Genomic DNA, 57671 nt, shown 5'->3' with positions numbered 1-57671 from the left:
CCGCTTATCTTTTTAATGGTTTCTATCAGATCCTGTTTTGACTTCTGGTCCAATGAAGAAGTAGGTTCATCTAATAGAACCAGCTCTGGACGGCAAACATAGGCCATGGCCACCAATGCTTTTTGTTTTTCTCCCATGCTTAGCTGATGGGGGTAGGCATTATGCCTACCGGCTGGAAAACCTACCTCATTTAACATCTCTGAAACATCTTGGCTGCTATTTGCTATTTCTATAAGCTGATGGTATATGGTCAAGGTAGGATTAAGGATATTTTCCACATTTTGAAATACCATAGATATTTTTTTCCACCTGATACTTGCCCATTGCTGTTTATCTGCGCCGCAAAGATTTATTCCGTTAAAGTAAATTCCCCCTTTTGTTCTTCCATCTTTAGACTGCTGGCCAAGCATTCCCATAATGCTCATGGCCAGGGTGGTCTTCCCTGTCCCCGACTCCCCTACAATGGCTACTATCTCACCGGGGGCAGCAGTAAAACTTATATCTTTAAGTATGGTTTTAGGCCCATATCCTGCATATAAATCTTTTACTTCAAGCATCCTTTAGCCTCGGATCTATTACTTTTTCCATTAAATTACCCAAAAAGGTAAAAGAAAGCAAAATTAGGGAAAGCATTATGCCGGGGGGAAGCAGCCACCACAACCATACCGGCAGATAGTAAAACTTAAAAGCATTATGCATCATGGTTCCCAGGCTTACCGAAGATAGGCTTGAAATTCCTATAAAAGCCATGCCTGCCTCTAAAAATACGGCAGAGCGGGCATTATGCAAAAAGGAAGCCGTAATGATATTCCCTAGATCAGGGATTATGTGCCTGGTTAGGGTATACCACTTGCCGGCACCAAAGGTTTTGGCACAACTGATATGGGTCTTATGTTTTAATACCAAAGTCTGCCCCCTTATAATCCGGGCTCCACCTGCCCAGTGAAACAGCGATATAATTACTATCAGGCTGCCCATATTTGGCCGTATAAAAGCAGAAATAAGGATGATAATTATTATGGATGGCAGTATCAATAATGCATCTATTATTCTCATAATCACCATGTCTGTCCATCCTCCGGCAAAGCCTGACCACATGCCTACTATCACACTAATGCTGGTAGCCAGCATGCCAGCACTAAGTGATATCAGCATGGAAGTCCTCAGGCCGTAGCCCAGCCGGGAAAATATATCCTGCCCCAGGTCATTGGTACCCAGCCAGTGCTGCGCACTGGGCGGGGCAAATATGTGGGTACTGAATGCGTCAGGGTCCTGAATTAGGAGGGGTACTAGTATTGCCCCTAGAAAAAGCAGCAGAATCAAGCCCAGGCCCGCCTGTGCCTTAACATCCCGTTTTAAGTTTTGCCTAATGCTGATATGCATAATCTATCCTGGGGTCTAATTTTTTGTAAAGGATATCCGCAATAAAGTTAATGACTAAAACCAATAGGGTTAACGCCAATAGGCTTCCCTGCAGAAGCGGATAATCCCGGTTTAATATGGAATTATAGATGAGGGTTCCCATGCCCGGATAGGAAAATATTATTTCTATAAACAGGGCTCCGGTTACCAGCCGGGTACCAACATTTATTCCTGCCTGGGTAGCTACCGGAATCAATGAATTCTTTCCAGCATGAACATATCTTATCCTGGTTTCGCTAAGTCCTTTGGCCCGGGCCAGCAGTATATAGGGCTCCGACATATTAGAAATCAAAGAGTTGCGGGTAAGTAAATATACTGACGGCAAAAATACTACTACCAAGCTTAATAGTGGTAAAATCATGTGTGCTAGATAATCCAGTGAAAGGCTAAGCCCTTTCAGGTTAGCATAAGCAGTACTGGCTCCCTGGAAAGGCAGCAGGTTCCACATGGAGCCCAGAAGTATTAATAATAATACCCCTATAAAAAAACTGGGAAAACTGGAAGAAAATATAATGGAACCCAGAAGTACCCGGTCTGCAGGCCTTCCCCTCCTCCATCCTGATTCTATTCCTGCTATAAATCCCAATAGGTGGGAGATGAATACAGCCAAGCCCATAAGTATAAGGCTGTAGGGCAGATAAGCGGAAAGCACGGTTTCTACCCTGGCCTGATGAAAATAGGAATATCCCAGCCTTCCTGAAAACATTGAATACAGGTAATTTAAATACTGTTTCCATAAAGGCCCCTCCAATCCGTAAGAACTTTGAATATATTCCATGGTCTGGCTGGGTAATTTTATCAGCACTTCATTTCCATATATGGCACTTAAGGGATCACCGGGAAGCATCCGGGGCACCATGAAATTTAAAGTTATGATTACCAAAAAAGCTATGATATAGCTAGATATGCGTTTTCCCATATCAACCGCCTATAAATGCCATCTTATTTATTGGTATCGGTATTCCTGTAGCCAACCCTCCAGGAGTAAAGAAAATATCTGCTTTGCCATTATGGGCCCAGTACCACTGAGGATAGTAAAGAGTTATTGAGGGCAGCTGCCGGGCATAGATTTCTTGGATATCATCTATTATTTCTTTTCTTTTGTCTTGATCCATTTCCTGTATCTGCATATTTAACAAGTCTACCAGCTGCTGGTCCTTAAAGTATCTTACGCTGTTAAAATCTTTACCGATTACAACCCTGTTCAGTGACTCTGGGTCTCCTCCCAGGCCGCCATGGCCACTTAGGGCCAAGTCAAAATCCCAGGTTTCAATTTTACTGTCCAACGTTTTGGCCTCATAGCTAACCAGGTCAATTTTTATTCCTATATCCTCTAAATTACTTTTTATAATCTGGGCATCCCTTTCCAGGTTTCCCTGACTTACTGCCAGCTCCAGCTCCAGCTGCTGGCCTTCCTTATCATAATAACCATCCTGGCCTTTGCCATATCCCAGCTCTTCTATCATTGACTCTGCCAGGGAAGGATTAAACTCATACTCAAATGTTTGAGGATTATGCCAATCAGTATTGGCAGGAGGTATAAGTCCCGGACTGCCTTTTTCAGCTTGTCCCCTTTGAGAAATTTCTACCAACTGATCTAAATTAATGCCGTAGGCCAAAGCCTGCCGTAAAGACTGCCCTGCCAGCAGTATATTAGTCTGGTGGTTTATAATAAGCTTGACTGCCCAGACGGGCGGTTCCTGTTCCAATTTAAAGCCCTTCTGCTCCATATTTAGGGCAATATCGGCCGGTATGGACCCGGCATCAATGGCCCCGCTTTCCAGCATGGGACCGGTGGTCTCTTGGGATACCTTTATAAAAGCAATACTGGAAGGCGAAACTTTTCCCCCGTAATAGTTCTGGTTAGCCTCATAAAGATAAGAGCCTTCGCTGGGGTTGTAATCAGCCAGCCGGTAAGGGCCGGTGCCCACCAGGGCATCATCCTGGCGGTATGTTAACGGTTCCTGGACATCTTGCCAGATATGCTGGGGTAAAATAGGCAAAGTCCCAGCAATATTGGCCAGGAAGGGGGCATAAGGTTTAGAAAGGCTTATAGTAAACGAAAGATCATCCAGCTTTTCCACAGATTCTATAAAACTAAAATCCACCCATACCCAAGGATGCTGCTGCATATAGTTAAAGGTAAAAAGTACATCATCTGCTGTAAAAGGCTCCCCGTCATGCCAGCTGATTTTTGGCCTTAAATGAAAAGTAAAGGAATTATTTTGCTGGTCATAATTCCAGCTTTCAGCCAGCATGCCTACAAATTGGCCCTGGCTATCTTTCCATATCAGGGTATCAAACAATAAGCTCATTCTTATATAGCCGGGGCCCCGGGCATACATTCCGTAGGGGGAAGGAAAGCCCCAATCACCAGTTTCGTCCCCTATTTTTAATATATCCTGGTTTGGTTTGGCTCCATCAGAACAACCGCAGAAAACCAGTATCACCGCAATCATTAGGGCAGGTATGATTATCCTTCTCACACCTGCTCCCTGCATCCAATTCCATAACCATCCATATAGAAAAACCTATCTGCAGCACAAGCAAGGCAATAAGGCTGGCCTTCTTTTAACCTAGCCCTGGTTTCCATCACTGACTCACCGCATTGGCTGCAGATAACTGATTTATGGATAGGGGCAAACCGCGGAGGCTCTGCCTTGCCTTTGGTAATAACAAACATCTCTGGTTCTGGTACCTTTAGCTCACTAGAGGCCATGTTTTGCCCCAGCTGCCTAAACTCCTTTTTAACCTGCGGTCCAACATTTTTCCTTTTGGTTACTATATTTTCATACAGTTCAAAAAGCCTGGGATAAATTTCTGCCCTGGATTTCCAAAAGCTAGCCTTCAATACCAGCCTGATCCATTGTTTATTGGCCCTGCTGGCTACGGTTACTGCCGTTTTGCCCAAATCATAAAAAATTAGGGCATTATTGCCAAAAGTGCATCCAGTTACCAGCTGTACCCCATCACTAAAACAGTTATTGGTCTCCACTATGGCCAGTACTTCTTCCATGCCTTCATGCTCTAAATTAAGCTGGTTCATAGCATAGCAGGCAGCTTTTACCCCATAGGCAGAAAAACTGCAGATATGTCCGTGGAATTCAGCAGATTTATAAAGGAGCTGCTCTAGGTCTTTCTGTCTTATAAGCTTATTTATATGTTCCCGGTAATTCATGTTAACCCTCCCTATAGGGTTAACATTATATAACTAAAGTGCTACGTTTTCAATATTGTGTAGCACTTTTTTCTCTATAATGCCCAGCTACCATTAACTTGCTGCAAACCTATGCTACTGCCCCATAGTATAGTTAGCCTGTTCTCCTATTTTTAAGAACAGGCGCATCATACTATATTAAAAATTAGATTAAATTAGAACTACTCCAACACAGATACCCTTTTTACCATTCCGGTTTTAGACCACCATTTTCCCAGTCCAAAATACCTGCCCGCACCGCTGATATTAAGCAGGATAAGCAAGAATACGTTTATGATATGGGCATCAATTAAGGGGTTATTATTAGGGGGGAGCACCGCCGACCACAACAGTACCATCATTACTGCCCCTACCGTGGTACTTATCTTTACCAATACCCCTAATATCAAGGTTAGGCCTACAAACAGCAAGCCTAACATAAACAACCAGTCAACCACTGCACTGCCCCCGATAGCCTGGTATAATCCGGCCAGGGGCCCCCTGGAAGCAAATTTTAAAAAACCTTCAGTGGGAGAACCTCCTGCTATCCAGGCTGCCTGTGGTTCAGTAGCAAAGCCCAACCCCAATAGTTTATCCATGAATGCCCATAAGAATTCAAACCCAATTAATATCCTAAGGGTAGCCAATATGCCTTTCACAGGTTACCTCCTAAATTAAATTATTTGTTATTTATTATATATTAATATACTAATATGTAAATACCACGCTTATTTTTTATTCCTATGGTTATAATTTATTCTTTGTTAAAATATTATTACTTTTGCTAAGTAAACTACAGATAAAGGAGAGTGTATGGGCAGTAATGTGAAATATAATAAAAAAAGCAAAATGCTGGAAATCGAATACAGCTTCAGGGATGTAGAAAAGCCAAACCTGTTTAGGAATTTTTACCCTTATACCGATATACCCAAGATTGTGTTCAACCACCGTTCGGTACCTATGAATATTCCAGAAAAGCTGTATATAACTGATACCACTTTCAGGGACGGCCAGCAGGCCAGATCTCCCTATACAGTAGAACAGATATGCCAGATATTTGACCTGCTGCACCAGCTGGATAATGGAGCAGGGGTAATAAGGCAATCTGAATTCTTTGTATATTCTAATAAAGACAAGGAAGCAGTAACCAAATGCATGGAAAAAGGCTATAAATATCCCCAGATTTCCTCCTGGATCAGAGCCAAAAAACAGGACTTTGAAATTGTAAAAAGCCTGGGTATAAAAGAAACGGGGATACTGGTGTCCTGCTCTGACTACCATATATTCAAAAAGCTTAATATGAACCGTTCTGAGGCCATTAAAACATATCTGGGAGTAGTTAATGATGCCCTGGAGGCAGGGGTAATTCCTAGATGCCACCTGGAAGATATAACCAGGGCAGATTTCTATGGATTTGTACTTCCCTTTGTAAATAAACTTATGGAACTGTCCCGGCAGGCTAATACTCCGGTTAAGATAAGGGCTTGTGACACCCTGGGCCTGGGAGTTACCATCCAGGGAGTAGCCCTGCCCAGAAGCGTGCAGCAAATAATCTACGGGCTGGTAAATTATGGGGAAGTCCCCTCCGAATGGCTGGAGTGGCATGGCCATAATGACTTTTATAAAGCAGTGGATAACTCGGTTACTGCCTGGCTATATGGAGCAGCTTCCGTAAATACCTCCTTGCTGGGTATAGGTGAAAGGACTGGCAATACTCCCCTGGAAGCCATGATTATTGAGTTTGCCCAGCTAAAAGGACAGGATTTTGGCATGGATTTAAGAAAGATTACTGATATTGCCGAATTCTTTGAAAATGAATTAAACTACGAGATTCCTCCCAGAACTCCATTCGTGGGAAGGGCCTTCAACTCTACCCGGGCTGGAATCCATGCAGACGGGCTCTTAAAAGACGAGGAGATTTATAATATATTTGATACTGAAAAAATCCTGGGCAAGCCTCCCACTGTAGTTATAAACGCCCATTCTGGATTGGCTGGTATTACTGCCTGGCTGAACAATTACTTTGCACTCAAGGGAGACCGCAGAATAGATAAAAAGGATCCGCGCCTGCAAAAAATAAAAGAGTGGGTAGATAATGAATATGATGTGGAAAACAGAACCACAGTTATAGGTGACGCTGAAATGGAGCATATGATTAGCCAATATATGCCTGAACTATTTAAACTGAGGGAAAGCAGGGTGGAATAACTAACAGCTTTCTACCCAGTTAACCAATACTTTTTCAGGATCTTTAGATTTATAAGCAATCTCATAAAGGCTTTCCAGCAAGGGCAGCCTTTCTATTAGGCCCAAATCAAGTACATACCTATGGCCTAGCTTAAGGGCGTGATAGCCTTCAGCCACTTCTCCTTGTTGTAGCATATCTTCATATGCTGATTGGGCCTTAAGGCCTTTGCCTATTAGCTCCCCAAACCTCCTATTTCTTCCTGACTGGGAAGTCACATAAAGATCCCCCACTCCTGCCGGACCGTAGGCCGTAAGGCTCTTTCCCCCTACTGCTTCTGTAATCAGGTTCATTTCCCTTACAGCCTGGCTAAATAGGATTGAACTAAAATTATGATAAGAGCCAGGCTTTGAAACTGAATAAAGACCATCACAGATTCCCAGCCCCATGGCATATATATTTTTAAAGGCTGAACAAATTTCCACTCCGCATACATCAGAAGTAATATTTAACCTGTAGTAACCTGCCTTAAATCTCTCTAATACAGCAGCCAGGCTGCTGTCCCTGGTAGCATATACACTTAGAGTGGGAGTAAAATAAGCTAGCTCTACTGCTTTTACCGGGCCGCCTATGGAAGCCCAGGCAATATTTTTTTTAGTTTTTTGCCGGTATATGCTGGCAGCAGCAGCACTGATCCTTTCCACCCTGTTTTCCTGCTCGATCAGTCCTTTGGTAAGGCATAAAAAGCAAGCATCTCTTGGGACGGCACAACCTAGTATTTTTAAAAATACAGGCATAAATCCATGGCTGGTTACTGCCAAGAAGATAAACTTTGAACCTTCTATAGCTGATTGAAGCTCCTGGTGGGCCCACAGCTTTACCGCTTCAGGTAAGGGCTTCTTTAATTTAGGGTGCAGGCCTTTCCGGCAAAAATGGATTATTTCATCATCCAGCCAGGTGCCCCATAAATTTACTTCAAAACCAGCATCAATTAAGGGAAAAGTAATAGCACTCCCCATATATCCAGCCCCGATTACTGTAACTTTATCAGTATGCAACCAACTTTCCCTTCTTTAATTATAATCATTAAACCTATAAAATTATGCTATACAGGCTGCAGTAAAATATAGCAAACCTTCCAGCAAAACTATAATTTTTTAGACACCCCGGCATCACCAAAGGTAGCCATCTGGTTTAGTATTTTTATCGATGCATCCGCTATGCTTATTCCCATAGCTGCCCCTGTTCCCTCCCCCAGCCTCATGTCAAAATCAAACATAGGTTTCAAACCAAGCTTTTGCATCATTATTATATGGCCTATCTCTGCTGAGCGGTGGGAGGCCAGCATGTAAGGCTGGCATTGGGGAGCAATGGATTGGGCAATAATAGCTGCTGCAGTGGAAATAAAACCGTCTACAACTACTGGAATTCTAGTCATAGCTGCCCCCAGTATAAGGCCAGCTATGCCCCCTATTTCAAATCCCCCTATTTTAGCTAAAACATCCAGGCCATCAGAAGAATTGGGCCTATTTACATTGATTGACCTTTGAATAACTTCAACTTTATTCTTAATATCTTGCTCGCTTATACCGGTGCCTTTACCGGTAACCTGTTCAATATCTTCACCGCACATCACCGCAGCAATTGCACTGCTGGGGGTGGTATTGCCTATACCCATCTCTCCCGTACCGATAATACTGCAGCCTCCTCTTACCAAGTCTTCTACTACCTCTATCCCTATATTAACTGCCTGCAGGGCCTCGGCACGGCTCATAGCGGGGCCTTCAGCTATATTGGCAGTACCGTAGGCAATTTTTTTTAAATAAAGCTGGGGATGTGGTTTAAAATCGTGATCAACCCCCATATCTACCACATATACCTTGGCTCCAATATGCTGGGACAGCACATTAATAGCCGCGCCACCTGACAAAAAATTATAAACCATCTGAGTGGTTACCTGTGGGGGATAAGCACTTACCTTTTCTTTAACCACCCCATGGTCAGCAGCCATGGTCACTATACATTTATGGTTAAGGCTAGGGCTTATGTTTCTGGTTATTGCTACAATTTGTTTAGCTATTTCTTCCAGCCTGCCCAAGCTTCCTTTGGGTTTGGTTAAAAGATCTAATTTCTGCTGGGCTTGAGTAAAATACTTTGGCTTTAGTGGTTCAATTCTTTCCTTTATCTCTTCTATAGTGTACATATTGCTCCCTTGGCAAGGGGATTCTTGCCAGCTATATTAATTATAATTCTGTAATTTACCGGCAGCCCTTATAAACTTTTTAAGTTAGAATTTAGCTAATATTATTAAACTAGCCATAGGCCTGTTTTGGCTACCTTTAGCCTATAATCAGTGTATATTTACCTTAACCCCCAGGGGCAGGGACTCATAAAGCCACCTGGCATCTTCCACCTTTAACCTTATGCACCCATGGCTGGCAGGCGTTCCCAGTTTTGCCGCCTCCTCTTCTATCAGGTTGCCGTCCTCATCAAAAGGCAGGCTGTGGAAAAGATAAGCGCCATAAAACCTTACAAAATAATAGGCGCCCACATCATATTTAGGAAGCCAGGAATAATATATTTTTTCATTGGTCCAGTATGTCCCGGTAGGAGTAGGGTCTTCCGGGGTTCCTCCAGAACAGATCATAGACCTTATAAGCTGGTTTTTATAATAAACATCTACTTGCTGGCGGTCCAAAGATATTTCAATAGTAAATAGCTCGCTATTGCTGTAATCAATATCCTCCACCTGCTGGGGAGCTTCAGCTGTCGTTTCCATAGGTACAAATTCTAGAGTTATGGTTTCAGTGGCTGTGCCCTGAGAATTGGCAGCAGTCACCTGCAAATCATAAGTCTGGCCCTGGATAAGGTTTACCTGGGAAATATTTTCCCCCCAGGCTCCCTGGCTATCATCCTTGCTCCATTGTATTTCCGGCACAGGATTGCCTTCGGCCTTGGCTTCTACCCGGTAGTAACAAAGCATCCCCCCAGAAGCATATTCTGGTCCCATTATAATTTCCAGCTCTAACTGAGGAGCGGCCCACAATTCTTCAACATTTTCATTATTTTCCTGTGGCAAGGATTGATTTTGACTTGGCTCCTGCGACTGGGATAAATCATCCTCTTTTTGTTCTTCGGGCTGGGGCAAAGTATTACTTGTATCAGCAGGAAGCCCCGGTTCTGATACTAACTCTTCGTTTGCAGCCTCTTCTTTATTTACTTCCTGGCTATCTGGAGTATCTTGGCATCCGGCCAAGGTTAAAAACAGCACAGCCATTGCCATTAGCAATATTAATATTAGATTTATTTTTCTTTTCATATTATAGCCCCAATGTTTTATCTATATCCTGCATTGCTGCCAGGCCTATTTCTATGAATTGCTCCAGCGTAAAACCCAGCTGGAAACATTCCCTAATTTGTGAACGGTTAGCCCCTTTAGCAAAAGATTTTTCACCAAACCGGTTTAATACAAACTGGCTGTCTATGGATTTCAATTTCTTTTCAGGACTTATCAAAGCGGAAGCCACAATAAGGCCCGACAGCGGATCGGACGCATAGAGCGCTATATCCATATCCGTATTTAAGGGCTTGCCATGCATCTGGTTATGGGCTTCTACCGCATATACTATATCCTGGCTGAAACCCTCATCTAAAAGTATTTGCGCCCCTTTAAGCGAGTGCTGCTGGGGACTATGGGCAGTAAGGTCATAGTCTATGTCATGTACCAGACCGGCAATCATCCACTCTGACTTATCATAATCTGCACCTTGAAGGTTTAAGCTATGGGCTACCTGGCCCATAATGGCCTCTACCGCCAGGCAATGCTTAATCAGGTTCTTATTGGAAACATATTGCAATAGCAGCCCGTAGGCAAAATCCCTGTTCATAAAATACCTTTCTGCTAATCATTGGTATTTAATAATAAGGTAAAACTCATTTTTTTTCTAATTCAATATTTCAATATTGGCATTGAGGACAATAATAAGTGCCCCTGCCGGACAGGTGGAAATATTCTAAAGCTCCTCCGCATTTAGGACAGCAGTCTCCTTTATGCCGATGGTGTAGAAGCCAGTTAGCCGGCATCTGACTGTAATCTGCATCTACCTTGATGGCCAGGCTAATTACTTGCTGCAGGCAACGGTAAAGATTATTAAGGTCCGGCAGGCTAAGCAAAGATAAGCCATGATAAGGCCTAATGCCTGCTTGAAAACATATCTCATCAGCATAAATATTCCCTACGCCTGCTATTATGGCCTGGTTAAGCAGGGCAGTTTTGATTTTGGCCTTCCTGGTGGAAAATAAATCCATAAACTCCTGTGAGGTGACTCGGGCAGCATCCGGCCCCAATCCCCTGTTACCAATAAATCTTAACCTGTCAGCGGTAAGCATTATTTTGCCCAGCTTTCTCTTGGAAATAATGCAGAGGGTATCTTTATCAAAATGAATGACCAGACTGCTGTAGGGACAAATTATCGGGTTCTGTACCAATTTTAAGCTTCCGGTCATGCCGAAATGCAGCACCAGGAGATTTCCCAGCTCGTTTTCTGCCATAAGATACTTTCCGTGCCTGAAAACCGAAGTAAATTTGTAACCATTAAAAGCAGCCTCCAGCTCTTCTGCCTTTATGTTCTTTAGCATATGGCTGTCTAAAACCTCAACACTTTTTACCCGCTTCTGTAAGCAAGAGTTTAGAAAATAGTTCTTATAGGATTCTACTTCTGGTAATTCTGGCATATTCAGTGAAGGGTGCTTACTGATTCTCTTTCAATTAACTGGGCTTTCAGGTAAATAACTTCCCTTTTGCCATTATCTTTCTCTATGGAATTAAACAATATATTGGCCCCTGCTTTTCCCATTCGCTTTTTAGGCAGGCTTATGGTAGACATGGCGGGGTTGGAAAACCTGGCCGCGCTTACATTGCCATATCCTATAATGGATATGTCATCAGGCACTACCAGCTCATTTTCCTGTACTGCTTTCATAGCTCCCAAAGCCATAATGTCGGTTTGGCATATAAGGGCAGTAAAAGCTGGTTTTTCCCTCTTTTTGATATATTTGTCCAGAATATCATGGGCATAACTATATTGATTTATGACTATCCGGTTAGCCAAAAAGATATAGGATGGAGCTTCAGCCAAACCATTTTCCTGCAAACCTTCCACATAACCGCTGTATTTGCTTTCCGGTATTATTATTTTCGGGGCACTCCAACCCAGGTAGGCAATAGACCTATGCCCCCTGTCCACCAAATAATTTACTGCTTCCTTGACCGCTTGTGTGCTGTTAACCACTACAGCCGAATACTTTGTATCCCCACAGTACCTGTTTACCAGAACAAAGTTCTTCAAGTCCCAGGCAGCAGACAGAACCCTTTCAAACCCGCAAGAACCCCCCACGAAAATATAACCATCCACAAACATTGAACCCAGTTTTTTAAGCTGGTTTATTTCCACTTCATCATCATAATAGGTGCTGACCACCACTGCCAGGTAACCTCTTTTTTTGGCCTCTTCGTCAATGCCCTGAACCACTTCGGAATAAAAGGGGTTGTTTATATCGGGTAATACTATGCCTATTATGCCTGTTTTCCTTTTGCTAAGGCCTCTGGCCATTATATTGGGGCTATAGTTGTATTTTTCAGCAATCTCGAATATCTTTTTTTTGGTTTCAGGCTTTACATGCCTTTGTCCTGATAATGCATTGGATACAGTAGCTGTGGATACACCGGCCATCTTTGCAATATCTTTAATAGTTAGATGCACATTTTTATAATCCATAAGAATAATGGTAGTTGCTCTTAGGTTAAATGATATATAAACATAGTTTTTGTTTCAAACAGAAAATTTTTAGTGCATTATGGCCAGGCAAGCCTGGCCATAACCTTTTATCTCTGAATATTATAGAAAGAACTTAAGCCTAGATACCTGGACTCATCACCCAGTTCTTCTTCAATCCTTAACAGCTGATTGTATTTGCATACCCTGTCTGTCCTGGAAGGAGCTCCAGTTTTTATCTGTCCTGCATTTATCCCCACCACTAAATCAGCTATGGTGGTGTCTTCTGTCTCTCCGGACCTATGGGATACCACTGCCGTATATCCGGCAGTTTTGGCCATTTCTATGGCCTCCAGGGTTTCAGTTAATGTACCTATCTGGTTTACCTTTATTAATATGGAATTAGTGACTTTAAGCTCTATGCCTTTCTTTAGCCTGGAAGTATTGGTTACAAACAAATCATCACCTACGATCTGTATTTTCTGGCCTATACGCTCAGTTAAGGCCTTCCAACCGTCCCAATCCTCTTCAGCCATCCCGTCTTCTATGGAAATTATGGGATATTTTTCCACTAAATTCTGGTAATAATCTACCATCTGGTCCGGGGTTAGCACTTTTCCCTCTCCGCTCAAGTTATATTTGCCATCTTGGTAAAATTCAGTAGCAGCAGGATCCAGGGCGATAAATACATCTTTTCCCGGAGCATATCCCGCTTTTTCAATAGCATCTATTATGTATTTTATAGCATCTTCATTGGTATCCAGGTTAGGAGCGAAACCGCCCTCATCACCTACGGATGTGCTTAAGCCTTTACTCTTTAATACTGCTTTTAAGGAATGAAACACCTCTGCTCCCATCCTTAATGCCTCCCTGAAGGAACTAGCCCCCAGGGGCATTATCATAAATTCCTGTAAATCTACACTGTTATCAGCGTGTTTTCCCCCATTTAAAATGTTCATCATAGGGGAAGGAAGAACATGGGCATTAACCCCTCCTATGTATTTGTAAAGGGGTATATCCAGGGCAATGGCTGCTGCCTTGGCTACGGCCATGGATACTCCCAGGGTAGCATTGGCACCTAACTTGCCTTTATTGGGGGTACCATCCATATCAATTAAAAGCTGATCTATCTCTCTCTGAAAAATGGCATCCATATTTTCCAGCTCAGGGGCAATAATATTATTAACATTATCCACTGCCTTTTGGACACCCAGGCCCATATAACGGGCTTTATCCCCGTCTCTTAACTCTACTGCTTCAAACTGTCCGGTGGAAGCTCCTGAAGGTACGGCAGCCCTACCCACTGCACCGCATTCCAGAACCGTTTCCACTTCCACTGTAGGGTTGCCCCTGGAGTCCAGAATTTCTCTGGCGTAAACATCAATAATAGTAGTCCAATCGCTCATTATGCTGCTCCTTATGTTAAAAAAATAAACTAATGGCTGAGTCTTGCTTACATTGTAAAGCATTATATCATATTACAAAACCTATTGAATATTTTGTACTTGTAATTTGTAAACCAGTTCTTATAATATATAAAATTATATTGAATTCGATATATATTATAATAAAAACTTCCCTATGAAGAATAAAACGAAATCAGGGGCAGATAGCCAGACTAATTACGGCTTAATGGATACCAAAGGCCGGAAGGGAGCCCTGCCGGATTTAAAAAAACACTGGATATTTGGCAAAAGAAGTTTTCATCTTTGGACCGGCAGCCGCCATATTAACCCACTAGTCAATATGGTTATGGCCAGGGGCGGGCTGCTACCCCTTTTGGCCATTCACTTTCTTTTTCAAAAGGACATGTATGGAAATGAAATAATAAATCATATCAAAAGCAAGACCAGTATGGCTTGGAGTCCCAAACCAGGCACCATATACCCTCTATTAAAGGAGCTGGAGGAAGAAAAATTGGTAATTGGATACTGGGATACCGGACAGAAGAGGGCCCGGAAAATATATAGTTTAACCGCCAGGGGCAAAAAAGAATACCGGCTGTTAAAACCATTATTTGAGCCACAATTAAAACAATCAATTGAAATTTTTAATAAACTCTACATAGACCTATTTTCTACTGAAGAAGGCAGGGAAAAAAAATATGAAAAATAAGAAGAAATATTTACACCTTTTTATGGCATTAACCACTCTACTGGTTCTAGCCTTGAGCTCCTGCAGCCAGGAAACAACCAACCAACTGGACACTTTTACCGTAACCAAAGGCAGCATCAGGCAAATGGTTACTTCTACCGGTTATATAGAATCCAGCCAGATTAAAAATTATTCCCTACAGTCGGCAGGAGAGGTGCTGCAAGCGGCGGAAAAAGGCCATGTTTTTTCAAAAGATGATGTGCTGTTTGAAGTAGACAACACCTTGACCCACCTGACTCTGGCCCAGGCTGAGGCCAATCTCTCCATTTCTGAAAGCTCGCTGTCCCAAGCAAAAATAAGTTTGCAGCAGGCATTGGATAATAACCATATTGCAGTACAGCTAGCCCAGGAAAACCAGGAACTAGCCCAGCAAAGCGCTGCTAATGCCCTGATTGCTTTGCAGGACAGCCGGAAATTAGCAGATAAATCCAACTCTTATGCCCGGTCTGCAGTGGATAGCGCCCAGCAGGCTGTAAACATTGCCCAGGTTACTGTAGAGGCAGCACAGCAGGCCGCATCTGATGCAGCCAATATTTTAAAAGAAGCAGAGGAGGATCCCCTTTTTGGTGATACCCAGATTGCTCAATATGAAGCTAACCTAAATGCAGCACAGTCCAATCTGGAAAGTGCCCTGGCCCAGAGCCAATCAGCACAGCTGCAGGCAGAAGCTGCCCAGGAAAGCTATGAACAGGCAAAAACCCAGTCCAGCTCCCAAACCCACAGCGCACAGGGAGCTTATGAGCAGGCACAAATCAATCAGAGCATTACATACTGGTCTACCCTGGGCGAGACCCAAAATACCCAGAAACAGATACTAATGGCCCAACAGTCCATACTGCAAGCTGAGCAGCAGTTGGAGCTGGCTAAAATAAATATAGAAATGGTGGAGTTGGATTTAGACCAGAACAAAGTCATAGCCCCTTTTGACGGAATAGTAGTTTCTGCCCCCTTCTCCGAAGGCGAACTGGCTTCCCCTGGTATGAGCGTCATATCCATCATTGACCACAACTTTATCATAAAATCCAGTATAGACGAGACCGATATATCCAAGTTGGAACTGGGCCAGCAAGTCACTTTTACCCTGGATGCTTTTTACGGCCAGCAATACACCGGCAAAATTACCAATATTTCTCCCCTGTCAGAAAATATGGGGGGGCTGGTTTCATTTGCCATTGAAGTTACTCCTGACCAAACCCAGGACCTTTTATTCGGGCTTTCTGCTAATCTTACCATTATAACCCAGCAAGCTGATGATGTTTTAATAGCTCCGGTAAGCGCAGTATATGATATCGATGGCAAACAGTATGTAGATCTTCAAAAAGATGAGCAGGTAGAGAGAGCAGAGATAGAAACAGGCATATTTGATTACGAATATATAGAAATCAAGGCAGGATTAAAGGAAGGAGATATAATAGTTACCTCCAGGATTGAAAATGACTAATATCATAAGCATTGAAGATATACATAAAACATACAGCATAGGCAAAATTAAGGTGAAAGCCCTAAGGGGGGTAGACTTGGCTATCAATGAAGGCGAATTTGTTACCGTAATGGGTCCTTCCGGCAGCGGAAAGTCAACACTTATGAATATATTGGGGTGCCTGGATATTCCTACATCTGGTAAATATTTTCTGGACCAGACGGATGTAAGCAAATTAAATGACAGTCAACTGGCAGAAATACGCAATAGCAAGATTGGCTTTGTATTCCAAACCTTTAACCTTCTATCCCGCTCCAATGTATACCGGAATGTAGAGCTGCCCCTGGTATATTCCAAGAATACTAAAGACCGGCACCAGAGAATAATGGAAGCCATAGAATCGGTGGGATTAACCCCCTGGGTTAAGCACAGGCCCAATGAACTATCGGGAGGCCAGAAGCAAAGGGTGGCTATTGCTAGGGCCCTTATCAATAATCCTGCTGTCATACTGGCTGATGAACCTACCGGTAACCTTGATTCAGTTACAGGGGAGGAGATAATATCCATATTCCAAAAATTAAACCATAAGGGCAAAACCATATTGCTGGTCACCCATGAGATGGATATAGCCAGGCATACACAAAAGATTATTTATTTAAGGGATGGCAGAATATATAAACATGAACAGGTAGAAAAACCTATCGATGCAGACCAAAGGCTAAAAGAAATGCCCAAGCTTGAAGATGAGGTAAAATAACTGATGCAGAGAATTTTTGAAAATATCAAGATTGCTTTTCAAGCCCTGGCCTTGAATAAATTAAGGTCTTTTTTAACCATGCTGGGAATAATTATTGGAGTAGGCGCAGTTGTAGCCATGCTCTCTATCGGTACCGGAGCCCAGCAGATGGTACTTCAGAACATTCAGGACATAGGTTCCAACCTTATAATAATTACCCCCGGCTCCCAGGACCGGGACGGAGGTTTTGAACAGATGCTGGGAACGGTAGCCCAAAACCAGTTAAAAGTTAAAGATGCAGAAGCTATAGAGCTTCATTCGGAATACGTGGAAGGGGCTATTCCCGTTATATTGAATTCATCAGTGGTAAGCTATATGGGTAAAAGCTTGAGCGCCAGTATTTATGCTTCTTCAGAAAAAGCTTTGGATATCTATAATTTTGAAATGGAGGAAGGCCGTTTTTATACCACCAGTGATGTGGCTAATTCCGGCAATACCGCAGTAATCGGCCAGACCATAATCAGGGAATTATTTGGGAAAAGAGACCCCATAGGGGAAGTAATTAAGGTTGACCAGAAAAATTTTACAGTAGTGGGGACTATTAAAGAGATGGGTTCCAATCAATTTGGGCAGGACCAGGATAATGTAATATCAGTTCCCATAACCACTGCCCAGAATAAACTTTACGGCCTTGATTATATAAACCTGATTTTAGCCCAGAGCAAAAGTGAAACCGTTATGGACCAAGCTACGGCAGAGATTAAAACCATTCTTAGAAGATCACATAACCTCATGCCTGATCAAGAAAATGACTTCACCGTTCAGAGCCAAACCCAGATTTTGGATATAGTAGGTACCATTACCAATATTTTCACCATTACTATTGCCGGGATAGCTGCCATTTCACTGTTGGTGGGAGGCATTGGCATCATGAACATAATGCTGGTTTCAGTAACCGAAAGAACCAGGGAGATTGGCATAAGAAAAGCAGTAGGGGCTAAAAACCGGGACGTGCTTATACAGTTTCTAATAGAAAGCGTAGTACTGAGTGTAAGCGGAGGAATAGTAGGTATAGCATTTGCAGTAATGGTATCAGCATTACTTAACCGGTTTACAGTACTAACTACTTCAATAACTGCCTACCCCATCATACTAGCCATAAGCTTTTCCATGGTAGTGGGACTGTTCTTCGGCATATACCCTGCCATGAGAGCAGCCGGGCTCAACCCTATAGACGCATTAAGATATGAATAGGCCTGGTTATTTTATATCCTCTGCCTTTTCCTTTAAATCACTCAGGTATTCACCCATCCTGCCCCTAAACATAGCCATTTGATCCACTATAGAGGTGCAGGTTGACCCGCAGTACTGTTCAATTTTTCCTGCCAATATCTTCCGGGTTTGTTCACCGGACTTGGGGGCGAAAAGTATTCCTACTACTACGCCTAATCCAAAAGTCAATAATAAATTGGCAACAATTCTCTGGCTTCTCATGGTTAAAATCACTCCTTCTTCCGCTGTCTTCTTCTTTTTACTGATCTAACTATAGCCCAAATAATTACCCCTATTATAGCTAAAAACACCACAATCGGGCTCATTATTATAATACCTGATATAAGGCCGTTAAACACCCTTACTGCACCCCTGGCCCCTCTTTTAAGGGCATCAAAGAAACCCCAGGAAGAAGACTCTCTGACGGTGGTAGGTTCAGTAAGATAAACCTCTATGGTAGAGAAAGAAACCAGGTTGTCTAAATAATTAAGTCTTCCCTGCAGAACCTCAATTTCTCCCTGAACATTACTGAGCTCCCTTTGTACCTGTATGCTGTCTTCCACTGACTTAGACTGCTCCATTAGGTCCAGGAGTACCTCTTCCTGAACTTTCAGGTTTCTTAACCTGCTTTCCAGATCTACATATTCTTCAGTTACATCCTGGCCGGACATACTTATATTATTAACAGTACCCATAGCCTTTATAATATCCAGAACCTGGTCAAACCTATCTGACGGAACCCTGATGGTTGCCCTTCCACTGGTAAGCATTCCTTCTGCATTGGAATAGCTTTCTGAATTGCTGACGAAACCACCATGCTGCTCTGCCAGCCGGGTTATTTCAAACAATGTATCCTGAAATTGCCCTGTTTCTATTCCCAGCTCTATATAGGAACTCTTTATGATTTTTCTTTCCATGGGTGGCGTATTAATGTAATCTGCTGCTCCCGCTTCAGCCATCTCTTCGGTAGCTGCTGATTCGGCAGAGGCATAATCCATTTCTTTTTCCACCGACTCATTATAGGCAGGGGCTTCAGCCGCAGGGGTATCGGCAGGAAACATTTCCTCTTGTATGGCAGAAGAAGCTCCACAGCCAGTACCAATAAGAGACAATAATACTATTACTGCCATCATTAAGGTTAATATCTTTATATTAATTCTCATAACAAACCTCCAATTTATTACCATTTACCACTGTTTATATACTGATCAATGGCATGGGCAGCCTTTTTTCCAGCTCCCATAGCCAGTATAACTGTTGCTGCTCCGGTAACTATATCTCCCCCGGCAAATACGCCTTTTAAATTTGTTTTTCCGGTTTCTGGATCTGCGTCTATATTCCCCCATTTGTTTAGCTTAAGCTCAGGGGTATCGGCAAGAAGCAGCGGATTGGGTCCCTGTCCTATAGCCATTACTACTACATCCACATCCAGGTCGTATTCAGACCCTTCCACTGGGATAGGCCTCTTCCTGCCGGATTGATCCGGCTCACCCAGCTCCATCTTTATAACCCTTAATTTTTCCACCCATCCATCTTTGCCAATTATTTTTACCGGGTTGGTTAGCAATACAAATTCTATTCCCTCCTCTTTGGCATGTTCCGCTTCTTCCCTTCTGGCTGGCATTTCCTGCTCGCTTCTCCTGTATACCAAGTATACATGTTCTGCCCCCAGCCGCTTGGCTGTCCTGGCTGAATCCATGGCTACATTGCCCCCGCCTATTACTGCTACCCGGGGTGCTTTTTTTATAGGGGTATCGCTTTTGGGAAAATTATAAGCTTTCATCAGGTTGGAACGGGTCAGATATTCATTGGCGGAATATACCCCATTAAGGTTTTCCCCTTCTATTCCCATAAAATAAGGGAGTCCTGCCCCTGTAGCTATAAATACTGACTCATACCCTTCATCAAATAAATCCTGGATTGACAGGATTTTGCCTATAACCATGTCCAGCTTTATTTCTACTCCCAGATCCTTAAGGCTGTCTATTTCTTTTTGAAGCACTTTCTTGGGCAGCCTGAATTCGGGGATTCCGTAAACTAAAACGCCCCCTGCCTTATGAAGGGCTTCAAATATGGTTACCTTATAGCCCATTTTAGCCAGTTCACTGGCACAGGCCAGACCTGCCGGACCGCTCCCTATAATAGCTATCTGGTGCTGTGAATTTTTCTGGGCTGTTTCTTTAGAAACCATCATGCCTGTATCTACCAGGTTTTTTTTCATGGCCATATCCCCCAGGTACCTTTCCAGCCTGCCTATGGCTACCGGTTCATCCTTTATGCCTAAAATACATTCTTTTTCACACTGGTCTTCCTGGGGACAAACCCGGCCGCATATAGCAGGGAGCGAGTTCTTCTCCCTGATTTTTGCAATGGCCTGGTCAAATTTTTTCTGTCCTAAAAGATCAATAAAACTCTTTATATCAATTTCTACCGGGCAGCCGTCAATGCATCTAGGTTTTTTGCACTGCAGACACCTTTCAGCTTCCTTTAAAGCATCTTCCATGGTATAGCCTAAGGCCACCTCATTAAAATTCTTAACCCTTTTGCCTGCATCCTGCTGAGGCATCTTGGTTCTGGGTATCTTTTTTTTCTTAACCTTCTTATTTACCTTATCTGCCATGACTTTGGATATATCCTTTCTTCAAGAAACATTAACTATTTTGCTTGCATCTACATTCATGCTGGTAACCCTGGTAAGCTTCCTGCTCCTGGTCACAGTACATCTTCTGCCTTGCAAACAATAAATCAAAATCTACCTGATGCCCGTCAAATTCAGGACCATCCACACAAACAAACTTGGTTTTTTTTCCTACTTCCACCCTGCAAGCTCCGCACATCCCGGTGCCATCAACCATGATAGAGTTAAGAGAAACTATGGTTTTAATGCCATAAGGCTTGGTTACTTTGCTTACTGCCGCCATCATGGGTGCGGGGCCGATAGCCACCACCCTGTCTACCTTAAGCTGATCCCCTTCTAGGAATTTATCTAAAAAATCAGAAACAAATCCTCCAAAACCCTTACTTCCATCATCAGTACAAATATAGAGCTGGTCACTTATCTGGTCCATTTCTTTTTCCAGTATGAGACCGTCACTGTTTCTGGCTCCAATAATAGATACAATATAATTGCCTGCCTGTTTTAAAGCCCTGGCAATAGGCATTATGGGAGCTATTCCTACTCCTCCGCCAACACATACTACATTTCCAAATTTCTCTATTTCACTAGGTTTGCCCAAAGGACCCACTACATCTGCCAGACTTTCTCCCTGCTCCATTCTGGAAAACATATCAGTGCTTTTACCAGCTATCATGGATACAAGGGATATGATGCCCTTTTCTTGGTCAAAATCGGCAATAGTAAGCGGTATTCTCTCTCCCTGCTCATCTATCCTTACCATTACAAATTGCCCCGCTGCCGCTTTCCTGGCTATAAGCGGAGCTTCTACTTCAAACCGGTCAATGTCGGCAGTCAGTTTTTGTTTACCCAATATCTTGTACAAAGCTTACTCACCATGCCCTTCCTGGTTTCTATGTCAATAGAAGGTTTTAAAACCATGTTTTCAAAATTAAAATAATTATTTCAAAAAAATATCACCTCCAATAGCTTATAGTTAATTTTAATTATCCAGCTATTGTGAGCTGCTAACCAGTATTTAATAATTGATTTTATTTTATTGGCCCCAATAAATAAAGACCTTAAATGTAAAACCCTGTAAATTTTAAAAGCTGGTACCAGGCAGGCCACATTTTAGGCCGGTAAATAAATACCCTGCTACCATCTTCCGCTAGCTCCGCCTCCTCCGGAAGAGCCTCCTCCAAACCCCCCAAAACCGCCTCCGGAAGAGCCGCTGCCTCCGCCTCCCAACCAGGTACCGCTGCTATGGGTTTTTGTAGGAATTTTTACTATTTTCTGGTCAGCAAAATCACAAACGGTACACCATCTCTCCACTTTTTTTTGCCCGGATTGAGTGAAAGTAGCCCTTTTTAATACCGTTTCTTTAATTTTTAGCTTGAAAAAACGCCGGCATTGGGGGCATCTTCTTCTAACCAGGTTAACCAGAAATATAATGAGAGAAATTAAAATGAAGGGCGGCAGGCAGCAATAAATAAACACATAAGGGAAAGAAGAACTTCCGGTACTGGTTTCCACTGCGGGAAGGGCCAGGTCAGACTCGATATTGGCTTCATCATAGATATGGGCCGCTACTGCTTCCACCCCGGCATAAATGCCTTGGCTGTAATTTCCTTCCTTGAACTGGGGTATTACGCTATTTTCCAGTATTCTTTTTGATTCCACATCAGTTATAGCGCCCTCCAGCCCATATCCTATCTCTAACCTGAGAGTCCTATCCTCTATGGCCACCAGCAGCAATACCCCGTTATCCTGGTCCTCCTTGCCTATTCCCCATTGAGAAAAAAGCTCTATGGCATAGTCCTCGATAACTTTTCCCTGCAAGCTTTCAATGGTTACTACCGCAATCTCTGCGGTAGTTTCTGCTTCTATCTGGGATATAAGGCTCTCCAACCGGGACACGGTATCGGCATCTATAACTTTCGCAAAATCATTTACATACCCGGTATAATCAGGCAATTCTATATCCTGAGCATGCAGCAGTCCCGGTGCGAAAACTATTAACAGTAGAAGAAATAGGATTAAGTAACGAAATCTTTTTACTATAATCATTAACCTGGTCTGCTAATCCAATTCAATATTTACTTCAGGGGCCTGTTCTGCCCCTTCTTCTGCTTCAAAGAAGCTCTTGGGAGTAAAATTAAACCAACCGGCAATCATATTACGGGGAAACATTTTTATATAGGTATTGTAATCCCTAACTGTTTCATTAAACCTCCGCCTTTCCTGTGCAATCCGGTTCTCGCTTCCTTCCAGCTCTACAATGAGTTCCCTTACGGTTTCACTGGATTTTAGCTCCGGTGTATCTTCCACTACCACCCTTAAATCCCGCAAAAAACTATTGATAGGTTCATTAGCATTTTCCAGCTGCTGGGGAGACTGGGCTTCAGTAATGCCCTTTCTGGCATCAGCAATCTCTTTAAAAATATCTTTTTCCAACTGCATGTAAGCTTCCACGCTGGCTACTACATTAGGTATTAAATCCAGCCTTCTCTGGTAAACATTCTGTACCTGGGCCCATGAATTCTCCACCTCAATTTCTTGGGCAGCCATATTGTTCCTGGCATCTACCACATAACCGAAAAGAATTAGGCCAACTATGATAATGACCCCGATGAAACCAAACAGACAACCGAATAATAATTTTTTACTCAACCCCTACCATCCTCTATTTATTATTTACAAACTTTGACCACTGCTGGTCTAATAAGGTAATCCTTAAGTTTATAGCCCTTTCTCAGCACTTCTAAAATTACACCTTCTTCTATCCCTTCCACTGATTCTGTTACTGCAGCTTCACAAATCTGCGGATCAAATTCTTCTCCTTTAGGGCTTATCACCATAAGACCTTCTTTGCCCAATACTTCCATAAGGTTATTATATATCATCAGTACACCCTCATAAAACTGGTCACTTTGATGTCCTGTTTGCCTACCTGCGTCCAGGGCCCTTTCAAAATTATCTATTACCGGCAAGAGCTTCTCTATTAGGTCTTTATTAGCCCTTTTGATATGCTCCATATGCTCCTTTAGCGTTCTTTTACGGTAATTTTCGTAATCCGCCTGGAGTCTTTTTATACGATCCATATATTCATCTTCCAGTTTTTTATACTCATCCAGCTCTTTTTGCAGAAGCTCAATTTCTTCTACCAGCTCCTCCGTTTCCATGGATGATTCTGGATTAATTTTACCTGCCAGTTCTTCCTTTGACATCTTTTCTTTTTTCTTCTTCTCGCCTGACATAATTTAAATACCTCCTATCTAATTTCTTCCACTGCTGATTACTGTAATATCCCTGGTGGAAACTTCTTCATCAGTATAGAAATAACCAGCACAGTCAACAGGGGCAAAGTGGAAATGAAGGGTAATGCGGTCCCCGTTTCCAGCAGATATATTCTGTACCTTTACCGCCAGCTTAACAGACTGTCCGGGTTTCAGGTCCTCGATAACCGATCCAATCTTTTCCGGCCCTACCAAAACCTGGCTGGTTTCAGCCTCTTTACCTTCAACTATATTACCGGTTTCTACCTCTTCGGTAAAGGTAGTGGTTACCATAACCCTTTTCCCTTCTCCGTCCCTGGTTTGTTTAGTAATTATATCCCTTACCTCTATTTGTTTTTCTTCTTCATCTTCATAAGTATAAACTTCTCCAATTTGGGTAATTTCATCTAAAGCCCAATAATCTGCAATATAGGTCTGTTCTATGACCTCATTGCTGTAATAATACTGTCCGCTGTCCGGATCCCATATATGGGCTTCCCACAGGGGCCACATATTCTTATCCAAGTCTGGCTCAGGATCAAGTTTTAACCACACCATAATTGGCTGTAAATCTATAGTTACATTACCTTTATTGGTAATTTTAAAATACTGATAATACCATTCACGCCTGCCTATCACATTATCACCAAAGGGAGCAATTTTTTCAATATCTATGCTATATACAGGTGCAGGCATAGCCAATACATTGCTAGATATGGCATTACCCGCCCTGTCCAAGGTCCATAGGGTATAAAAATAAGAATGCCCTTCCTCTGCATCCTCATCAGTATAGCTTGATATTTCCAAATCGTTAAAGGTAGCAACCACATCATGGTCAGGATATTCAGGATTAAGACAGGGATCAGTTACCCGGACCAGCTTATAAGCATAGAAATTCTGGTCATAAGAACAACTCCAGGACAGGTGGTTGCCGAACCCATCGTTATATCCTGAAAGGCTGGAGGGATAAGGGCTCTCACTATCTTCGGTTACCAAAACCGACACAGACACTGGCTGGCTGATTATGCCATCCTGGGTCATTCCCCATAAAGAGACATCATTTTCCCCCTTGCGCAAAGCTACTTCAGAAAAAGAAAATATTCCCTCTGAATCAGACTCCCCCTCAGAAACTATTTTATCATTTACTTGTAAGAATATTTTACTGGCAGCCAGGTAGTTACCGGCAATATAGACCAAGGGATATCCATCTTTCAGGTAATACACATCCTGTATTTGTTTTAAGTTTTGGCTATCCTGATAAATTGAATACTGTATTTTATCAGTAACTTTAACCGTTATATTAAATTTGGTGGGTTGGCTTTTTTGGGCTCCGGATACTGCTGTCACTTCTATCCTGTTTCTGCCTTCCACTACTTCCAGGCCCTCCATGGTTTCAAAAAAGCCATCGCTATCGGTCCTGATAGAATCAGCCTGCAGCAAACCGTTAACATATACCTGAATTTTGTGGCCGGGGGTAGCGTAACCTTTGACAAAAATTAGCTGCCTTTCTGAGCCGGAATAGATGATTTCTTCTGAACCGTGGGAAGTTACTATGGGAGGATTTATTACTTTTTCCAGCAATGCTGTCAGCTCTGAACTTAAAACATTTTCCTTGTCCTGATTATTAAAACCGCTAGAAGCATCGATGGTTTGAACAGGCTGATAAGCACATCCATTTCCCCCCACCGCAGCTGCCAACACCAGCGATAACCCTATAATTACCCATTTATTTTTAATTAAAGGCCCCATAATGGTTAAGTATTTTTTAAATTAAAATATAATATTTTTTTTTAAATATCATTATATATTATATGAAGGTTTTTTCAAAAACTATTTTCCACCTGCCATTTTCTTCCTGCAGGTAAATATATTTTTTATATTCTTTTAAATCACCATTCATATAGATTACAGAAAACTCGGCTACCACCTTACTCATATTTGCCTCATAGCCCAAATATACGGTCTCGGATACTTCAATCTGCTGGACATCTGACAGTATACCCTTAAATTCTTCAATATAGCGATCCCTGCTTATATTATTTTTATCCTTATTAAGCAGCAGTTGGTCATAAAGATATCCGGGATCATGATTTTCCATGGCCTGCAGAAAATCCAGAACTGCTTTTTCAGGCCCAGTTTTAAAAAAATATCCTATGTCCACACTATGGTCATAGCTTCTACAGCCAGTACCCAGCAATATAAAAAAAAGCAATATAGCCAAGCCTATCTTTTTAACCATGGATGACCCCAAATTTTTTACTTAAATAACTGATTAAACTTCTACAACCATCATCAATACCTTCATACTCCTGGCTTAAATTATCTATATTATAGCTGGTATCAAGGCATCCTTTGACCGTTTCCTTAACACAATCGCCCAATACATCAGTATTATAGCCCCCCTCCAGGAATATACCCAGCCTGCCCCGGCTGCAAATTCTACTTAAGCTGCTAACCACTTTCATAATTTTATTATAAGAGCTTTCGGTAAGTTTAAGCGAAGACAGGTGGTCTTCTGCATGCGAATCATAGCCGGCACTAACCAACACCAGCTGAGGGCAGAATTTTAACATCAGCGGCACCACTACCTGGTCCAGGGCATAGAGGTAGCAATCTTGGCCGGTACCGGGGGCAAAAGGGAAATTAAGGCTATAGCCTTTGCCTTCTTTTATGCCTGCTTCTTGAGCGGTGCCTGTCCCCGGATAGTGGGGGTACTGGTGAAATGATACAAAAAAAACATGTTGGTCCCCGTAAAAAAGATGCTGCGTTCCGTTACCGTGGTGGGCATCAAAATCTATAATAGCTATTCTCTCAACCTTGTATTCTCTTAAAGCATAAGCAGCAGCTATGGCTATTTGGTTAAAAATACAAAATCCTGTCCCCCTGTTTTCAAAAGCATGGTGCCCGGGAGGGCGTACTAAAGCAAAAAACATTGAAGACTTGGCGCCAGTAGAAAAAAGCTGGTCAATCCCCTGCACAGCGGCTCCTGCCGCCAGAACTGCACAATCATAGGTAAAATGAGATACTACTGTATCGGTGTCCAGGTTTATAAGTTTATGAAGGGTAGAATAATGCTTAATCTGCCTGATATAATCAGGGTGATGGATAAGGGAAATTATATCCAGACTGGCCCTGGCAGGAGTTAACCAATACAGATGGGGACCGTTACTCCAATTCTTTAGGCTGGTTTTTATGCAGGATAATCTTTCCCCTTTTTCCGGGTGCAGGGAGCCTGTATGGTGTTTTAAAAAGAAATCATCATAAATAATATACATACTAATTCTTTATAAAACTTATGATTCCCTGAACTAAATGCTGGCTTAGCTGTAATTGATAATCGGATTTTTTAAGTTTATCCCTTTGACCGGGGTTAGAAATAAAGCCAGGTTCTACCAATACTGAGGTCATTTCTGTTTCTTTTAATATGCTGTAGCTGGATCCGTGTACCCTGCAGTCAGGTATCCTTAAATTCTTTACAATCATATCCTGGATAAGGTTTGCCATTTGGTTCCCATTAACAGAATATGATCTTAATCCTTTAAAATAATAACAGCTGCATCCATTGGCCATATTATCACGGGAATAGCTTAAATTTATACTTACCATAATATCAGGTTCAGCTTTATTGGCATAATTAATGCGGTCAGCTAAAAAAAGACTCTGATTATTATCATTTACAGTGACTATGGATTTTATGCCCACTTCTTCCAGCAGTTGCCGGCAATAATTTACTATACTCCTGCAAATATATATCTTTTCCTTGAAATAGCGGTCTATTTCTTCATCATAGATATCATGCCCATAATCGAAAGCTACATTAACTGTGCCCTGCCTTTTTTTTAACTCCAGTTTACTGTTAAAAGGAAAGTTTGATGTCTTCTTGGGTTCAATTATCCTTTTTAGCCTGACCAGATGCTTGATAGTCCCATCACCTACTATGCCATCTGCTGACAGGTTAATATTCTTCTGGAAATCTATTACTGCATCCTGGGTATGGGTACAAAAAATACCATTTTCCTTAAACCTGTAAAAACCCAGGCTTTTTAACCAGTATTGCAAAGTTCGGACATCATCCCCCCTGAAAGGAGGGTGTTTTAGATATAGCAGCCTATCCCCTATTTTGTATCCCGCATCTACCAGCTCCTGCCAGGTTTGACTGTCCACTTCCCCAGTGGAGTCCAAACCTCTTTCCTGTTGAAAGCTTCTTACTGCATTTTCAGTCTCCAACCCGAATACACCGTCAATCTGGGTATGGCCCAGACTATAGCCCAGCTGACGTAACCTCATTTGAAGGTCAACTATCTTTTCTCCACTATGATTTTTTTTCAGTACTTCCACTATGAATTAACCACTCCAATTTAAACCTGTATTTTCAGATTTGGGCAAACCCTCCAATTAACCATAATTTAGCATCAAGTATTGTTTCTACAGCAGTCCCCGCATATGTTTGTCCATAATCATAGCCGCCACCGCTCCATCAGATACAGCGGTTATAACCTGCCTTAAAGGGGTATTTCTTACATCCCCTGCAGCATAAATGCCCTGATGTGAAGTCCTCATATGCTGATCCGTTATAATAAAACCGTCCTGGTCCAACTTTACCAAATCTTTGACCAATCCTGAATTAGGCACATATCCTACATACTCAAAAACTCCATCAACTTGCAGTTTGGAAACTTTTTTTTCTTTTACATTCTTGATAAAAATATGATCCAGCTTGGATTTCCCCTCAAATTTTTCAACAACTGTATCCCATAACACTTTAATCTTCTTGTTTTCAAAAGCCCGGTCCTGGAGTATCTTTACTGCTCTTAACTGATCCCGGCGGTGGATTATATATACAGTTTTGGCAAATTTTGCCAAAAAAAGGGCTTCCTCTACTGCAGTGTCACCGCCGCCTACTACCGCTACATCCTTGTCACGGTATAGGGCCCCGTCACAGGTAGCACAAAAAGAAATACCGCTGCCAATAAGTTCTTTTTCCCCTTCCAGGTTAAGCATTTTGGGACTGGCCCCGGTAGTAATAATAATTGAAGACACTACATAAGTATCGTTGCTGTCAAATATCTGGCACCTGAACTTTTTTTTACTTTTAATAAACTTGATGGAAGCAATAGAGGTATATTCTTTAATCTCTATTTCCATCTCTTTGCAGTGTTCTGTAAAATTTTGTATCAGGTCGAAACCGGATAATTTTTTTAATCCCAGATAGTTTTCTATAAATTCTGTATTTACTATCTGTCCCCCCGCCATATGTTTTTCAGTTATCTCAAAGTCTATATCTGCCCGCCTAGCATACAATGCAGCCCCCAAGCCCGCCGGGCCGGCTCCAATAATCAACAAGTCTTTTTTAATTTCAGCCATAACAATCTAACTCCATATCTATATTTTTTACTTATTATAAATACAAAGGAAATTAAAACAAATGAATAAATATTATGATAATCAATTGTTGTATGCTGCAGATATGCTATTTGTATCTTCGGGCAGCATCCTTGATTCTTGCTTCCAGTTCTTCCTCAGATTTGATACCGGCAATATCTATATCCAGGTCCATCAGCAGTCTTATGGCGCTCCTTACTATTTCGGTATTAGCTATTTTGTGGCCGCCGCTTCTCTTACACTCTATTCCCATATTTTCAAGAAAAGCAACCATAGTGGAAGGCATAGTTATAGGTACTCTAAAATAATCTTGCTTCTTTTCTACCATCTTTACCTCTTGCTGTGATTTTATTGTATTTTTATGTATATGAGTATATCTATTAACATTCAAATTGTCAAACCGCTATAAGGGCTTGCTTGGCCAAATTGAATTTTTTTCCAGCACCATATCTGTTATAATATTTAAAATAATTATCATGATAAATAAGGAGCAGTATGGCCACTCAGAAAGAGACTCTCATCGGAGTTATCGAAGCCATTAGCCATAAGCTGATAGAGGCAGAAAAGATGCTCACCGAACTTGATTCCAATGTAGGTGATGCAGATTGCGGGATTGGAGTAAAACGAGGGTTTAAGGCAGTATTGGAGACACTGCCACAGTTAAATGATATGGAGCTGGGAGATATTCTTAAGAAAGTTGGCTTTACCCTGGCCTATACCATAGGAGGCACCTCGGGAGCCATGCTGGGTACCGGTTTTTTAGAAGCAGGTAAAAGCATTGGTGAAAAAAAGGAGATAAATGGACAGGCTTTAGCAGATGCCTTGGAAATGTCCAATACTGTTATTAAAAGGAGAGGTGGAAATACCCAGGTTGGGGATAAAACACTAATAGACGCTTTAGAGCCTGCAGTAGAAGCAATTAAGGCTTCCGCAGCCAGCGTTAACTCAACTATGGTAACCCTTATTGAACAAGCTTATCAAGCAGCTAAAAGCGGTTCTGATAACACCATAGATATGACAGCAAAAAAAGGCAGGGCTTCCTACTTGGGTGATCGCAGCAAGGGCCATAGGGACCCTGGATCGGTAATAATATACCTGATATTTGAAGCAGCTTTAGAATATTTGAAATCAACTGGACAGGGGTTGTAAATCATGAAAAAAATTATAAATAACCCGGAAGATGTCGTAGCGGAAATGCTTAAGGGCCTGGCTGACAGCAAACCAGATGCCATAGGGCTCATTCCTGAAAAAAGAATTGTATTTAGGAAAGACCCCTACCTAAACAAAGTAGGTATAATATCCGGTTCGGGCAGCGGCCATGAGCCCGATCAGGCTTTCTATGTGGGACGAGGCATGCTGGATGCTGCCTGTGCCGGTCCAGTATTTGCCGCCCCCACCCTGGATGCTATTGTAGATGCAGCCAGGCTGGTAGACAGGGGCAGAGGGGTTTTGTTCTTGGTAAAAAACTATACCGGAGACCGGGCAAATTTTGAAATGGCCAGCGAGATGCTGGAGTTTGAAGGAGGGCCTTGTACCGAAACAGTCATCATTAATGACGATGTAGCGGTAAAAGACAGTACTTTCACTGCAGGAAGACGAGGAGTGGCAGGAGCTATTTTGATATATAAAATGGTGGGGGCTAAATCAGAGGAAGGAGCCAGCCTGGACCAGTTAAAAAACCTGGCCATGGAAATAAACAGCAATGTCAGAACCATGGGTTTTGCCTTAAAGCCCTGCACCACGCCCGAAAAGGGATCCCCCACTTTCCAGCTGGGTGAAAATGAGATTGAGCTTGGAGTTGGGCTACATGGCGAACCAGGAAGGGAAAGAATATCCTACCAAAAGGCCAATTTGATTATAAAGAAACTAACTGATGCTGTATTGCAGGACCTTCCCTTTGTTGCTGGAGACGAAGTAGCCCTGATGGTCAACGGACTGGGCGGGACCCCTATTGGAGAATTGTATATAGCAGCCGGGATATGCCATAAACTATTAAGGGAAAGTGCCATTAAAGTACATAAGACCTATGTTAATAATTACTGCACTTCCTTGGACATGGAAGGCTGTTCAGTTACTCTGCTTAAATTAAACCAGGAATATAAAAGACTGCTGGATATGCCGGTAGAAATACCCATAGATTATTTCTAAGACCGGCATTTAATTTTAATAATATAGTTGGATATTAATCCATATTCTTGACTAAATTAAGTTGTCCGCTTTCTGCAGCTTTAAGTATCGGATACATAAACTGATCTACATTCTCCGGATCCAAAGCTACGGGCATACTTTTTAGTTTCATGGCCAGCTGGGGATTCTTAGCATCATTTAGTATCTTATCAATAAGACCGCTGTCGTACCCTTTCAGCTGGGTAAGCTTAACCGGAAAACCAATATACCGGTAAAAATTTAGCATTGCTTGGGCCACCGCTTCTCCCAGGCTCCGGGGATCAGTTCCAGTAATCTTTGGCATATAAGGTTTAAATATAGGCGCGAGCTTTTCCAATTGGTTTTGTATAGCTGGAGAGTAAAATACAGTATAGTATGGATTTAGTATGGCACAGGCCCTACCATGACTGGTTAAATCAACCATGGAAAAACTATTAAGGTGAGCACCGCTGGTGCCTCCCAGCATTAAAGCATAACCTCCCAGATCGGTGGCTATTCCCATGGCCTCCCGGTATTTAATATTATTCAGTTCATTTAATAACATAGGCAGATATTGGACAATGATGGAAATAGAATTAAGGCATACCTCTTCTATCCTGGCATCTTGCCTGGAGCCAAAATATACTTCCAGGCAATGGGATAAACCATCTAATGCACCGTCCAGTGTTAAGTCTCTGTCCATACTGGCAGTTAAGCCATAATCAAAAACCGATCTATCTGGAACCAGGCTAATGTCCGTGATTATCTTTTTAAGCCCTGACTGGGGAAAAGTAATGACTGAATTCTGGCTAAGATGCGAGCCTGAACCAGCAATAGTCTGCACCGCTACCAAGGGAAACAGGCTCTTTTTTTGTTTCTTCAGCTCTGCAGTAACCTTGCCTATTCCCAGAAACGGCTCTATACTGCTAGCATTAAGGCTAGCCGCAACATTAGCGGCTTTAGCACTGTCAATAGCTGACCCTCCACCTACTGCTAATATGCTTTCAGGTTTGTAGGTATCTATAGCTGCAGCCAAATCCAGGACATAATTTATGGGATTATCTATGGGAGGGCTGTCTATTATTATAAGGCAATTAAGTTCTTTACCTGCTCTTGACAGTATCTGCTGTTTCAACTTGCTAGCCCATTGGCTGCCGGATATAAGCAGTAAAAAATTTGGCCCAAATTCCAAACAGTAGTTCTTCCAGGCTGGAAGGCTGCCAATGCCAAAACTATAACTATCTTTCTTATAGTCTTTTAAAATCTGCTCTGCCCTGCCTATTTTTTGATCCATTTCATTTCCTGTTTATTGATATGTTAACCAATATTATAAACAAAAAACTTGATTGAAAAAACTTTCTACCGGTTCAGCTTACCAAAAAAGGCCATCGATGCAATACCGATGGCCTTACCAATCAAGATAAATCAATATATTATGCAGTTCTTAACTATTAAGACTTATCAATTTTCTTAATCAATTTTTCTACACCCTTGCTGGAAATATTTTGGTTGTCTTCCAAAAAATCTATCACCATTTTTTGGGCATTATTTTCCAGTAAATTTTCGGCAACCGACATAATCAAGCTTTTTGAAAGTTCTCTCTGGTCCACATTGGCAGTATAGATATAGGTCTTTTCCCTTTTATCCTGCTTAAGTAATCCTTTGTCCGCTAAAGCAGTCATGGTAGACATAACCGTGGTATAGGGAGTAAATTCTTCCTTATTATCTTCTATCTCTTTTTTTAGCATGGTTTCATGTACCTTTCTTACAGTAACTTTTTCCTGATTCCATACTATTTTCATTATCTCTATTTCCAATGCACTTATACTGTTTAATTTATCTATGCCAATCTTTTTATACTTCCTCTTAGTTTCTTTGGTTCTAGCCATATTTTCTCCTTCATAAGTTTATTTATATATTCTAATTTTTATTAAGTAGCTATAATAATAACAAATTATTAGGATTGCAAGTCCATAAATATTATTTATTATCTAAAGATTTTAATTCAAAAACTTTTTACTTATGATATATATACCAACCGTTTATATAATATAATGTTGCAATAGTAATAATATCTAATTAAGTCTTATTGCTTTTCCATATGCCCTAAAAAATAGTAAAGTTATTTTAACACCCAAAACAAATTAAACAAGTTTCATATTACAATACCTGTAAGCAGCAGCGAGTGTTAATTATTATATTTTTTACCTACTTAGCCCTGCTATTCTAAATTATTGGCTTCAGTATAATTATTTTTAGAATTATCCAAAACAAATTAACTAAAATTTTTAAGCGGGTTAAAATAAATATTTGGCAACTATGCCAGCCATATTCTGGGTGGTTTCAATCGGTGCTATTGTAAATGACTTTTTAAAAAAGCAAGTACCGCTCTTGATAATAGCAGGGTCTTTCTCTACCCGCATACTCCTGGGCTTTTAATTGTATAACTTTATATGCCCTTTAGCTTAAATACCAGGCCTAATGGGAAGTTCATTAGCCCGCCAAACTAAAAACAGCCGATGGCCGCCCCTATTTGGTTTCAAATCTTTAGGGGCATAAGGGCTTCAATGCACTGTTAATTAAACCGAATCCGGACCTGCCTCATCCTTATTTTGGATCTCTTCAGGCTCTTGCGGGGATACATTAATTTCTTCAGCAACTGGCTCTGATTCTCTTACTTTAGGAGCTACAGGTTTCCTGCCTCTAAAGCTGGTAGCAGTATAATTAGTCTGTATTATTTTAAACCCTAATTGTTCTGAAGCAAAATTGCTGGCTACAGTTCTTATTTCCTGAGTTTTTTCAGTTACGTTTACCCCTTTAACCAATGCCGAAAATATATTAATGATAATACCGTCATTCTTGGGTACTATATTTACCTTAGGATCCAGTACGCCATCCAGGGGTACCAGTTTTTCTCTAATCTGATTGGATACGCTGTTTACTGTGATCATAATTTTTCCCGACTGGTCACTGGTAACACTGGCTGTTTTAACTTTCCTCCGATAAAATTCAAAAACCAATAAAGCCAAGCTGACCAATAAAATAATAAACAACACCAAAGCCAGTAAAAATTGATTCACATTGGTAAAATAATTGACCATCCTGTTGGCCACTTCACCAATATCATACAGATTAACAAATACATTTACTATGGATACTATGCATACCACTGCTACTAACAGCAATAATATGACCATTATTACTTTATTAAATATATTCATATCCCCTTCTCCTCAAAAATTAATAATATAGTAATTATATTGATTTTATCTTATATTAATAAGAATTACATATATAAAAAAAATATCATTTTTTAAATTTTATAGAGCTATGCTTGGAAGTTACCAAAGATAGGAAACAAACCCTGGAGAACAATTGTTTAGAAAAATTTTATTAAAATATAAAGAAAGCATATGGTTTATACCCAGCCTTTTTATTTTGGGAGCTATAATATTAGCTTTCATAACTACCGCAGTAGACAATACATTCCAGGCACATCTAAAGCAAGTTTTACCAGTTTTTGCCTTCACCAGCGTTAATCTGGGTAGAGATATTTTAACGGTAATTGCTACTTCCCTTTTGACCATGACCACCATTACCTTTTCTACTATTATGGTGGTATTATCCATTTACTCTTCCCAGTTTTCCCCCCGCACCCTGCAGAACTTTATATCAGACCGGCTGACCCAAATCGTTTTAGGAGTGTTTATTGCCGGCTTTACCTATGCCATCGTTTCCCTGCTTTTTCTGCATGAAAGGGAGCCTGAAACTTTGGTATTCTCTGCTTTTTTTGCCATTATACTGGCTATTATAAGTATTGGCTATTTTATCAGGTTTATCCAATATATTACCACTTCCATACAGGTAAATAATTTAATGGTGGACCTAAGTAGCGAAGTAATGCTGGTGCTTAAAAGGAAAAAGAGGGCTTTAGCTGATCTCAAAAAAAGAGGCAGGGTTCTATCCGGAGTAAACCCAGGCCTTATTAACCTTTATAAGATAAGCCGTATGGAAGTAAAAGCAACCAAATTTGGGCACATCCAGTATATTGACGCGGAAGGATTAATTAAATTTGCCAAAGATAATGATATTCTGGTAGAAACCACGGTTAGGGTTGGCGATTTTGTGGGTAAATATACTACAGTACTATTGATTTGGAACCATGATAAGGAAGAAGAAATAAAATGCAATGTTGATAAATACATAACCCTGGGCAACTATAAAAGCACCAATCAAGATATAGATTTTGGCATCCAGAAAATTGAAGAGGTGGCCTTAAGAGCTATATCACCCAGTATAAATGATCCTAACACCGCTATGCTGGGAGTAAGGAATATGGCAGTGATAATGTCTGAAATAAATGATTATTGTACCGGTACCAAATATTTTTATGATCAACAGCAAAACTTAAGGCTTATTTTAGATGAAAGGAATTACGAAGATATACTTTATTCCAGTTTCTACAAGATACTTAATTTTTCAAGAAATCAGATTTCAGTATTTTCCGCCATCCTGGAAGCCATAGTCATAATGACTGAAAAGCGGGACAGGAAATCTAAAAATATCCTAATTGAATTTAGCCACTATGTAATTGGGGGGTTTAATCTGGAAATACTGCATGGAAAAGATAAATATTTCTTGAATTTAAAACTAAGCAAAATAGCAGAACATCTAAATATGGATCCCAAACAGTTACTTCTTAGTTAAAATAGACCAGTAACTTTTAATAAATTAATTTTTTTGTTGGCAGTCCCTGCAGATACCTTCAAATACTACTCTTATATTTTTTATATCAAAATGGTCTTTTGCCTGCTGGGGAACTTCGTATTCAAAGGGGCAATCACAAACATCTATGATATTATTACATTGAGTGCATAGAAAGTGATAGTGCTTATCAGTATTGCCTTCATACCTTCTAGTAGCACATACCCCGTCTATTATCTCAGCTACACCTATATCATAAAAAAAGGACAGGGTCCTATACACGGTATCAAAAGATATATGGGGGAAAATTTTTTTCACCCTTTTGTATAGTGTTTCTACATTGGGATGGTCGGTGGAACTAATAAGCTCCTCATATATTACCGTTCTTTGAGGGGTAATCTTAAAATTTTTTTCCTTACACTTATTCTTAAAATTTTCTAACAATTTTTCTTTATTTTTTTTCATAGCAGTTATTATATAATAATAAGTCTTATTTGCAAATCTAACATATTTTGCATTTGTTCCCAAAAAAGCTAAAATAATTTAAACAGTAATACCGGGAGGTGTCAATGAAAAAAGATATCGGCATACATGAAAGATTATATCCCAACCCTGTAATATTAGTATCTTGCTCATACCATGATCAGCATAATATCATAACCTTGGCCTGGACTGGAACCATATGCAGCAGCCCGCCATTAATATCTGTTTCCATCAGGCCTTCCAGGTATTCTCACCGCTTAATTAAGGAATCAGGCCAATTTGTTATTAATATACCACATCAGGGACAGGTAGGCATATGTAACTATTGCGGAACAGTTTCCGGCAGGGACATTGATAAATTCAGCCAGCTGCAATTAACCGCAGCAGAAATGAATAAAGTAGAGGCCAAAATGATAAAGGAATGCCCTATTAACATCGGGTGCAGGGTAAAAGATATAATATCTTTGGGTACCCATGACCTGTTTATAGGAGAAGTGATTCAGGTAATGGTTGACCATGAATGGGTATACTCTGACGGTGACCTGGATTATGATAAACTTTCTACTTTGACCTGGTGCATGGGAAGATATTATAAGAATACAGCCATTTAACTAGGGTGATGTTATTCTTTGTTTAAATACTTTATATCTTCTATATGTAACCTTACGTAGCAGAAACTCTGGGCATTTTGCCACTCGGCAGAAATATTGGTAGGAATAACCAGGTGACCAAACTGTTTGTAATCGGAATAGTTGCCCACCCATTTTTGTTTGATATATTTATTTTTTAGTTTTCTAAACCTGTCTTTGGTTTCGGCCCGGGTTATTTGCCCTTCCCGGTTTATTATAAACTTTATTTTAGCCTCACTGGCCCCATCCTTAACCACTACTAAAGCACTTGAATTATCCAATTTCTGCCAAGTAACTAAATTTGAAAACACTAAAAAATGAGGTATAAAAACTGCCTCGGAAACAAACCTGATAAAAGAAGACACATCCATCTCCGGACCCGTTGCCTCCATTATTTTCAACAGGGAAAATAGCTTAATTATCATGCTCCCCTTACCTTTATGATACATGTCACGGACACTTAGCCATCCCTTAGGGCCCCTGCCCGCCCTGGCCACCCATATGAAGCCAGGCCTGGTGCCATTTAAATATTGGACAGCTGTCAGCGGCAGCCATGGGGATTCTTTACTGGTCCTGATATAACCTGATTGCTTCACTACTGCCCCAGCCAGCATTTGTTTTTTATCTTTTATGGCGTATTTAGCGTATCTTAGAGCAGGTGGGGGCAGATTGCCTAAAATATGGTCTGGGGTCATGGGTGCCCTACCGGTCAAGGCTTCATCCACTATTATCTTTATTTCTTTTTTGACCTTACGGCTATAAGCTAACAGGGCAAATGCTGCTGCCAGCATAATGATTTCCAGGCATACCAAGACACTAAAAACAATTTCCATGGCTTTACATAGGTTTAGGATGTAGTTTTACTGCTTCTTTGATATTACCAAAACTTAAACAGGGCGTATACCTCAATTTTTATATTTCATCTGCCAGGCAGGGTTAACTGTATCCTGCCTGGCATTATGATTAGCCTAATATAGCTTTCAGGTCTTCAGGGGGAGTACTTATAGGTTTTAATCCAAATTTATCTACCAGGACTGCCAGCACATTATCTGAAATAAAAGCAGGCAGAGTGGGTCCCAGGTAGATATCCTTGATTCCCAGGGCCAGAAGGGTAAGCAGAATACAAACTGCTTTTTGTTCGTACCAGGAAAGCACCAAAGTCAGGGGCAGCTGGTTGACATCACAATGGAAAGCCTCTGCCAAAGCTACCGCTACTTTAATAGCAGAATAAGCATCATTGCATTGACCCATATCCATTATCCGGGGGAAATCTCCAATTTTACCCAAATCCAGATCATTGAACCTGTATTTACCACAGGCAAGGGTAAGTATAAGGGAATCCGGGGGAGTTTGCTTTACAAATTCCGTATAATAATTTCTACCCGGCTTGGCCCCGTCGCATCCGCCTACTAAAAAGAAATGGCTAATGGCCTTGGATTTAACTGCATCAATAACCTGTTGTGCTGAACCAAGGACTGCGTTTCGGGCAAACCCTGTCATAAGTGCAGAGCCCCCGTTTATGCCTGTGAATGCTTGATCCTCTTTGTAACCACCTAACTGGATTGCTTTATTAATGACTGGGGAAAAGTCTTTTTGACCCTCAGCCGAGTCAGGTATGTGTTTTATCTGGGGATAGCCTACCACGCAAGTAGTAAATACCCTGTCCTCATAGCTCTTTTTGGGAGGCATAAGGCAGTTAGTGGTGAATAATATAGGAGCCGGAATATCAGCAAACTCCTTTTGCTGGTTTTGCCAGGCTGTACCAAAGTTCCCTTTAAGATGACTGTATTTTTTTAATTCCGGATAACCGTGCGCCGGCAGCATCTCTCCATGGGTATAAATATTAATGCCCTTACCTTCGGTTTGCTCCAGCAGCTGTTTTAAGTCCAGCAGGTCATGGCCGGTTATCACTATAAAAGGGCCTTTTTCAATATGGGTGGTCACTTCAGTAGGAACCGGATGCCCATAGGCAGAAGTATTAGCATCATCTAGCAGCTCCATACATCTAAGGTTTATATGTCCAAACTCCATTAGGAGTTTTAGCCACTCATCCACGGAGTAATCCTGGCCCAGAGCGCGCATTCCCTTATAAAACCATTGAGTGACTTCCTGGTCATATTTTCCTAATACATAGGCATGCCAGGCATAAGCAGCCATACCCCTCATTCCTAACAGTAGTGTGGATCTAAGAGACACTATATCCGGATCCCCTGACCATAATTGGTGCACTGGAAAATCTTCAGCTCCTCCCATAAGCCTGGTTTGCTCATGTACCTCTTCAGCCAGACCTTCAATCCTGTCCGGATCAAAATTTACATTAGTTATGGTGGCAAATAATCCTTGGAACATTAGTTCATTAGCTAACCGGGGAACCTCTTTGCCTTCAGCAGCCCTGGCCATACCTATAAGGGCACAGGTAAGTTTGTCCTGGTCATTGGATACCTCAGGTTTTTTTCCGCATACCCCGGTTTTAACACAACCTTTTCCCCCGGCCGCCTGTTCACATTGAAAACAAAACATATCACCCATCAATTCCTCCATTTCTAATGGTTTTACTTTAAATAAGGAGCTAATTATAATATAATTTCAACCCTGTATCCGTATCTATGGATACAAATTGTTAAACTAATAATTATTGCTTTGAAAAAATATTATAAAACAATTGCAGAGTCTGCCTTGTTTTCAAATCTTGGCTGGGAAAACATACCTACCATGCTTAAATGCCTAAACCCTAAACTGGTAAGCGGAAAAAGAAATGATTACCTGTTTATTTCGGGAGACACCTTTACCGGTGTAGGCGTAGTGCTGGAAGGCATGGCAGGGGTGTTAAGCGAGAAGCCCAATGGGGATAGGGTAGTCATACATACTTTAAAAGCAGGCGAAGTATTCGGAGAAATGCTAGCTTTTTCCCAGCTAACTCACTGGCCTTATGCTATTAAGGCTTTTGAACCCTGTAAAATTCTGATTTTGCCTAAAGCAAGGATAATAGGAGAATGCCCTAAAATGTGTCCCTGGCACCGGTCTTTGGTAGAAAATTTTTTAAAACTGCTGAGCCAAAAGGCCTTGATGCTTAACCGGAAAGTGGAATATTTGTCCATAAAAGGCATAAGGGCCAAGGTAAGCACTTATCTGTATGACCAATATCTACTCCAGGGTTCCCGGGACATCCAGCTTAGTTTAAACCGGACAGAATTAGCAGATTTTCTTAATGTCTCCAGGCCTTCCATGTCCAGGGAATTGGGTAAAATGAGAGAAGAAGGTATTATTGACTTTCACCTAAACCGGTTTCATATCAAAAATGAACAGGCCTTAAGGCACATATTTGAATCCTAGGCTTGATGTTTAACTTTCTACCAGATTTATAAATAACATGCCAGACAAAGCTTAAAATAGTTAGCGCAGCCAACCATTACAAACAGCTGCCTGCGCTAATTTGGCTTTGTTCAAACCTTTTTTAAACCTTGCCAGGTTATAGCCACCCTACTTACACTAACTCATTTAATTAACCTTAAAATGAACCCAGGCCATACACTAGTATTGTACAACCCTATCTAATTTTTTAGCCTGATTAACCCAATCCTGCACCATTGACAGCGAAGGAGGCCTCCTAACCAGTTTCTTTTGCTGGTTAGTTTCTATTATTTTCTCATATAAATTCTCTGCTTTTCTTTTGGATAACTCTACTACTGTGTCTACCCCAGCCTCTTCCAACAAGTCTGAGTATTCTTCCCCTACGCCCTTAATCCTGAACAAGTCTGCTAGGTTAACCCATTCCAAAACCAATTTATGGTCTATCTTGGCAGATTCCTCTATTTCTTTTCTGCCTTTGGCGGTAGCCCCTCTTTTTAGCAGAGCTTCTGTAGTCTTGATATTAATGGCTGCTAGTTTCTGGGCATATTTGGGGCCGATACCTTCTATAGTAATAATACTGGCCATTTTACCTCCCTCTGGGTTAATAATTATTATTATTATTAAAAATTATATCATATTAATGGTATAAAATAATTCAACTAATTTTTAAAAATGTATTCCATAACTACAATTCATTTATTTAACCTTTCTTTTATGCCATAATTAAAAAGGTATAACTATGGAAAATAGTAAATCTATGCAAAAATACCGTTATTTTTTAAAAGACAGTTTAAGGCTCAATACCGATTTCTCTAAAACTGACCAAAATTTGGGAATAAAGGCTCCCGCCCTGCAAAAGGAAATTGACAAAAATAGTACATTAATACCCCTTCCCCCTCCTAAAAAATGGGCGGAAATAGAAGACATGACAGTAATTGAAGCCATAAGCCATAGAAAAAGTCGAAGGCGCTACGCAGATAGAAGTATTAGCATAGATCAATTGTCTTTTCTGCTTTGGGCCACCCAGGGAGTAAGGGCAGCTAGAGGCAAGGTAGTGCTAAGGACCACTCCTTCTGCCGGCAACCGCCATCCTTTCGAGACCTATATATGTGCCCTTAATATTAAGGGCCTAAAAACAGGAATATATTTGTACCGGCCCCTGGAGCATGGTTTGATAAATACTGGCCGGTACAGTTCACAGCAGTTGGCCCATCAATTGGTACCTGCTACTTTGGGGCAGCATTTTATTACAACTGCCGCTGCAGTAATAGTATGGACTGCTATTCCCTACCGGACTGAATGGAGGTATGGCAAGGCTTCCCATAAAGTTATTGCCTTAGATGCGGGCCATGTATGCCAAAATCTTTATTTAGCCTGTGAATGCATTCACGCCGGGACCTGTGCAGTGGCAGCATATCATCAGGAACTTATGGATAAGCTTATAGGGGTAGACGGACAGGAAGAATTCGTTATTTACTTAGCCCCAGTAGGATTGCTGAGGTAACTCAATACTTAAGCAGAATATTATCCTATATTCTTTCAAATATGGTCTGGGCAGTTTTTGCCGGGTCATGCCTAATATATTCATTTCCGCCAAAAAGCCCTTCCCTGATTACTTCAGCCTTAACTTGGCTGCCTGCCAAGTCATCTTTTACCATATAGGACCAGTGCTTGGCATGCCTGCTTAAAAGATTTTCCGGTATAGGGGCAGAGTTAAAAAGGATATAGTCCAAATAACCACCTAAATATTTTTCCACTTCTCTTACATGGTCCAAAGCACTAAAATCATCCGTTTCTCCCGGTTGAGTCATTATATTGCATATATATAGCTTTTTTGCTGAAGAATTCTTAATAGCTTCCGCCACTCCCTGTACCAGTAAATTTGGTATTATACTGGAAAAAAGGCTTCCCGGGCCCAGTATAATAACTTCTGCCTGGCTGCAGGCCTCAATAACCCCTTTATAGGCCTGGGGGAAAGAGGGTTTTAAAAAGACCTCTTTTATAGGTTGGCGGTAACTGACGATCCTGGTTTGCCCCCACTTGGTGCTGCCATCACTGAACCTGGCTCCCAGCACTACATTTTCTAAAGTGGAGGGCAGGACTTTACCCTGTATATTTAAGATACGGCTGGCTTCCAAAACAGCCTTGGAAAAACTGCCGGTTACCTCGCTTAACGCCGCTATCATGAGGTTGCCAAAAGAATGGCCGGAAAGATTAGAGCTTCCCTTAAAACGGTATTGGAACAGTTCGGGCAGAAAGGACCTGGAATCAGCCAATGATGCCAGGCAATTCCTTATATCTCCCGGGGGCAGCATATTAAAATCTTTCCTTAGCCTACCTGAGCTCCCTCCATCATCAGTAACAGTAACAATGGCTGCTACATTTTTAGTCCACAGCTTTAGTCCCCTTAGCAAAGTGGAAAGCCCGGTACCTCCCCCTATGCCCACTATATTGGCATCTTGTTTCATATAATTAAACCCTGTTTGTCCTTTTTATAAAACTTACGTCTTGATATTTTCATTTTATTATATAAAAATAAAAAAATTAAACACATCTATTTATTATCTTAGATGATAATGCAAAGACGCAAAACAAAGGAGAGCAATGGAGCTTATAATTACCCCGGATTACAATCATTTGAGCCAAACAGCAGCAGATATGATTGCAGAGGCTATTAAATCTAAGCCAGACTGCGTACTGGGTTTGGCTACCGGCAGCACCCCCATGGGTACTTACCAAGAATTAATTAGAAAATACCAGCAGCAGCAACTGGATTTCTCCCAGGTAAAAACTTTTAACCTGGACGAGTACCTGGGCATAGGCATGGATCTTAGTCTGCCCTATAGCCAGGATCAAAGTTATGCCCGTTTTATGCATGAGCAATTATTTTCAAATATAAACCTAAAACCGGAAAATATTCATATACCTAACGGACTGGCCCCAGACCCGGACAAACATTGCCAAGACTATGAAAAGATGATAATAGAAGCAGGAGGGATAGACCTTCAGCTGCTGGGTATTGGCGGGAACGGGCATATTGCATTTAATGAGCCCGGTTCATCCTTAGCTTCCAGGACCAGGGTACACCCCCTGCATGCCAAAACCCTGGAGGATAATTATGAGATGTTTTATAAAAAGGCTAAGGTGGCCAAACAAAACATGCCTAGTTTTGCCCTAACCATGGGAGTGGGAACCATATTGGAAAGCAGGCATGCGGTAATGATTGTATGCGGCCAAAACAAAGCCAAGGCTTGCGCTGAGGCCATTGAAGGTCCAATCACCTCCAAGGTTACTGCCTCTGCCTTGCAGCTTCATCCGGGAAAAGTTACCATTATTTTAGATGAATCCGCAGCATCAGGGCTAACCTGGTCTTTAAGCCTGGCTAAAAAAGGATAAGGATCAGTATATTTCATCGGCTTCTTCAGTGGTAAAAAACAATCTGCTATATTTTTGGTCAGACATATTACTATTTTCATCCAGCAATAACCGTATGGCCATCTGCCGGTCCCTGGCCGCCCTTTGCTCCATTATTTTTAGTTTCCTGGGGATTTCAAATTGAATTATCAAGCTCTTTATTCTTTCAAACATGCTATAACTTCCTGCTAAAAACTTACCCTCATCCAGGATTTTAGAAGCTACCATATGCTTAAAACTATCAAAACTTAATTGCTGCTTAACCTTTTCCATATCTTTTATGATATAGTCCAATTCTTCCCTGTAGGCAGGGTTTTTCATGTAATAGTATTTCTGCTCCCATATTTTTTGGTCCAGTTCCTCTGCTAAGCTTGTACCTGCATTTTCAGTTACAATTATTATATCCAAATCAGAACCCCTTATAACTTCACCGGTAGAAGATTCAGGCCTATTTTCTGCATGGGCCATGTTATACACCACATCTCCAGCAATGATACAGGAAATTTTTTGCCTTAATTTTTCAGGGTGATGGTGGCCGCTTATAATATGGTCTATGATAGATTGGGCTAATTCCATCTTGCTGGTGCTTATGTCTTCTATTTCTTGGCTCAAAGCTGCCGCTTTTTTTTCTATTAAAGCCTTATCCTGGCTTAAGCCCACTATAGTGTAGGTGAGGAATTCCCTTAAAATTGAGGGGGAAAGCCGGCCGTAACCTGTGATTTTCTTATCCAAGCGCAGATACCGGTTACCGGTAATATTCATTATTATACCAGGACTGCGGTTGCATTGCCTCCAAATTTCAAGAGGCCGGCAGCCGCTTTTTTGCAGCAGCTCCTTTCCGGTTAAAGGGCCGCCACTTAAAATACCAGTTAAATCCTTCATGCTTTCACCGGGGTTTGTACCTAAAAGCCTAACCCAATATACTCTTTATTTTTGCTGCAATTTCCTGGGCATATCCCTGGGTTGCCTCCTTGGTGGGTCCTTCTACCATCACCCGGCATAAAGACTGGGTCCCTGAATACCTTACCAGCACCCTTCCCTGCCCCTTTAGATTTTTTTCCACCTGTTTTATACAGCTCATTATTTCAGGCTGCTGTTCTAATGGCGGTTTGCTATCCAATTCTATGTTTATGGTAACCTGGGGCAGCACTTCCATAATTGTTTTTAATTGGGACAGTGGTTTTTTTGCTTTTTTAATAACCGCTAAGAGCTGCAGGGCTGAGAGCATGCCGTCTCCAGTAGTGTGGTGCTCCAGGAAAATAATATGCCCCGAGTCTTCTCCCCCAATAATTGCCTGGGCTTTTACCATCTCTTCCAATACAAACCTGTCCCCTACCTTTGCCTGTATCTGTTTTATTCCCAGTTTTTCCATAGCCAGGGTTAGTCCCATATTGCTCATAACCGTGGTAACCAAGGTATCGCGGGATAGGTGACCTTCTTCTTTTAACCAGCGGGCAAATATGGCCAGGAGCTGGTCTCCGGTTACAATGCTTCCCTGCTCATCCACTACAATTAGCCTGTCCCCGTCTCCATCGAAGGCAAGCCCTATATCTGCTTTTTTCCTTAATACTTCTTGGGCTAGTGATTGTGGATACAATGCTCCGCATCCACGGTTTATATTAGTACCGTCAGGTTCTACATTTATGGCAGTTATATCCGCTCTCATCTCACTAAACAACAATGGGGCAACCTTGTAGGTAGCGCCATGGGCACAATCGGTAACTATCTTCATCCCTTCTAAATTCAGGCCCCGGGGAAAGGTATGTTTAAGAAAAACTATATATCTTCCCAGGGCATCTTTTTCCCGGTAGGCTTTGCCAATGTTTTCCGGCAGAGCCAGATAATTATCCAGCTGGTCCGCCAACACCAGCTGCTCGATCTGGTCTTCCTGCCGGTCATTAAGTTTAAAACCGGTTTTAGAAAAGACTTTTATTCCATTATCTTCAAAAGGATTATGGGAAGCTGATATCACTATCCCTGCATCTGCATCCATATTGGTAGTTAAAAAGGCTATGCCCGGGGTAGGCATGGGGCCCACCAAAATAGCGTCGGCCCCCATGGAGGTAATGCCCGCAGCCAGTGCATTCTCAAACATATAGCCTGAAAGCCTGGTATCTTTGCCAATTATTATTCTGGCTTTATGCTCTTTTGTGTCTCTTCTTAAAATATGGGCTACTGCCTGCCCTATTTTCATAGCCATACCCGGAGTCATGGGGTACCGGTTAGACACCCCTCTTATGCCGTCTGTCCCAAATAATTTTCCCATAACCTACTTCCTCTCTTGTATGTGGTGAACTTGCTTATTCTTGACAATGCTAAGGGGTGCATAGTATCCCCTGGCTGTCGTATTGGGATAAAGCAGGACATCTTTTGAAAGCAAACTTCCCGGGGAAGTTACACTGTTGCAGCCTGTCTCTACCCCATCTCCCAGGATAGCCCCGAATTTCCGCAGCTCCGTATCATAATTTTTCTCGTTGATTTTTAGGACTACATTAGAATCAATTATTTTTAAATTAGCCAGTTTGGTACCTGCCCCCAGGTTTACTCTACCCAATATGCTGTCCCCGATATAGGCAAAGTGCCCCGCTTTGCTTTCTCCCAGCATAACTGCAGTTTTCATTTCAGTGGTATGCCCTATTACACAGTGATTGCCTACTATTACATTTCCCCTCAAATAAGCACCCTGCCTGACCTCATTATAGTCACCAATAATGGCAGGGCCTTTTATTAAGGCTCCAGGCTCTATTACTGTGCCCTGGCCTATACAAATATTATCATCCATAAGACAGGCACCGGCATAAATAATGGTAGCGCCCTCTAGAATTTGGCCCTTTTCTATAACCTGGTTCCGGCTGCTGTCAATCTCCAAGCCTTCCTCTATTACCCTGCCCTTATAAAGCACCCGGTCACTGCTTACAAAAGATGACCCTTTTCTAATTCCGGCTACATTGGGATTTAGGTTTGCTTTAATAAAACTCCTTATATTTTTTAGGCCTTCCCATACATACTGGCACCCATCAAACAGTGCCTTGAGGTAATTTTGTTCCAGATCAAAGAAATCTTCAGGTTTAAGCATAAAGCACCCCTTTGGTAAAAGGATATTAAGTATTGCTAAAAAAATTATAAATATTTTCAGGATATTATCAACAGGCTAATTAACCTAAAGCACATTTGCCCTATAAAAACCATGGTTATTTTCTAAAACAACCTTGAACCAGGCTGTCTGTAAATAATTTAAGTTGAATATATTGTTCGCCACCTGTAAAATGGAGAAAATCCGAAAAATCAAGCTTATGGAAGCCGGGATATGACAGAACACAGATACATAATCAAAAAAGATGGAGAAAAGGAATTATACAGTAAGGGAAAAATAAGGAGATCCCTTCTGAAAGCAGGCACAGAGCCTGAAATTGTCGAATATATAATAGCTTATATTGAGAAAAATTTGCAAAAGGTATCAAAATCTAAAGATATCTACCGCCTGGTCTTACACCAATTGAAAAAAAAGCAACCGGTAGCCGCTATAAAATATACCTTAAAGGAAGCCATTATGGATATAGGTCCTACCGGTTTTACCTTTGAAAGGTACTTTGCAAAACTGATGGAGCATTATGGTTACCAAACCCAGGTGGGCACCATAGTCAAAGGATTCTGTGTTGAACATGAAATTGATGTGATAGCCCATAAAGACCAAGGGCATTTCATGGTGGAGTGTAAATACCATAACCACCCTGGCAGCAAAAGTGACTTGAAAACCGTACTTTATATCTATGCCAGGTTTCTGGACCTTAAGAAGGGAAACCGCCATAACTCCCATCCCTATCAATTTTCACAAGCCTGGCTGGCTACTAATACCAAATGTACTACTGAAGCTATTAAATATGCACAATGTGTAAATTTGAACCTTATTGCTTGGCATTACCCTGAAGAGAAAAACCTTGAATATTATATTGAATACAAGAAACTTTACCCTATTTCCATACTGCCGGAATTAAAAAAGAAAGAGAAACAAAAGCTGTTTGAAAGTAACATATATACCATACAGGACTTTTTAAAAACTCCGCCTTCAATTATAGCTGAAATATTATCTACAGACCAGGATACGGTAGACAAGCTTTTTGCCAGGGCGGCCTTGCTACTGCTTTAAGCCGGTTTTAAGGTCAGGATGTTTTAAAAGAAATATATTTTTGGTTATCAGTGTACAATATAATTAAACCCAATATTTCCGCGATATGTTTCATGGTATCCAAAGTATAGAAAGATATGTGGGTAATATCCCTGATATAATACCACTTCAAAAATTTACTGCTGGCTGAAGGATGGAATTGCGTCATTACCGAAAGAAGGCCGTCCTGCTTTAATAAGGTTTTAAATAATCTGAAATATTTTAAGGGGTTGGCCAGATGCTCTACCACTTCAGTAGCAGTAACCAAATCATATTTTTTATCCTCATAAATTTTAAACGGGGCAAAAAAAAGGTCATAGGTATCCATCATAAAACCATATTTTTCCTCCAGTATTAATGCCAAAACCGGAGAAGGGCCGCTGCCAAAGTCAAGCCCATTCTTTCCATTGCAGAAAGGAATTACCGCCGCTTGGATAAAATCATTAAAATAAGCCCTGTATCCAGGGTTACCTAATGAATTATTATGCTGTTGATATCTTTGTCTCTGTTCGATATCAGATACTAAAAAAGCATCATCTTTGCAGATATACTGGCAATTGCTGCATACATGGTAAATTATTTTGGAGGGTTGGCACCTTAACTCAGTTGTTCTGCTGCCGCATATTTTACAGGTTCCGGCCATAATTTAACGTCTCCCCTAATATTATTTTTAACATCAAAGCTAGAATAATGATAATAGACAATAATATCAAGATGGTCCATCAGGGACCACCAAATAAAAGCTCCCCCTAAAACCATATTAGGTCTTAAGGGGAGCTAGGGGTCTATCAGTTTTAGATATAAATTACTGCTGTTTAGTCTTCAGCAGTTACCTTAGCCCTCAATGTGCCTTGTTCTTTCCTGGCTTTTCGTAGAATATCAGTATATTCCCTGTAATGTGCTGCACAGCCAACATTTTCCTGCCTAATTAACAGTTCAACACATTTGTCACAGGCAACACACCATTTAATCTCATCTTCCCTGTCTTCCAGATATTTAGCTGGAAGTTTGGGATCGGCTAAGGACTGCCTTCCCAAAGCAACCATATCGGCATATCCGTGCTCTATATTGTAGTTACCCCAGTGGAAGAGTGAATTCCATTCAGGCTGTACTGCACGCAAGAAATTATGCCCGTCGTTGAGAACAGAATATGCACCGCCCATAACTACCATGTCTTTGCCCACATTTTCCTTAATAGTTTTGGCCATGGTAAAGTGCAGGTATACGTCATCCGGTTTTTTCCTGTAGGGCATGTGTAGCTCCATGGTTACTGAAGGGTTGCCGGTAGATTCAAGTATAAAGTTTGCTCCCCTTTCCTCCAGGCCTTTACAAAGGTCAATGGATTCAGTTAAATCGATAATTCCGGTATCTGGACCTGCGGTACCCTGTCCTCCAGGAAATCCTTCCCACATGGATACCTTGGAGCCTACTATAAACTTATCGTCCACCAAGTCTCTAACTTTTTCTACCATATCAAAAGCAAATCTTCTCCTGTTTTCCCAGGGTCCGCCGTATTTCCATTTTCGGTCATTATATGGTCTCAATACCTGAGAACCAAAATAACCATGGCAGAACTTCAAATCTACCCCGTCAGCCCCCAGTTCATATAAAATCCTGGATGCTTCTACAAACAAATCAATAGTGTCTTCTACGTAATCCTCACCAATAACTTCTCCCCCAAAGCCATGGAGGGGCTTAACACATACTCTTTTAGAAAAGGAGCTGCCAGATACTTCACCAGAGTGGTTAAGCTGGACTATCAGTAATGGGTCAGGGTTAATTTTCTTCATTTCCTTAATGAAATTTTCCCATTCCTTGATGTTGTCCTTGTTTCCCGGCTGTAGGCTTATTTGGGCATTTCGTGCCCTGCTATCATACTGCATGGTAATAGATTCAAAAACTATTACCCCTGCATCACCTTCAAACAAGTTTCGGTAACGCCTTAGTGACCTTTCAGAAAACCCACCGGTATCACTAGAATCTGCGCATTCCATAGGCTGGATGACAAACCGGTTTTTAGCCGTCCTTTTACCTATCTTGATTGGTTGCGCCAGAGCGGTATCTTTGTTGCTCATATGTCCCCCCTAGATTTGATTTTATTAATTTTATGCCTGGATAATTTAAGCTTTTTTTACTAATAAAAATTCTAACATAATAGCCTGTATAGTAAATACTGGTCTATTTAAGTGAAATTACTAGTAATAAACTAGCACTAATTTAATTTACTAAGGTAGGTCTGGAGATTAGCATTACTGTTTACCAGCTTGAGTTTCTTTCTGATATTCATCCTATGGAAGCATACCGTTTTTACCGAAACCTGCAGCATGCTGGCAATATCCTTTATTTTATTACCTTCCCTTATAAGTTTTGCTACCTGTATCTCAGTGGGAGTTAAATTATATTCCTGGGAACTTATCCTTTTTAAAAAAGGAGAGGCAATCTTATCCAGCCTCTGCTCCAGGATTTCTAAATATTTTAGTTCTTCCTTATCCTTTAACCTTATTTTTAGACTATGGATTATTGGTTTTAAAGAAATATTTATATTGTAAATCATGTTCTTGGAAACATCGTCCCCGGTTTTTTTAGATTGATTAATCAGGACTCTTAAGGCTGTTTCCTGATCAGAAATAGTTTGTTTTTGAAAATTCAGTTTCTGCTTTAAATCATTCACTGCTTTTTTATAGCTGGAAGTTTCAGTAGGGTCCTTAATATATTCGATAATAGCTTCCACTTCATTATTTTCATTGTATAGGGGAAAGGAATAAATCTCATGCCAGTTTTTTTCTTTCTCTGGCTCATCGTAAGGCATTATCCCCCTTATGGTACGTTTTTGCTGTACTGCTTTTAAGGTAGGGCATCCCACGCATGGTTCCTGCCGGTTATGATATATTTTATAGCATTTTTCCCCGATAAAAGGTATTTTATGCGAAAACCAGTTCTCCAGTAGGGAATTAACCCCGATTATATTCAAATTTACATCCAGGATACTGATGCCATCGCGGATATTGTTAAATATAAATTTAAAGAACTGTTCAAATTTTTCTTTGCGGTCAATACTATTCTTACGTCGTATTAATTCCTTTAGAAACTCTGCATCATTCATATCTTGATATGGGCAGCTTTAATATTAATAAACATTTTTATTCTACAAAATAAACAGGTATATATAAATAAGGCTAACCTTCCCTATTCCAGACATACCTTTTATTAGCCATTCCATCCCAGGCTACAGAGCCAGTTTACTAAAATTTAGCCTTAAAACATACCTGGCAAAAATTAACCAGTGCTCATTGCCTTATACTCTTTAGTAATATCGATAATTGCCTTTTCGGTAGGAATTCTTTCTCCGCTGGAACCAGAGGCATAACCCACCGCATCTGTATGCAAAATAGAATATTGAGCCGTTTTTACGTCTTCAAATGGTCCCCCGTGGGTAATAATAATGGCATCAGGGTTTATTTTTTGAGCAGCCTTGCAAATCTCTTGGGTATCCCGGACCGCACTTTCCAGTGTTATGGTATCCTTGGCTCCGCTTAAACCACCAGCAGTCAAACCAATCATAGCCCCAATTACATCTGCTCCTGCTTCCGCCATTCTTTCTGCCTGGCCAGCATCGAACGTCCAGGCAAGGGTAAAAATATTGTTGCGGTGTGCTATCCTAATCAATTCTACTTCCCGGGAGAAGCCAATCCCCGCATTTTCCAGCATATCGGCAAAACCTTTTCCATAAATACCAACAAAAGGTTCGTTACTGACTCCTGAAAAACCCAAATCCATAATCTCATCTACAAATAAATTTATGTCCCTGGTAGGATCATGGGCACCTATGCCCGCTATGCATGGTGTATGCTTGACCACGGGAAGAATGGCTTTTGAATATTTTACCAGTTCGTCATTAGCATTGGAATAAGGCAACCAGGCCATAAGGGAAGAAGTACCCATCATCCTCCAAAAGGCAGTCGAATAAAGGCCAATTAGGTCCGCCCCTCCTAATTCTGCACATTTGGCAGTAAGCCCTATGCCTGCTCCAAACATAAATACGGCTTTATTGTTGCTAACCTGCTCCCGAAGCTGTTGCAGTATTTCTTCTCTTGAATATCTCTTTGCCATTTTACCCCCACGAATCTATTAATTTTTGACTGTTTCTGTAAAATATTTTTTCCATATCGTCATCTGAAATAAAATTATTATAAGTTTGGTTTAGAGAATCAGCCGCTCTGTATATAGCAGATAAGGTGTCCCTCTGGTCATATAACGGATAGTCCGAACCAAACAGTAACCGGTCAAAATTACCTACCCATATCTTTACTTTATATAAGAATTCTTCCATAGGCTTATAGGCTAAATCCTGTGGCCGCCCCATATTACTGCTAACATCCACATACACATTAGCATGCTTCCTGAGCATGACTGCAGTATCGTCAAACCAGGGCTTACCTGCATGGGACAGCAATATGGTAAGATTAGGGAAGTCTCCGGCTACCTGATCCAAATATTCCGGCATGGAATAATAATTTTTAAAGGGGGCAATACCTATATAACCGGTGTGGAAAAGAATTGGCAGCCTATAGTTTTCCATTAATTCGTACAAGGGATATAGCTTTTGGTCATGGGGGTAGAATTCCTGAAATGAAGGGTGCAGCTTTAATCCCTTAAAACCAAAATCTTCAATAAATTCCTTAATAAGGTCCAGGGAAGACTGGCCCCCTAAAGGATCAGCTACTGCTAATCCCAAAAGACGTTGGTTGCCTTTATTTATCTCTGATGCCAGGTAATTATTTACTTTTCGGTATACCTCATTATCAGCCCCGGTCTTTAAAGATATACCGGCAACCAGGCTGATTTCAATTTCTTCCTTATCCATTACTTCCAGCAAACCTTCTGCTGTTAAGGCCCTGCTGGAAGGATCCCAGATATTTCTTTTCTTCAAATAAGCCACCATTGAAGGCGTGGTCTCGTCACCAGGCCACAGGTGGGTATGAGCATCTATTAACATTTAAGCCTCCATTTGCAATTTTTTTATGCTTAACCTTAATCTTAATTTAACCGCCGGCCTACAATTTAAACCAGTCCGGTACATTTATATCCATATTCTTAAATTCCTGGGTAGCTTTTATCAGCACAGGCTCTACCGCGGTTCTTTCTATGCTGGAACCGCAGGTATAACCTACAGCTTCAGTACCAGCCAGCACTTTTTGGGAATTTTCCACATTATCCATTGGGCCCCCATGGGTAATAACCATAAAATCATGTTCAGGCCTGGCTTCCTTGGCAATTTCTATAAATTCATTAGTGATACCTATGGCATCCTGGATAGTCATTACTGATTTAACCCCGGTAAGACCTCCCGTTGTGCATCCACAGTGAACAGCAACAATATCCACTCCTGCTTCAGCAACCGCTCTAGCTTCATCCGGGGTAAAGCAATAGCCCACTGTAAAAAGGTCCATCTTATGGGCCAGTCTTAGCATTTCAACTTCCTGATCAAAACCCAGGCCTGATTCTTCCAAATTCATCCTGAATACTGAGCCGGCATCAATTAATCCTACTGTAGGGAAATTTTGGACCCCGATAATTCCCATATCCTTTATCTCCCGAAATAACTGCTCCCATAAAGTAGCTGGATCCTGGGCGCAAAATCCTGCCACCAGAGGGGTGCCGTTAAGTCTCTGTATGACCGAAGGGGCATAATCTAGAACCATTTGATTGTTCCTGCCTATGGGCAGAAGGCCGGAAAGTGAACCTATGCCGTAATGCCGATATACTCCGGTATTATATAGTCCTATTAAGTCAATTCCGCCTTTTTCCAGCAATTTGGCAGTAAAACCGTCCCCGGCACTGGCCAATAGGATTGCTTTTTTCTTCTTTATGGATTGCTTTAACCTTTCAATAACTTCTTTCCTGGTAAATTTTTTATTCACTGTTCCTCCTTGTTTAGGGATAAATCTAATTGATAATAATGATAAAAAGGACCTATAAATTTTATTAATATGCCTGCTGCTGTCAGATAAGGAAATGCTTAATTTTTAGTTAAAAACAGCTTATTTAAATGCTTCTGCAGCAAACAAAAGTACTTCTTTTAACCATTTTTAACTTACCTTTAATTAAAATAGTATCAAAGATTTAATCGTTTAACAATCAGCACGAAAAGTAAAAATAATGTAATTTCCCAGCTTGTTCCTTAGAATTCTACCCTTAACCTACCTTATCTTATTTCTAAAATAGGGTTCCCGGCTTAAGAATTCCCTAAGCTTACCCATAATAAAATTTTTGTCCTGGCCTTTTATGGAATCCCCTTTAAGCTCAAAGATAATAGCCCCCCTGTAGCCTATATCCTCCAAAGTAATAAAAAAACGCCGCCAATCTATGCCACCTTGCCCCGGAGGCAGGTGCAGGTCATCCAAAGCGTCTTTTTTACTGCGGTTTTGGTCCCCATTATTGTCCTGTAGGTGCATGGTAAAGATTGAATCCTTAAACTCTGACAATATATCATATAGATTTTCAGTTAAATGAGCATGCCCGGTATCCAGGCATATCCCTATATTTTCTGGCCTATTTACCTTTTTTCTAACCTCAGCAAGTATGCAGCTTAAGGTTTCTAAATCCTCTCCGAAAAACCCCATGGGCAGATTTTCCACTGCCACTTTAATCCCCTTTGGTTCTGCATAGTTGCATATCCTGACCAGGCTTTCCATGCAGTTTAGGGTTCTTTCACCTTCGGAATGGTCATCAAACCATCCTCCAGGATGTACGACCAAAATCTTTGCTCCCCACCTGGCTGCTATATCTATCCTGGACAAGGCATCCTCCATGCCTTTGGTTCTGATTGTTAAGTTTGTTTCTGAAATATCACAATCATTATAATCAGCATGTATGGAATATAAAGCTATCCCGGAATCCTTTAAAAATCCCATAGATCTCTCATCCAGTTTATGATAGTTGGATAGTTCTAAATATTTTAAGCCTGAACCTGCCAAAAAGCTTATCTCATCCCTGTCCAGTATTTTCTCCTGGTCTCCCAAAATCATGCTGCTGATCCCTATAATCATCTATTCCTCCATAAACTATCTATATTTTCACTTTATTTAAATATTTTGTTAACCTTAATTCAAGATATTAAGGTTAAATCCCTGCCTACGGTAATAGGCCCCTTGAAAATCTTTTTCATCCCCTTTATATATTCCCTTTCCACTTCCCGGGCAGGGGTAATGGAGGGTATATGATGGGTAAGCACCAGGTGGTTTACCTGGCATTGGGCAGCTAACTGGGCCACCTCTTGAACCGAAGTATGCTTTTTTTGGGCATTATTAATAATGACAGCCGTATCGCTATTGCCATAAATACTTCCAGCAAGTTTAACGAATTGGGGGTTATAGGATTCATGCACCAAGATATGGGCACCTTTCGAGTAACGCCTTATACCCTCACAGGGCCTGGTATCGCCAGAGAAAACCACCACTTTCCCCAAGTATTCAAACCGGTAGCCTACTGCAGGGCTGTAATTGCCATGGTCCACCTCAAAGGCAAACACCTTAACATCATCCTGTTGGTAGACCAGCCCTCCATTAGACTGCTTATACTCTATCTCTGTTACCTCCGGGGTAAAAGAAGGCCTGGTGCTAAAATCATAATCAAGGGAATCCCGCATCTTGGTTAATACTTGAACCGTATTGGTAGGTCCTAGTACCATCAATTTTTGTTCCCTTCTTGGCACTTCCCGGGGGAAGCAGCTGGTATAGACAAAATCTATAAAACCAGCATTATGGTCCGCATGATGGTGGGTAAAAAATAAATGGTTTACCTGGGAAGGAAATACCCCCGCCTGCAGAAGTCTTTGTACGGCCCCGCTGCCACAATCTATTAAAAAATAATGACTTCCGGCTACCAGTATGCTGGCTGGACGGGTACGGTAAAATCCTCCAAAGGGATTCCCGGTTCCCAGCAAAACTAACTTAAGCTCACCTTTTCGGCATTTAAGGGGATTGCTGATCAGGCCATCTACCGGCTTGCTTTTTTTAACCCTGATTGTTTCTACCCGCACGCTCCCCTGCTTCCTGTGCTACTAATTTTATAATTTTTACAAATTCTGCAGGGTCTAAAGCACCCCTGGTTATGGCCAAGCCATCCACTTCAGGAATTTTTATTATGTCCTGGCTATTGTCATAGTTAACGCTTCCCCCATATATAACCCTGGCCACTGAAGACATGTCCTGGCCATATAATTGACCAATAGCCTCCTGTACCAATAGATGGGATTTTTGGATTACTTCCCGGGAAGCAGTTTCTTTTTTGCCTATAGCCCACCGGGGTTCATAGACCAGTACCAGTTCTTTAAGAAAAGAAGCAGGAATGCCTTCCAAAGCAATACCCAGCTGCTGTCTTAAAACTTCCGCAGTTTGTCCTGCCTTATATTCCTCCCAAGTTTCACCCACCAGTAGAATGGGGATCAAACCATTTCTGTAGGCAGCCAGAACTTTCTGGTTAATAGTATGGTCATTTTCACCAAAATATATTCTTCTTTCTGAATGGCCGATATAAACATATTTACACCCAATATCCTTTAGCAATAAAGGTGATACTTCACCGGTATATGGGCCTTGATCTTCCCAGAACATATCCTGGGCACCCAGATGGATAAGAGGATTACGCTCCAAGGTTGAAATTGCCCCCAGGGATATAAAGTCCGGTAAGGTGTATATTTCCAGTTTGGACTCATCCACAAAATCTAGATTTTTCCCCAAAACCTCTATGTATTCTATAGACTTGGTAATAGATTTAAAATATATCTTCCAGCTGGAACCTACCACCATTTTTTTTTGGTAATTCATTGTTTGCCTTTCCCTGTTATTGCCATTTCTCCAGTGATATCTTCAGGGCTTCGCTCCCTTTTTCCTTAGCCCACTGGTCAAGAGGTACGCCTTGGCCCAGGGCCTCTGCTGCTTCCATCATAGCCTTTGCCCCTTCGGTAGGCCCCAGGGGATGGCCCAATATGGCTCCTCCCACTGCCAGTACAACTTCTTTACCTAAATCATTTACTACTCTTTCCCCCGACCGTGGAGTCATTCCTCCCCCTATGACCGGCATGGTTTCCCTAATGGATCCCAGTGGCAACCTTTGGGTATCCGCAATCTGCGAATATCTTCTTTTAATAAAAGGATAGGTGCTGTAAGGTGAACTAAACATGCACATATCAGCACCGGCCAGCCTGGACAGTTTTCCTAGAAGCAGCTGGGTGGACAGCCCGGTAAAAGGAGACTCGGTAATGGCACCCGCGGAAGCATAGTGAGCCAGAATAGGGATATCAATATCTGTTTCCCTTAATGCCTGCAAAGCACCTAGTCCTGTGG

At 41.3% G+C, this 57671-nt stretch carries 60 protein-coding genes (2 of these 60 cut by a window edge); 13 read left to right on the top strand and 47 right to left on the bottom strand.

Annotated features, from left to right (window positions below; all coding sequences use genetic code 11):
• The 6 genes from PHN32_01460 to PHN32_01435 form a co-directional block, all read right to left on the bottom strand.
• A protein-coding gene (locus PHN32_01460) for an ABC transporter ATP-binding protein (protein ID MDD3776264.1) crosses the window boundary here: on the bottom strand, nucleotides 1–557 show its start. It extends 1006 nt beyond the left edge of the window; 557 of the gene's 1563 nt are visible here — the first part of the coding sequence; its start codon is at nucleotides 555–557; the stop codon falls past the left edge of the window.
• Nucleotides 550–1383, bottom strand: coding sequence for an ABC transporter permease (locus PHN32_01455; protein MDD3776263.1), 834 nt, complete (start codon nucleotides 1381–1383; stop codon nucleotides 550–552). Before PHN32_01455 ends, PHN32_01460 begins: the two co-directional genes overlap by 8 nt.
• On the bottom strand, nucleotides 1367–2341 hold the full coding sequence (locus PHN32_01450) for an ABC transporter permease (protein MDD3776262.1): 975 nt from the start codon (nucleotides 2339–2341) through the stop codon (nucleotides 1367–1369). The genes PHN32_01455 and PHN32_01450 overlap by 17 nt, the downstream gene beginning before the upstream one ends.
• Nucleotide 2342: 1 nt before the next feature.
• Nucleotides 2343–3908 carry an ABC transporter substrate-binding protein gene (locus PHN32_01445; GenBank protein MDD3776261.1) on the bottom strand — a complete coding sequence of 522 codons (1566 nt, stop codon included), beginning with the start codon at nucleotides 3906–3908 and terminating at the stop codon, nucleotides 2343–2345.
• On the bottom strand, nucleotides 3905–4600 hold the full coding sequence (locus tag PHN32_01440) for an FmdE family protein (protein ID MDD3776260.1): 696 nt from the start codon (nucleotides 4598–4600) through the stop codon (nucleotides 3905–3907). Before PHN32_01440 ends, PHN32_01445 begins: the two co-directional genes overlap by 4 nt.
• A 200-nt stretch (nucleotides 4601–4800) precedes the next feature.
• Nucleotides 4801–5277 carry a hypothetical protein gene (locus PHN32_01435; GenBank protein MDD3776259.1) on the bottom strand — a complete coding sequence of 159 codons (477 nt, stop codon included), beginning with the start codon at nucleotides 5275–5277 and terminating at the stop codon, nucleotides 4801–4803.
• A 154-nt stretch (nucleotides 5278–5431) separates the two neighbouring features.
• On the opposite strand from PHN32_01435, the gene PHN32_01430 reads away from it, so the two are divergent.
• Complete coding sequence (locus PHN32_01430; protein MDD3776258.1) at nucleotides 5432–6826, top strand: 2-isopropylmalate synthase; 1395 nt, start codon at nucleotides 5432–5434, stop codon at nucleotides 6824–6826.
• On the opposite strand, the gene PHN32_01425 is transcribed toward PHN32_01430, so the two are convergent.
• The 7 genes from PHN32_01425 to eno form a co-directional block, all read right to left on the bottom strand.
• Complete coding sequence (locus PHN32_01425; GenBank protein ID MDD3776257.1) at nucleotides 6827–7861, bottom strand: hypothetical protein; 1035 nt, start codon at nucleotides 7859–7861, stop codon at nucleotides 6827–6829.
• An 89-nt stretch (nucleotides 7862–7950) separates the two neighbouring features.
• Nucleotides 7951–9006 carry a nicotinate-nucleotide--dimethylbenzimidazole phosphoribosyltransferase gene (gene cobT / locus PHN32_01420; protein ID MDD3776256.1) on the bottom strand — a complete coding sequence of 352 codons (1056 nt, stop codon included), beginning with the start codon at nucleotides 9004–9006 and terminating at the stop codon, nucleotides 7951–7953.
• Between the two features lie 147 nt (nucleotides 9007–9153).
• On the bottom strand, nucleotides 9154–10122 hold the full coding sequence (locus tag PHN32_01415; protein MDD3776255.1) for a L,D-transpeptidase family protein: 969 nt from the start codon (nucleotides 10120–10122) through the stop codon (nucleotides 9154–9156).
• Nucleotide 10123: 1 nt separating this feature from the next.
• A complete protein-coding gene (locus PHN32_01410) occupies nucleotides 10124–10690 on the bottom strand; it encodes an HDIG domain-containing protein (GenBank protein MDD3776254.1) in 567 nt (188 codons plus the stop codon).
• A 70-nt stretch (nucleotides 10691–10760) separates the two neighbouring features.
• Nucleotides 10761–11537, bottom strand: coding sequence for a hypothetical protein (locus PHN32_01405; GenBank protein MDD3776253.1), 777 nt, complete (start codon nucleotides 11535–11537; stop codon nucleotides 10761–10763).
• Nucleotides 11538–11539: 2 nt separating this feature from the next.
• Nucleotides 11540–12580, bottom strand: a complete 1041-nt coding sequence (locus tag PHN32_01400) for a LacI family DNA-binding transcriptional regulator (GenBank protein ID MDD3776252.1) — start codon at nucleotides 12578–12580, stop codon at nucleotides 11540–11542.
• Nucleotides 12581–12687: 107 nt separating this feature from the next.
• Nucleotides 12688–13983 (bottom strand): phosphopyruvate hydratase, encoded by a 1296-nt coding sequence (eno, locus tag PHN32_01395; protein ID MDD3776251.1) that lies wholly within the window; start codon nucleotides 13981–13983, stop codon nucleotides 12688–12690.
• 175 nt (nucleotides 13984–14158) lie between these two features.
• Between eno and PHN32_01390 the strand changes: the two genes are divergently transcribed.
• The 4 genes from PHN32_01390 to PHN32_01375 are packed head-to-tail and all read left to right on the top strand — an operon-like array spanning nucleotide 14159 to nucleotide 18141.
• Nucleotides 14159–14692 (top strand): PadR family transcriptional regulator, encoded by a 534-nt coding sequence (locus tag PHN32_01390; GenBank protein MDD3776250.1) that lies wholly within the window; start codon nucleotides 14159–14161, stop codon nucleotides 14690–14692.
• Nucleotides 14682–16172 (top strand): efflux RND transporter periplasmic adaptor subunit, encoded by a 1491-nt coding sequence (locus PHN32_01385; protein ID MDD3776249.1) that lies wholly within the window; start codon nucleotides 14682–14684, stop codon nucleotides 16170–16172. Before PHN32_01390 ends, PHN32_01385 begins: the two co-directional genes overlap by 11 nt.
• Complete coding sequence (locus tag PHN32_01380) at nucleotides 16165–16908, top strand: ABC transporter ATP-binding protein (GenBank protein ID MDD3776248.1); 744 nt, start codon at nucleotides 16165–16167, stop codon at nucleotides 16906–16908. The genes PHN32_01385 and PHN32_01380 overlap by 8 nt, the downstream gene beginning before the upstream one ends.
• A gap of 3 nt (nucleotides 16909–16911) precedes the next feature.
• Nucleotides 16912–18141 (top strand): ABC transporter permease, encoded by a 1230-nt coding sequence (locus PHN32_01375; protein ID MDD3776247.1) that lies wholly within the window; start codon nucleotides 16912–16914, stop codon nucleotides 18139–18141.
• Between the two features lie 6 nt (nucleotides 18142–18147).
• Here PHN32_01375 and PHN32_01370 read toward each other — a convergent pair whose 3' ends face one another.
• From PHN32_01370 to PHN32_01310, 13 genes are all read right to left on the bottom strand, one after another.
• Nucleotides 18148–18381 (bottom strand): YtxH domain-containing protein, encoded by a 234-nt coding sequence (locus tag PHN32_01370; protein ID MDD3776246.1) that lies wholly within the window; start codon nucleotides 18379–18381, stop codon nucleotides 18148–18150.
• Nucleotides 18382–18389: 8 nt separating this feature from the next.
• Nucleotides 18390–19322, bottom strand: a complete 933-nt coding sequence (locus PHN32_01365) for a DUF4349 domain-containing protein (GenBank protein MDD3776245.1) — start codon at nucleotides 19320–19322, stop codon at nucleotides 18390–18392.
• Nucleotides 19323–19339: 17 nt separating this feature from the next.
• Nucleotides 19340–20779 carry an NADPH-dependent glutamate synthase gene (gltA, locus tag PHN32_01360; GenBank protein ID MDD3776244.1) on the bottom strand — a complete coding sequence of 480 codons (1440 nt, stop codon included), beginning with the start codon at nucleotides 20777–20779 and terminating at the stop codon, nucleotides 19340–19342.
• A gap of 31 nt (nucleotides 20780–20810) precedes the next feature.
• Nucleotides 20811–21659 carry a sulfide/dihydroorotate dehydrogenase-like FAD/NAD-binding protein gene (locus PHN32_01355; protein ID MDD3776243.1) on the bottom strand — a complete coding sequence of 283 codons (849 nt, stop codon included), beginning with the start codon at nucleotides 21657–21659 and terminating at the stop codon, nucleotides 20811–20813.
• A 272-nt stretch (nucleotides 21660–21931) separates the two neighbouring features.
• Nucleotides 21932–22843 (bottom strand): TPM domain-containing protein, encoded by a 912-nt coding sequence (locus tag PHN32_01350; protein MDD3776242.1) that lies wholly within the window; start codon nucleotides 22841–22843, stop codon nucleotides 21932–21934.
• 12 nt (nucleotides 22844–22855) lie between these two features.
• A complete protein-coding gene (locus tag PHN32_01345) occupies nucleotides 22856–23446 on the bottom strand; it encodes a LemA family protein (GenBank protein ID MDD3776241.1) in 591 nt (196 codons plus the stop codon).
• A 20-nt stretch (nucleotides 23447–23466) separates the two neighbouring features.
• The gene (gene grpE, locus PHN32_01340) at nucleotides 23467–24033 is read right to left on the bottom strand and encodes a nucleotide exchange factor GrpE (protein ID MDD3776240.1); all 567 of its coding nucleotides are present in this window, start codon (nucleotides 24031–24033) and stop codon (nucleotides 23467–23469) included.
• Nucleotides 24034–24051: 18 nt separating this feature from the next.
• On the bottom strand, nucleotides 24052–25737 hold the full coding sequence (locus PHN32_01335; protein MDD3776239.1) for a hypothetical protein: 1686 nt from the start codon (nucleotides 25735–25737) through the stop codon (nucleotides 24052–24054).
• A gap of 121 nt (nucleotides 25738–25858) precedes the next feature.
• On the bottom strand, nucleotides 25859–26290 hold the full coding sequence (locus tag PHN32_01330) for an NTF2-like N-terminal transpeptidase domain-containing protein (GenBank protein ID MDD3776238.1): 432 nt from the start codon (nucleotides 26288–26290) through the stop codon (nucleotides 25859–25861).
• Nucleotides 26283–27326, bottom strand: a complete 1044-nt coding sequence (locus PHN32_01325) for a histone deacetylase (GenBank protein ID MDD3776237.1) — start codon at nucleotides 27324–27326, stop codon at nucleotides 26283–26285. Before PHN32_01325 ends, PHN32_01330 begins: the two co-directional genes overlap by 8 nt.
• Before the next feature lies 1 nt (nucleotide 27327).
• Complete coding sequence (locus PHN32_01320; GenBank protein ID MDD3776236.1) at nucleotides 27328–28389, bottom strand: peptidoglycan-binding protein; 1062 nt, start codon at nucleotides 28387–28389, stop codon at nucleotides 27328–27330.
• An 87-nt stretch (nucleotides 28390–28476) separates the two neighbouring features.
• Complete coding sequence (gene trxB, locus PHN32_01315; GenBank protein ID MDD3776235.1) at nucleotides 28477–29415, bottom strand: thioredoxin-disulfide reductase; 939 nt, start codon at nucleotides 29413–29415, stop codon at nucleotides 28477–28479.
• 106 nt (nucleotides 29416–29521) lie between these two features.
• Nucleotides 29522–29761, bottom strand: a complete 240-nt coding sequence (locus PHN32_01310) for a hypothetical protein (GenBank protein MDD3776234.1) — start codon at nucleotides 29759–29761, stop codon at nucleotides 29522–29524.
• A gap of 167 nt (nucleotides 29762–29928) precedes the next feature.
• Between PHN32_01310 and dhaL the strand changes: the two genes are divergently transcribed.
• Together dhaL and dhaK are read left to right on the top strand one after the other, a co-directional pair.
• Nucleotides 29929–30582 (top strand): dihydroxyacetone kinase subunit DhaL, encoded by a 654-nt coding sequence (dhaL, locus tag PHN32_01305; GenBank protein MDD3776233.1) that lies wholly within the window; start codon nucleotides 29929–29931, stop codon nucleotides 30580–30582.
• Nucleotides 30583–30585: 3 nt separating this feature from the next.
• Complete coding sequence (gene dhaK / locus PHN32_01300) at nucleotides 30586–31581, top strand: dihydroxyacetone kinase subunit DhaK (protein ID MDD3776232.1); 996 nt, start codon at nucleotides 30586–30588, stop codon at nucleotides 31579–31581.
• 34 nt (nucleotides 31582–31615) lie between these two features.
• Here dhaK and PHN32_01295 read toward each other — a convergent pair whose 3' ends face one another.
• The 3 genes from PHN32_01295 to amaP all read right to left on the bottom strand — a co-directional run bounded on the left by PHN32_01295 (nucleotide 31616) and on the right by amaP (nucleotide 34799).
• Nucleotides 31616–32872 carry an iron-containing alcohol dehydrogenase gene (locus PHN32_01295; GenBank protein MDD3776231.1) on the bottom strand — a complete coding sequence of 419 codons (1257 nt, stop codon included), beginning with the start codon at nucleotides 32870–32872 and terminating at the stop codon, nucleotides 31616–31618.
• A 157-nt stretch (nucleotides 32873–33029) separates the two neighbouring features.
• Nucleotides 33030–33467, bottom strand: a complete 438-nt coding sequence (locus PHN32_01290; protein MDD3776230.1) for a BlaI/MecI/CopY family transcriptional regulator — start codon at nucleotides 33465–33467, stop codon at nucleotides 33030–33032.
• A 690-nt stretch (nucleotides 33468–34157) separates the two neighbouring features.
• Nucleotides 34158–34799, bottom strand: a complete 642-nt coding sequence (amaP, locus tag PHN32_01285; protein ID MDD3776229.1) for an alkaline shock response membrane anchor protein AmaP — start codon at nucleotides 34797–34799, stop codon at nucleotides 34158–34160.
• 154 nt (nucleotides 34800–34953) lie between these two features.
• On the opposite strand from amaP, the gene PHN32_01280 reads away from it, so the two are divergent.
• Nucleotides 34954–36285, top strand: coding sequence for a DUF2254 domain-containing protein (locus PHN32_01280; GenBank protein MDD3776228.1), 1332 nt, complete (start codon nucleotides 34954–34956; stop codon nucleotides 36283–36285).
• Nucleotides 36286–36309: 24 nt separating this feature from the next.
• Here PHN32_01280 and PHN32_01275 read toward each other — a convergent pair whose 3' ends face one another.
• A complete protein-coding gene (locus tag PHN32_01275; protein MDD3776227.1) occupies nucleotides 36310–36747 on the bottom strand; it encodes a Fur family transcriptional regulator in 438 nt (145 codons plus the stop codon).
• A 104-nt stretch (nucleotides 36748–36851) separates the two neighbouring features.
• On the opposite strand from PHN32_01275, the gene PHN32_01270 reads away from it, so the two are divergent.
• Nucleotides 36852–37376, top strand: coding sequence for a flavin reductase family protein (locus PHN32_01270; protein MDD3776226.1), 525 nt, complete (start codon nucleotides 36852–36854; stop codon nucleotides 37374–37376).
• 11 nt (nucleotides 37377–37387) lie between these two features.
• On the opposite strand, the gene PHN32_01265 is transcribed toward PHN32_01270, so the two are convergent.
• Together PHN32_01265 and hcp are read right to left on the bottom strand one after the other, a co-directional pair.
• Complete coding sequence (locus PHN32_01265; GenBank protein ID MDD3776225.1) at nucleotides 37388–38227, bottom strand: hypothetical protein; 840 nt, start codon at nucleotides 38225–38227, stop codon at nucleotides 37388–37390.
• A gap of 130 nt (nucleotides 38228–38357) precedes the next feature.
• A complete protein-coding gene (gene hcp / locus PHN32_01260) occupies nucleotides 38358–39923 on the bottom strand; it encodes a hydroxylamine reductase (protein MDD3776224.1) in 1566 nt (521 codons plus the stop codon).
• 147 nt (nucleotides 39924–40070) lie between these two features.
• Between hcp and PHN32_01255 the strand changes: the two genes are divergently transcribed.
• Nucleotides 40071–40727, top strand: coding sequence for a Crp/Fnr family transcriptional regulator (locus tag PHN32_01255; protein ID MDD3776223.1), 657 nt, complete (start codon nucleotides 40071–40073; stop codon nucleotides 40725–40727).
• Nucleotides 40728–40925: 198 nt separating this feature from the next.
• On the opposite strand, the gene PHN32_01250 is transcribed toward PHN32_01255, so the two are convergent.
• Nucleotides 40926–41330 carry a DUF4332 domain-containing protein gene (locus PHN32_01250; protein ID MDD3776222.1) on the bottom strand — a complete coding sequence of 135 codons (405 nt, stop codon included), beginning with the start codon at nucleotides 41328–41330 and terminating at the stop codon, nucleotides 40926–40928.
• 154 nt (nucleotides 41331–41484) lie between these two features.
• Between PHN32_01250 and PHN32_01245 the strand changes: the two genes are divergently transcribed.
• Nucleotides 41485–42249, top strand: coding sequence for a SagB/ThcOx family dehydrogenase (locus PHN32_01245; protein MDD3776221.1), 765 nt, complete (start codon nucleotides 41485–41487; stop codon nucleotides 42247–42249).
• Between the two features lie 25 nt (nucleotides 42250–42274).
• Here PHN32_01245 and PHN32_01240 read toward each other — a convergent pair whose 3' ends face one another.
• A complete protein-coding gene (locus PHN32_01240; protein MDD3776220.1) occupies nucleotides 42275–43213 on the bottom strand; it encodes a YvcK family protein in 939 nt (312 codons plus the stop codon).
• A gap of 136 nt (nucleotides 43214–43349) precedes the next feature.
• On the opposite strand from PHN32_01240, the gene nagB reads away from it, so the two are divergent.
• Nucleotides 43350–44141, top strand: coding sequence for a glucosamine-6-phosphate deaminase (gene nagB, locus PHN32_01235; GenBank protein MDD3776219.1), 792 nt, complete (start codon nucleotides 43350–43352; stop codon nucleotides 44139–44141).
• Between the two features lie 3 nt (nucleotides 44142–44144).
• On the opposite strand, the gene PHN32_01230 is transcribed toward nagB, so the two are convergent.
• From PHN32_01230 to PHN32_01220, 3 genes are read right to left on the bottom strand one after another with little or no spacing between them, the layout of a single operon-like run.
• On the bottom strand, nucleotides 44145–45041 hold the full coding sequence (locus tag PHN32_01230) for a hypothetical protein (GenBank protein ID MDD3776218.1): 897 nt from the start codon (nucleotides 45039–45041) through the stop codon (nucleotides 44145–44147).
• Between the two features lie 28 nt (nucleotides 45042–45069).
• Nucleotides 45070–46425 carry a phosphoglucosamine mutase gene (gene glmM / locus PHN32_01225; GenBank protein MDD3776217.1) on the bottom strand — a complete coding sequence of 452 codons (1356 nt, stop codon included), beginning with the start codon at nucleotides 46423–46425 and terminating at the stop codon, nucleotides 45070–45072.
• A 3-nt stretch (nucleotides 46426–46428) separates the two neighbouring features.
• Nucleotides 46429–47235, bottom strand: a complete 807-nt coding sequence (locus PHN32_01220) for a glucose-1-phosphate thymidylyltransferase (protein ID MDD3776216.1) — start codon at nucleotides 47233–47235, stop codon at nucleotides 46429–46431.
• Between the two features lie 231 nt (nucleotides 47236–47466).
• Between PHN32_01220 and PHN32_01215 the strand changes: the two genes are divergently transcribed.
• The gene (locus PHN32_01215) at nucleotides 47467–48306 is read left to right on the top strand and encodes a restriction endonuclease (protein ID MDD3776215.1); all 840 of its coding nucleotides are present in this window, start codon (nucleotides 47467–47469) and stop codon (nucleotides 48304–48306) included.
• A gap of 13 nt (nucleotides 48307–48319) precedes the next feature.
• On the opposite strand, the gene PHN32_01210 is transcribed toward PHN32_01215, so the two are convergent.
• The 10 genes from PHN32_01210 to PHN32_01165 form a co-directional block, all read right to left on the bottom strand.
• Entirely contained in the window at nucleotides 48320–48967 is a 648-nt protein-coding gene (locus PHN32_01210) for a class I SAM-dependent methyltransferase (GenBank protein ID MDD3776214.1), read from the bottom strand.
• 172 nt (nucleotides 48968–49139) lie between these two features.
• Nucleotides 49140–50399 (bottom strand): 2,4-dienoyl-CoA reductase, encoded by a 1260-nt coding sequence (locus tag PHN32_01205; protein ID MDD3776213.1) that lies wholly within the window; start codon nucleotides 50397–50399, stop codon nucleotides 49140–49142.
• 137 nt (nucleotides 50400–50536) lie between these two features.
• Entirely contained in the window at nucleotides 50537–51427 is an 891-nt protein-coding gene (locus PHN32_01200; GenBank protein MDD3776212.1) for a LuxR C-terminal-related transcriptional regulator, read from the bottom strand.
• A gap of 173 nt (nucleotides 51428–51600) precedes the next feature.
• A complete protein-coding gene (locus tag PHN32_01195) occupies nucleotides 51601–52434 on the bottom strand; it encodes a phosphoenolpyruvate hydrolase family protein (protein MDD3776211.1) in 834 nt (277 codons plus the stop codon).
• A 1-nt stretch (nucleotide 52435) separates the two neighbouring features.
• Nucleotides 52436–53320 carry an amidohydrolase family protein gene (locus PHN32_01190; GenBank protein ID MDD3776210.1) on the bottom strand — a complete coding sequence of 295 codons (885 nt, stop codon included), beginning with the start codon at nucleotides 53318–53320 and terminating at the stop codon, nucleotides 52436–52438.
• A 58-nt stretch (nucleotides 53321–53378) separates the two neighbouring features.
• On the bottom strand, nucleotides 53379–54245 hold the full coding sequence (locus tag PHN32_01185) for a phosphoenolpyruvate hydrolase family protein (protein MDD3776209.1): 867 nt from the start codon (nucleotides 54243–54245) through the stop codon (nucleotides 53379–53381).
• Between the two features lie 279 nt (nucleotides 54246–54524).
• On the bottom strand, nucleotides 54525–55373 hold the full coding sequence (locus PHN32_01180; GenBank protein MDD3776208.1) for a sugar phosphate isomerase/epimerase: 849 nt from the start codon (nucleotides 55371–55373) through the stop codon (nucleotides 54525–54527).
• 59 nt (nucleotides 55374–55432) lie between these two features.
• Nucleotides 55433–56365: an MBL fold metallo-hydrolase gene (locus PHN32_01175; protein MDD3776207.1), complete on the bottom strand. Its 933-nt coding sequence runs from the start codon at nucleotides 56363–56365 to the stop codon at nucleotides 55433–55435.
• Complete coding sequence (locus PHN32_01170) at nucleotides 56340–57152, bottom strand: triose-phosphate isomerase (GenBank protein MDD3776206.1); 813 nt, start codon at nucleotides 57150–57152, stop codon at nucleotides 56340–56342. The genes PHN32_01175 and PHN32_01170 overlap by 26 nt, the downstream gene beginning before the upstream one ends.
• 16 nt (nucleotides 57153–57168) lie before the next feature.
• Nucleotides 57169–57671, bottom strand: the final stretch of a protein-coding gene (locus PHN32_01165; GenBank protein ID MDD3776205.1) for a RuBisCO large subunit C-terminal-like domain-containing protein. The gene runs 781 nt beyond the window's last position; the window shows 503 of its 1284 coding nt (coding positions 782–1284); the start codon falls outside the window, past its right edge; it ends in the stop codon at nucleotides 57169–57171.

Source organism: Actinomycetota bacterium (assembly GCA_028698215.1).
GTDB lineage: Bacteria > Actinomycetota > Humimicrobiia > Humimicrobiales > Humimicrobiaceae > Halolacustris.
This window is presented reverse-complemented; position numbering and strand designations above follow the sequence as displayed.

Bases quoted from the DNA above. Each gene is read 5' to 3' on its own strand.
- PHN32_01455 (MDD3776263.1), bottom strand. From the start codon at position 1,383: ATGCATATCAGCATTAGGCAAAACTTAAAACGGGATGTTAAGGCACAG.
- PHN32_01450 (MDD3776262.1), bottom strand. From the start codon at position 2,341: ATGGGAAAACGCATATCTAGCTATATCATAGCTTTTTTGGTAATCATA.
- PHN32_01440 (MDD3776260.1), bottom strand. From the start codon at position 4,600: ATGAATTACCGGGAACATATAAATAAGCTTATAAGACAGAAAGACCTA.
- PHN32_01430 (MDD3776258.1), top strand. From the start codon at position 5,432: ATGGGCAGTAATGTGAAATATAATAAAAAAAGCAAAATGCTGGAAATC.
- cobT (MDD3776256.1), bottom strand. From the start codon at position 9,006: ATGTACACTATAGAAGAGATAAAGGAAAGAATTGAACCACTAAAGCCA.
- PHN32_01415 (MDD3776255.1), bottom strand. From the start codon at position 10,122: ATGAAAAGAAAAATAAATCTAATATTAATATTGCTAATGGCAATGGCT.
- PHN32_01410 (MDD3776254.1), bottom strand. From the start codon at position 10,690: ATGAACAGGGATTTTGCCTACGGGCTGCTATTGCAATATGTTTCCAAT.
- PHN32_01405 (MDD3776253.1), bottom strand. From the start codon at position 11,537: ATGCCAGAATTACCAGAAGTAGAATCCTATAAGAACTATTTTCTAAAC.
- PHN32_01400 (MDD3776252.1), bottom strand. From the start codon at position 12,580: ATGGATTATAAAAATGTGCATCTAACTATTAAAGATATTGCAAAGATG.
- eno (MDD3776251.1), bottom strand. From the start codon at position 13,983: ATGAGCGATTGGACTACTATTATTGATGTTTACGCCAGAGAAATTCTG.
- PHN32_01390 (MDD3776250.1), top strand. From the start codon at position 14,159: ATGAAGAATAAAACGAAATCAGGGGCAGATAGCCAGACTAATTACGGC.
- PHN32_01385 (MDD3776249.1), top strand. From the start codon at position 14,682: ATGAAAAATAAGAAGAAATATTTACACCTTTTTATGGCATTAACCACT.
- PHN32_01380 (MDD3776248.1), top strand. From the start codon at position 16,165: ATGACTAATATCATAAGCATTGAAGATATACATAAAACATACAGCATA.
- PHN32_01375 (MDD3776247.1), top strand. From the start codon at position 16,912: ATGCAGAGAATTTTTGAAAATATCAAGATTGCTTTTCAAGCCCTGGCC.
- PHN32_01370 (MDD3776246.1), bottom strand. From the start codon at position 18,381: ATGAGAAGCCAGAGAATTGTTGCCAATTTATTATTGACTTTTGGATTA.
- PHN32_01365 (MDD3776245.1), bottom strand. From the start codon at position 19,322: ATGAGAATTAATATAAAGATATTAACCTTAATGATGGCAGTAATAGTA.
- gltA (MDD3776244.1), bottom strand. From the start codon at position 20,779: ATGGCAGATAAGGTAAATAAGAAGGTTAAGAAAAAAAAGATACCCAGA.
- PHN32_01350 (MDD3776242.1), bottom strand. From the start codon at position 22,843: ATGATTATAGTAAAAAGATTTCGTTACTTAATCCTATTTCTTCTACTG.
- grpE (MDD3776240.1), bottom strand. From the start codon at position 24,033: ATGTCAGGCGAGAAGAAGAAAAAAGAAAAGATGTCAAAGGAAGAACTG.
- PHN32_01330 (MDD3776238.1), bottom strand. From the start codon at position 26,290: ATGGTTAAAAAGATAGGCTTGGCTATATTGCTTTTTTTTATATTGCTG.
- PHN32_01325 (MDD3776237.1), bottom strand. From the start codon at position 27,326: ATGTATATTATTTATGATGATTTCTTTTTAAAACACCATACAGGCTCC.
- trxB (MDD3776235.1), bottom strand. From the start codon at position 29,415: ATGGCTGAAATTAAAAAAGACTTGTTGATTATTGGAGCCGGCCCGGCG.
- PHN32_01310 (MDD3776234.1), bottom strand. From the start codon at position 29,761: ATGGTAGAAAAGAAGCAAGATTATTTTAGAGTACCTATAACTATGCCT.
- dhaL (MDD3776233.1), top strand. From the start codon at position 29,929: ATGGCCACTCAGAAAGAGACTCTCATCGGAGTTATCGAAGCCATTAGC.
- dhaK (MDD3776232.1), top strand. From the start codon at position 30,586: ATGAAAAAAATTATAAATAACCCGGAAGATGTCGTAGCGGAAATGCTT.
- PHN32_01295 (MDD3776231.1), bottom strand. From the start codon at position 32,872: ATGGATCAAAAAATAGGCAGGGCAGAGCAGATTTTAAAAGACTATAAG.
- PHN32_01290 (MDD3776230.1), bottom strand. From the start codon at position 33,467: ATGGCTAGAACCAAAGAAACTAAGAGGAAGTATAAAAAGATTGGCATA.
- amaP (MDD3776229.1), bottom strand. From the start codon at position 34,799: ATGAATATATTTAATAAAGTAATAATGGTCATATTATTGCTGTTAGTA.
- PHN32_01275 (MDD3776227.1), bottom strand. From the start codon at position 36,747: ATGAAAAAAAATAAAGAAAAATTGTTAGAAAATTTTAAGAATAAGTGT.
- PHN32_01270 (MDD3776226.1), top strand. From the start codon at position 36,852: ATGAAAAAAGATATCGGCATACATGAAAGATTATATCCCAACCCTGTA.
- PHN32_01265 (MDD3776225.1), bottom strand. From the start codon at position 38,227: ATGGAAATTGTTTTTAGTGTCTTGGTATGCCTGGAAATCATTATGCTG.
- hcp (MDD3776224.1), bottom strand. From the start codon at position 39,923: ATGGGTGATATGTTTTGTTTTCAATGTGAACAGGCGGCCGGGGGAAAA.
- PHN32_01250 (MDD3776222.1), bottom strand. From the start codon at position 41,330: ATGGCCAGTATTATTACTATAGAAGGTATCGGCCCCAAATATGCCCAG.
- PHN32_01245 (MDD3776221.1), top strand. From the start codon at position 41,485: ATGGAAAATAGTAAATCTATGCAAAAATACCGTTATTTTTTAAAAGAC.
- PHN32_01240 (MDD3776220.1), bottom strand. From the start codon at position 43,213: ATGAAACAAGATGCCAATATAGTGGGCATAGGGGGAGGTACCGGGCTT.
- nagB (MDD3776219.1), top strand. From the start codon at position 43,350: ATGGAGCTTATAATTACCCCGGATTACAATCATTTGAGCCAAACAGCA.
- PHN32_01230 (MDD3776218.1), bottom strand. From the start codon at position 45,041: ATGAAGGATTTAACTGGTATTTTAAGTGGCGGCCCTTTAACCGGAAAG.
- glmM (MDD3776217.1), bottom strand. From the start codon at position 46,425: ATGGGAAAATTATTTGGGACAGACGGCATAAGAGGGGTGTCTAACCGG.
- PHN32_01220 (MDD3776216.1), bottom strand. From the start codon at position 47,235: ATGCTTAAACCTGAAGATTTCTTTGATCTGGAACAAAATTACCTCAAG.
- PHN32_01215 (MDD3776215.1), top strand. From the start codon at position 47,467: ATGACAGAACACAGATACATAATCAAAAAAGATGGAGAAAAGGAATTA.
- PHN32_01210 (MDD3776214.1), bottom strand. From the start codon at position 48,967: ATGGCCGGAACCTGTAAAATATGCGGCAGCAGAACAACTGAGTTAAGG.
- PHN32_01205 (MDD3776213.1), bottom strand. From the start codon at position 50,399: ATGAGCAACAAAGATACCGCTCTGGCGCAACCAATCAAGATAGGTAAA.
- PHN32_01200 (MDD3776212.1), bottom strand. From the start codon at position 51,427: ATGAATGATGCAGAGTTTCTAAAGGAATTAATACGACGTAAGAATAGT.
- PHN32_01195 (MDD3776211.1), bottom strand. From the start codon at position 52,434: ATGGCAAAGAGATATTCAAGAGAAGAAATACTGCAACAGCTTCGGGAG.
- PHN32_01190 (MDD3776210.1), bottom strand. From the start codon at position 53,320: ATGTTAATAGATGCTCATACCCACCTGTGGCCTGGTGACGAGACCACG.
- PHN32_01180 (MDD3776208.1), bottom strand. From the start codon at position 55,373: ATGATTATAGGGATCAGCAGCATGATTTTGGGAGACCAGGAGAAAATA.
- PHN32_01170 (MDD3776206.1), bottom strand. From the start codon at position 57,152: ATGAATTACCAAAAAAAAATGGTGGTAGGTTCCAGCTGGAAGATATAT.